This window comes from Thermoanaerobacter ethanolicus JW 200 (assembly GCF_003722315.1).
GTDB classification, from domain to species: domain Bacteria; phylum Bacillota; class Thermoanaerobacteria; order Thermoanaerobacterales; family Thermoanaerobacteraceae; genus Thermoanaerobacter; species Thermoanaerobacter ethanolicus.
Genome location: NZ_CP033580.1, coordinates 2,589,214 through 2,646,884, shown reverse-complemented (window position 1 = coordinate 2,646,884; position 57,671 = coordinate 2,589,214). Strand labels below are relative to the sequence as shown.

General features: G+C 34.4%; 45 protein-coding genes and 2 riboswitches (2 of these 47 only partly in view). Of the genes, 33 read left to right on the top strand and 12 right to left on the bottom strand.

Annotated features, from left to right (window positions below; translation table 11 throughout):
• The 11 genes from EB239_RS13135 to EB239_RS13085 all read left to right on the top strand — a co-directional run.
• Positions 1-244, top strand: the final stretch of a protein-coding gene (locus tag EB239_RS13135; protein ID WP_003870025.1) for a LolA family protein. Its footprint begins 767 nt before the window's first position; 244 of the gene's 1,011 nt are visible here — the last part of the coding sequence; the start codon falls outside the window, past its left edge; the stop codon is at positions 242-244.
• A gap of 19 nt (positions 245-263) precedes the next feature.
• Positions 264-1,418 (top strand): alanine racemase, encoded by a 1,155-nt coding sequence (alr, locus tag EB239_RS13130; RefSeq protein ID WP_003870024.1) that lies wholly within the window; start codon positions 264-266, stop codon positions 1,416-1,418.
• A gap of 101 nt (positions 1,419-1,519) precedes the next feature.
• The gene (locus tag EB239_RS13125; protein WP_003870023.1) at positions 1,520-1,795 is read left to right on the top strand and encodes a CopG family ribbon-helix-helix protein; all 276 of its coding nucleotides are present in this window, start codon (positions 1,520-1,522) and stop codon (positions 1,793-1,795) included.
• A 2-nt stretch (positions 1,796-1,797) separates the two neighbouring features.
• Positions 1,798-2,148, top strand: a complete 351-nt coding sequence (locus tag EB239_RS13120) for a type II toxin-antitoxin system PemK/MazF family toxin (protein WP_003867472.1) — start codon at positions 1,798-1,800, stop codon at positions 2,146-2,148.
• 97 nt (positions 2,149-2,245) lie between these two features.
• Positions 2,246-2,698, top strand: a complete 453-nt coding sequence (locus EB239_RS13115; RefSeq protein WP_003870021.1) for a hypothetical protein — start codon at positions 2,246-2,248, stop codon at positions 2,696-2,698.
• Between the two features lie 114 nt (positions 2,699-2,812).
• Complete coding sequence (locus EB239_RS13110; protein WP_019907959.1) at positions 2,813-4,825, top strand: DUF5693 family protein; 2,013 nt, start codon at positions 2,813-2,815, stop codon at positions 4,823-4,825.
• Between the two features lies 1 nt (position 4,826).
• Positions 4,827-5,918, top strand: a complete 1,092-nt coding sequence (gene csaB / locus EB239_RS13105; protein ID WP_003870019.1) for a polysaccharide pyruvyl transferase CsaB — start codon at positions 4,827-4,829, stop codon at positions 5,916-5,918.
• A gap of 2 nt (positions 5,919-5,920) precedes the next feature.
• Positions 5,921-6,658, top strand: a complete 738-nt coding sequence (locus tag EB239_RS13100) for a WecB/TagA/CpsF family glycosyltransferase (RefSeq protein ID WP_003870018.1) — start codon at positions 5,921-5,923, stop codon at positions 6,656-6,658.
• Positions 6,659-6,669: 11 nt separating this feature from the next.
• Positions 6,670-7,515 (top strand): YitT family protein, encoded by an 846-nt coding sequence (locus EB239_RS13095; RefSeq protein WP_003870017.1) that lies wholly within the window; start codon positions 6,670-6,672, stop codon positions 7,513-7,515.
• 15 nt (positions 7,516-7,530) lie between these two features.
• Positions 7,531-8,352: a transketolase gene (locus EB239_RS13090; protein WP_003870016.1), complete on the top strand. Its 822-nt coding sequence runs from the start codon at positions 7,531-7,533 to the stop codon at positions 8,350-8,352.
• Positions 8,353-9,273 (top strand): transketolase family protein, encoded by a 921-nt coding sequence (locus tag EB239_RS13085; protein WP_003870015.1) that lies wholly within the window; start codon positions 8,353-8,355, stop codon positions 9,271-9,273.
• A 140-nt stretch (positions 9,274-9,413) separates the two neighbouring features.
• Here EB239_RS13085 and EB239_RS15140 read toward each other — a convergent pair whose 3' ends face one another.
• The 4 genes from EB239_RS15140 to EB239_RS13065 form a co-directional block, all read right to left on the bottom strand.
• Positions 9,414-9,797 (bottom strand): DUF6262 family protein, encoded by a 384-nt coding sequence (locus EB239_RS15140; RefSeq protein ID WP_003870889.1) that lies wholly within the window; start codon positions 9,795-9,797, stop codon positions 9,414-9,416.
• Complete coding sequence (locus tag EB239_RS13075; RefSeq protein ID WP_129545155.1) at positions 9,787-11,745, bottom strand: tyrosine-type recombinase/integrase; 1,959 nt, start codon at positions 11,743-11,745, stop codon at positions 9,787-9,789. Before EB239_RS13075 ends, EB239_RS15140 begins: the two co-directional genes overlap by 11 nt.
• Complete coding sequence (locus EB239_RS13070) at positions 11,742-12,866, bottom strand: tyrosine-type recombinase/integrase (RefSeq protein WP_318261371.1); 1,125 nt, start codon at positions 12,864-12,866, stop codon at positions 11,742-11,744. The genes EB239_RS13075 and EB239_RS13070 overlap by 4 nt, the downstream gene beginning before the upstream one ends.
• 176 nt (positions 12,867-13,042) lie before the next feature.
• Positions 13,043-13,558, bottom strand: a complete 516-nt coding sequence (locus EB239_RS13065; protein WP_003871225.1) for a ferredoxin domain-containing protein — start codon at positions 13,556-13,558, stop codon at positions 13,043-13,045.
• Positions 13,559-13,741: 183 nt separating this feature from the next.
• On the opposite strand from EB239_RS13065, the gene EB239_RS13060 reads away from it, so the two are divergent.
• Positions 13,742-14,974 carry a 6-phosphofructokinase gene (locus EB239_RS13060; protein ID WP_003871224.1) on the top strand — a complete coding sequence of 411 codons (1,233 nt, stop codon included), beginning with the start codon at positions 13,742-13,744 and terminating at the stop codon, positions 14,972-14,974.
• Between the two features lie 24 nt (positions 14,975-14,998).
• Here EB239_RS13060 and EB239_RS13055 read toward each other — a convergent pair whose 3' ends face one another.
• The 4 genes from EB239_RS13055 to thiC all read right to left on the bottom strand — a co-directional run bounded on the left by EB239_RS13055 (position 14,999) and on the right by thiC (position 19,193).
• Positions 14,999-16,363, bottom strand: a complete 1,365-nt coding sequence (locus EB239_RS13055; protein WP_003871223.1) for a Na+/H+ antiporter NhaC family protein — start codon at positions 16,361-16,363, stop codon at positions 14,999-15,001.
• 30 nt (positions 16,364-16,393) lie between these two features.
• Positions 16,394-17,533, bottom strand: coding sequence for a universal stress protein (locus tag EB239_RS13050; RefSeq protein ID WP_003871222.1), 1,140 nt, complete (start codon positions 17,531-17,533; stop codon positions 16,394-16,396).
• Between the two features lie 117 nt (positions 17,534-17,650).
• The gene (gene rd, locus EB239_RS13045) at positions 17,651-17,809 is read right to left on the bottom strand and encodes a rubredoxin (RefSeq protein ID WP_003871221.1); all 159 of its coding nucleotides are present in this window, start codon (positions 17,807-17,809) and stop codon (positions 17,651-17,653) included.
• Between the two features lie 85 nt (positions 17,810-17,894).
• The gene (gene thiC / locus EB239_RS13040; protein WP_003871220.1) at positions 17,895-19,193 is read right to left on the bottom strand and encodes a phosphomethylpyrimidine synthase ThiC; all 1,299 of its coding nucleotides are present in this window, start codon (positions 19,191-19,193) and stop codon (positions 17,895-17,897) included.
• Positions 19,194-19,238: 45 nt separating this feature from the next.
• A riboswitch (TPP riboswitch) is annotated at positions 19,239-19,346 on the bottom strand.
• 184 nt (positions 19,347-19,530) lie between these two features.
• Positions 19,531-19,641, top strand: a riboswitch (SAM riboswitch).
• Between the two features lie 67 nt (positions 19,642-19,708).
• On the opposite strand from thiC, the gene EB239_RS13035 reads away from it, so the two are divergent.
• From EB239_RS13035 to EB239_RS12940, 19 genes are all read left to right on the top strand, one after another.
• Positions 19,709-20,992 (top strand): homoserine dehydrogenase, encoded by a 1,284-nt coding sequence (locus EB239_RS13035; RefSeq protein WP_003871219.1) that lies wholly within the window; start codon positions 19,709-19,711, stop codon positions 20,990-20,992.
• Between the two features lie 27 nt (positions 20,993-21,019).
• On the top strand, positions 21,020-22,303 hold the full coding sequence (locus tag EB239_RS13030) for a homocysteine synthase (protein WP_003871218.1): 1,284 nt from the start codon (positions 21,020-21,022) through the stop codon (positions 22,301-22,303).
• A gap of 20 nt (positions 22,304-22,323) precedes the next feature.
• Positions 22,324-23,424, top strand: a complete 1,101-nt coding sequence (gene metX, locus EB239_RS13025) for a homoserine O-acetyltransferase MetX (RefSeq protein WP_003871217.1) — start codon at positions 22,324-22,326, stop codon at positions 23,422-23,424.
• Positions 23,425-23,888: 464 nt separating this feature from the next.
• Positions 23,889-25,301, top strand: a complete 1,413-nt coding sequence (gene ltrA, locus EB239_RS13015) for a group II intron reverse transcriptase/maturase (protein WP_129545087.1) — start codon at positions 23,889-23,891, stop codon at positions 25,299-25,301.
• A 134-nt stretch (positions 25,302-25,435) separates the two neighbouring features.
• Positions 25,436-26,572 carry a Gfo/Idh/MocA family protein gene (locus tag EB239_RS13010; protein ID WP_003870605.1) on the top strand — a complete coding sequence of 379 codons (1,137 nt, stop codon included), beginning with the start codon at positions 25,436-25,438 and terminating at the stop codon, positions 26,570-26,572.
• Between the two features lie 44 nt (positions 26,573-26,616).
• On the top strand, positions 26,617-27,999 hold the full coding sequence (locus EB239_RS13005) for an RsmF rRNA methyltransferase first C-terminal domain-containing protein (protein ID WP_003870606.1): 1,383 nt from the start codon (positions 26,617-26,619) through the stop codon (positions 27,997-27,999).
• A gap of 1 nt (position 28,000) precedes the next feature.
• Positions 28,001-28,960: a magnesium/cobalt transporter CorA gene (gene corA / locus EB239_RS13000; protein ID WP_003870607.1), complete on the top strand. Its 960-nt coding sequence runs from the start codon at positions 28,001-28,003 to the stop codon at positions 28,958-28,960.
• 105 nt (positions 28,961-29,065) lie between these two features.
• A complete protein-coding gene (locus EB239_RS12995; RefSeq protein ID WP_003870608.1) occupies positions 29,066-37,732 on the top strand; it encodes a GH36-type glycosyl hydrolase domain-containing protein in 8,667 nt (2,888 codons plus the stop codon).
• A 150-nt stretch (positions 37,733-37,882) separates the two neighbouring features.
• Positions 37,883-38,860, top strand: a complete 978-nt coding sequence (locus EB239_RS12990; RefSeq protein WP_003867490.1) for an ABC transporter ATP-binding protein — start codon at positions 37,883-37,885, stop codon at positions 38,858-38,860.
• Positions 38,826-39,533, top strand: coding sequence for an ABC transporter permease (locus EB239_RS12985; protein ID WP_003870609.1), 708 nt, complete (start codon positions 38,826-38,828; stop codon positions 39,531-39,533). The genes EB239_RS12990 and EB239_RS12985 overlap by 35 nt, the downstream gene beginning before the upstream one ends.
• Positions 39,534-39,544: 11 nt before the next feature.
• Complete coding sequence (locus EB239_RS12980; protein WP_003870610.1) at positions 39,545-40,933, top strand: GldG family protein; 1,389 nt, start codon at positions 39,545-39,547, stop codon at positions 40,931-40,933.
• Entirely contained in the window at positions 40,930-41,832 is a 903-nt protein-coding gene (locus tag EB239_RS12975; RefSeq protein ID WP_003870611.1) for a DUF4340 domain-containing protein, read from the top strand. Before EB239_RS12980 ends, EB239_RS12975 begins: the two co-directional genes overlap by 4 nt.
• Positions 41,833-42,562: 730 nt before the next feature.
• Positions 42,563-43,552, top strand: a complete 990-nt coding sequence (locus EB239_RS12970) for a LacI family DNA-binding transcriptional regulator (RefSeq protein WP_003870612.1) — start codon at positions 42,563-42,565, stop codon at positions 43,550-43,552.
• Positions 43,553-43,557: 5 nt separating this feature from the next.
• On the top strand, positions 43,558-45,075 hold the full coding sequence (locus EB239_RS12965; RefSeq protein WP_003870613.1) for a sugar ABC transporter ATP-binding protein: 1,518 nt from the start codon (positions 43,558-43,560) through the stop codon (positions 45,073-45,075).
• The gene (locus tag EB239_RS12960) at positions 45,068-46,021 is read left to right on the top strand and encodes an ABC transporter permease (RefSeq protein WP_003870614.1); all 954 of its coding nucleotides are present in this window, start codon (positions 45,068-45,070) and stop codon (positions 46,019-46,021) included. Before EB239_RS12965 ends, EB239_RS12960 begins: the two co-directional genes overlap by 8 nt.
• Positions 46,022-46,180: 159 nt before the next feature.
• On the top strand, positions 46,181-47,227 hold the full coding sequence (locus EB239_RS12955) for a substrate-binding domain-containing protein (RefSeq protein WP_003870615.1): 1,047 nt from the start codon (positions 46,181-46,183) through the stop codon (positions 47,225-47,227).
• A 227-nt stretch (positions 47,228-47,454) separates the two neighbouring features.
• Positions 47,455-48,369, top strand: a complete 915-nt coding sequence (locus EB239_RS12950; RefSeq protein ID WP_003870616.1) for a sugar phosphate isomerase/epimerase family protein — start codon at positions 47,455-47,457, stop codon at positions 48,367-48,369.
• A gap of 79 nt (positions 48,370-48,448) precedes the next feature.
• Positions 48,449-49,387 carry an ROK family protein gene (locus EB239_RS12945; RefSeq protein ID WP_003870617.1) on the top strand — a complete coding sequence of 313 codons (939 nt, stop codon included), beginning with the start codon at positions 48,449-48,451 and terminating at the stop codon, positions 49,385-49,387.
• A 27-nt stretch (positions 49,388-49,414) separates the two neighbouring features.
• Positions 49,415-50,572, top strand: a complete 1,158-nt coding sequence (locus tag EB239_RS12940) for a Gfo/Idh/MocA family protein (RefSeq protein ID WP_003870618.1) — start codon at positions 49,415-49,417, stop codon at positions 50,570-50,572.
• A gap of 44 nt (positions 50,573-50,616) precedes the next feature.
• On the opposite strand, the gene EB239_RS12935 is transcribed toward EB239_RS12940, so the two are convergent.
• The 3 genes from EB239_RS12935 to EB239_RS12925 form a co-directional block, all read right to left on the bottom strand.
• Positions 50,617-52,563, bottom strand: a complete 1,947-nt coding sequence (locus EB239_RS12935) for an oxidoreductase (protein ID WP_003870619.1) — start codon at positions 52,561-52,563, stop codon at positions 50,617-50,619.
• Between the two features lie 278 nt (positions 52,564-52,841).
• Complete coding sequence (locus EB239_RS12930) at positions 52,842-53,255, bottom strand: HEPN domain-containing protein (protein ID WP_003870620.1); 414 nt, start codon at positions 53,253-53,255, stop codon at positions 52,842-52,844.
• Positions 53,239-53,586: a nucleotidyltransferase domain-containing protein gene (locus tag EB239_RS12925; protein ID WP_003870621.1), complete on the bottom strand. Its 348-nt coding sequence runs from the start codon at positions 53,584-53,586 to the stop codon at positions 53,239-53,241. The genes EB239_RS12930 and EB239_RS12925 overlap by 17 nt, the downstream gene beginning before the upstream one ends.
• Positions 53,587-54,034: 448 nt before the next feature.
• On the opposite strand from EB239_RS12925, the gene EB239_RS12920 reads away from it, so the two are divergent.
• Complete coding sequence (locus tag EB239_RS12920) at positions 54,035-55,276, top strand: IS110 family RNA-guided transposase (RefSeq protein ID WP_003870622.1); 1,242 nt, start codon at positions 54,035-54,037, stop codon at positions 55,274-55,276.
• Between the two features lie 473 nt (positions 55,277-55,749).
• A complete protein-coding gene (locus tag EB239_RS12915) occupies positions 55,750-57,045 on the top strand; it encodes an acetamidase/formamidase family protein (protein WP_003870623.1) in 1,296 nt (431 codons plus the stop codon).
• A 212-nt stretch (positions 57,046-57,257) separates the two neighbouring features.
• Here the strand turns inward: EB239_RS12915 and EB239_RS12910 are convergent, their stop codons facing one another.
• Positions 57,258-57,671, bottom strand: partial view of a Uma2 family endonuclease gene (locus EB239_RS12910; RefSeq protein WP_003870624.1) — the 3' portion only. 159 nt of this gene lie beyond the right edge of the window; the window shows 414 of its 573 coding nt (coding positions 160-573); the start codon falls outside the window, past its right edge; its stop codon occupies positions 57,258-57,260.

The window sequence follows — 57,671 nt, the reverse complement described above, 5'->3', positions numbered from 1 at the left end:
TAATGGAGTTACTTTTGTGTATACTTCGGGTGGGGATTTGATAGAAATTTTTGAAACTGTAGTTGACCAAAACGAAATAGTTAATGAAAAAGGATTTCTTTTGAGTGAAGGAGTGTATTATAAAGAAAAAGACAATGGGGAAAAGGAATATACTACGATGGTAAATGGTATGCAAGTAAAAATTACAGTAACCGGGGATTTGAATGAAGAGGAGATACTTAAAGTGATAAAATCCTTGAGGTGAAAAACAAGGGGGATTTTTAATGTTTGATAATATAAGGCCAACAAGAGCAGAAATATATTTGGATAATATAGTGCATAATTTGAGTGAAGTAAAGCGATGGGTGGGCAAGAAAGTAAAAATAATGGGGGTAGTGAAAGCCAATGCTTATGGTCATGGAGCTTGTCAAGTAGCAAAGGTTTTAATAGAAAATGGGGTTTCTTATTTGGCAGTAGCTACAATAGAAGAGGCGTTAGAATTAAGGGAATGCGGAATTAATATTCCCATACTCGTTATTGGATATACTCCTTTAACTCAGGCCAAAGAATTAATTGTGCACAATATAACTCAAACTGTTTTTGATATAAACTATGTTAAAGACTTAGAAAGAATTGCCTTAAATGTGGGTAAGAAGGCTAAAGTTCATGTAAAAATTGATACAGGTATGGGACGGATAGGATATACAGATTTAAAGGTAGCTGAAAAAGAGATAGAAAAAATGATGGAAATGGAAGGGGTAGAAGTAGAAGGCATATTTAGTCATTTTGCTACTTCTGATGAAAAAAATAAAACATATGCTGAAAAACAGTTTGATGTGTTCAAAAAATTGTTGGAAAGGTTAAAAGAAAAAAGGATAAATATTCCTTTAAAGCATATAGCTAACAGTGGAGCAATTATTGACCTTAAATATACTTATTTAGACATGGTAAGGCCAGGAATAGTTTTATACGGCAGTTATCCTTCAGAAGAAGTCGAAAGACCATTGGATTTAAAACAAACTATGGGCTTTAAAACTAAAATAGTGCATATAAAAGAGGTACCTGAAGGTACTTCCATTAGTTATGGAAGGACATTTATAACTAAAAGAAAAAGCAAAATTGCCACATTGCCTGTAGGATATGCTGATGGTTTTAATAGATTACTCTCTAATAATCATCATGTCTTAGTAAAAGGGAAATATGCTCCTGTAATTGGGAGAATTTGTATGGACCAAACGATGATAGATGTCACCGATATAGAAGGAGTAGAACTAGGTGATGATGTAGTTATTTTTGGAAATCAAGAGGGAGAAAAAATAACAGCGGATGAGATTGCTAAAAAATTAAATACTATACCTTATGAAGTATATTGTGGAATATCTAGAAGGGTGCCTCGAATATATATTTACAAAGGAGAGGTAGTTGAAGTAAAAAATTAATTAAAAATTTGACTTTTATAGTATAAAATTTACAAATGATTGACATCATTATATATAGTAATATATAATAAATTATATAAGTGCGTAAGGAGGTCCTAAAAGTGGGCGAAACAAAGCGAATACTTGTGAGCTTACCTCAGAGTTTATTAGAAGAGGTCGACGTTCTTGCCGCTATGGAAAACAGAAATCGCAGTGAATTTATAAGAGAAGCGATGAAATTATATATACGCGAGAGGAAAAAAGTTCAAATACGCGAGAGCATGAAAAAAGGATATCTCGAGATGGCAGCAATCAACAGTGAACTTGCGGAAATGGGCCTAACCGCAGAAAACGAATGTTTTACAGGATATGAAATGAAATTGAAAAAGTGTGATTGACTATGGTGATAAAGAGAGGAGATATCTTTTATGCCGATTTAAGCCCTGTAATAGGCTCTGAACAGGGTGGAATTCGGCCTGTACTTATAATTCAAAATGATATTGGTAATAAATATAGTCCAACAGTAATAGTAGCGGCAATTACATCTCAGATCAACAAAGCCAAATTGCCCACTCATGTTGAAATAAATGGGGCAGAATATGGACTTAACAAAGATTCTGTAGTATTGTTAGAACAAATCAGAACTATTGACAAAAAACGTTTAAGAGAAAAAATTGGCCATTTTGACCAGGAAATGATGGAGAAAGTCAATGAAGCTTTGCAAATAAGTTTAGGGTTGATTGATTTTTAAGGACTTATTTTAAGATAAGTTCTTATTTTTTGTTGAAATATCATTTATTTTTTTATAAAATAGAGGTGGAAGAGGGGAATTATAGGAGGAAGAACAAATGAAAAAAGCTTATGCGCTTATACTGGTTTTTGTTGTGATTTTAGTGGCTTTGAGTGTTGGTTATGCTGATCAAAATCCTGAACCAGGAAGTCAGCAAGACCCCCTTGTCAGCAAAAGCTATGTTGATTCGCAATATAATCAGGTAAAAGCTTATGTTGATGATAAGCTAAAAGAGGCAAAGACAGGGGCAAGCTATGAAGTAGTTGAACTAAATGCAGGAGAGGTTTTGACAATGGAGGGCGGTACCCAAGCGATAGTTAGAATTGCAAATTCAGCAGTAATTGTTACAAAAACTGATGGAGTAGCGGACCTTACTGCAGGTACAAATTTGAAAGATAATGACCTTATACCTGCTAATCACCTTTTGCTTTTTCCACGCTCTGATGGCAGAGGCATAAAAGCGACAAAACACACATACATAGTTGTGATGGGGAAATATACAAAAAATTAACAGCGCTTTGCGCTGTTTTTTTATGCTCTAAAGAAATTTTTGTGATATAATATGAGTAGTTACCCACCTTAAATGTCGATGTGTTACAAAAGCGAATACAAAGGAGAGATTAATTTGAAGCTAAGAAAAATACTTGTAATATTTATTGCTATTTCTTTAGTAGTATCTATTTTCGTAGACATAAACAGAATAAGAGTAGAAAACAACTATGATACAGTAGAAATTGTAGGAGATTTAAAAAGCTTCAAATACCTTGCTTCTGCAACAGGCAAAGATTTGGTTTCTGTACTTTCTGACATGAAATCAGCTGGTCTTATAGGTGTTGCTGTAAATGAGGTTACTCTTGAAAGCCTTCAACAGTCTGGTAAAATTTCTTTGAGCCTTTTAAAAGACGTAGGGAATCTTTATTTGTTGTCTTCAAACTTAGGGAATGTAGCATTGGAAGACTACTTAAAGAGTCTTACAGATAAGGAAAGGGAGCAGTATGGAAACTACATAGTTGTTACAACAAAAGATGTAAAGATATTCAATTTTCTTAAAGAGGCTTTAACAAGAAGAGTACCTGAAGACGAATTAAAAGTGCTTGAAAAGAGAGGTAGCTATGCCTTTGTTATCAATAAACCCAAAGATGCTTTTATAACAAAGGGGTTGGGATTTGATGAAAGCGATTTAGAACTGGTAAAGTCTTTAGGCTTTGATGTGATACCGCGAATTGAGAATTTTACTGGGATAAAGGATAAAGATATAAAAGACTATGTTGATATATTGAAGAAATTTGATGTAAAAACTGTAATTTTTAATGGTACTGATGTCTTAGGAAATCCGGAAAAAATATCTTATGCTGCTTCTTTATTTAAGAAAAATGGCATAAACGTAGGAATTATAGATGTGCCTATGGGGAAAAAACTTCAAGATGGAATGAATAAATTTGCTAAGTTCGATGATTATAGGGGGATAAAAGTCTTTGGAGTTTCAGAAGCAGAAACTCAAAAATACGATACTTCTGAAATAGTAAATAGATGGTACAGAGGAATAATAGAGCGAAATGTGAGAATTATTTATATGAGAGCAAAAATAGATAATTCCAAAAGTGCAGCTTACAACATACAACAAAATCAATCTATGATTGAAGATATGACAAAATACATAAAAAAAGCTGGATTAAAAGCTGGCATTGCAAAATCTCTTCAACAACTTCACCAGTCAAAACTTACAGAAATACTTATAAGTTTGGGAGTTATCGCTGGTGGCTTGTTGCTTTTACAGATGTTAGGAATTGGAGAATATGTGTTAATTTTATTAGGATTGTTGGGTGCTATACTGACTTCTTTAGTGTTAGTAAGCAGATTTAACGATTTAGGTGTCAAAGTAGTAGCATTAGCTTCTTCTATAATTTTTCCTTCTCTTGGGATAGGATATTTTATAGACAAAACGAAAGAAATATTGGAGAAAAAGCAAAATATCAGCTTCACATATACCTCACTAAAAATATTTATTAATTCACTATTGATTTCTTTTATAGGGGCTCTTAGTATAGCGGCTATAATGGCTGACAGTAAATATATGTTAAAAATTGACTATTTTAGGGGTGTAAAAGTTTCTTTTGTACTACCTTTAGTGTTTTATGTTTTGTATTATATTATAAAGATATACAATGCTAATCACTGGAAGACTTTTATGGAGAGAATAAAGGAATTTTTAAATATAGATATAAAAGTATGGCATTTAGTAGCTATTGCTATAGCAGGGATTATCGGAATTATATACATTTCAAGGACGGGCAATGAACCTATTGTTAAGCCGACAGAGTTAGAGCTTAAATTTAGAGATTTCCTTGAACACACTCTTGTAGCAAGACCTCGGACGAAGGAATTTTTAATAGGTGACCCTGCGATTATATTGGGAATTTATGCTGCTTTTAAACGCTCAAAAGCGTGGACATTTATTATGGGGATATTTGCTTCGATAGGTATATTGTCGATTGTCAATACTTTTAGCCATATCGAAAGCGTGCTTACGATTGCGATAGAGCGCACGGTAATTGCATGGGTATTGGGGGCTTTAATTGGCATGATTGCTGTATTTATAGTGGACAAGATCTTAAAAAATATAAAAAGGGAGTATTGATATGAAAACAGTCATATCCGGCTATTACGGATTTGATAATATTGGGGATGAAGCTGTTCTAAAATGTCTGGTAGAAGGTTTAAAAGAAAGAGGTATAACAGATATAACAGTTCTTTCTAATAAACCTGATGAAACTTCTAAAAAGTACAACGTAAAAGCAGTAAATAGGAACTCTTTCAAAGAAATATACAAAGCGCTAAAACAGTCAGATGTACTGTTAAGTGGCGGTGGGAGTCTTATACAAGATAAGACCAGTAGTAAGAGTTTGTGGTATTATCTCGGAATAATGCTTATGGGGAAATTCCTTAGGAAAAAAGTGTATGTTATGGGACAAGGTATTGGTCCAGTTGATAAAAAGTTTAACAGATGGCTTACTGCAAGAATTTTAAATAAAGTTGACGGAATAGCTGTAAGAGACGAATTATCCAAAGAGTATTTGAAACAGCTAAATGTAAAAAAAGATGTGGTAGTAGCGGCAGACCTTGTATTAAATTTTTCTGGTGGTAATAATAGAGAAATTTTTGGCAAAATCCTCGAAAAAGAAGGGATTGATTTAAATTCTGCAGAATATGTTCTGATTTGCACGAGAGAATGGGGAAATTCTGAATTATCAAGGGTTGAGTTGGCAAGGGCTGCAGATTTTATTGCGCAGGATTATGGATATAAGATTGTTTTTCTTCCTTTTTATCATGAGGATATAGAAGAGAGCGATAGGGTTGCTACTTATATGAAAATGCCTTATGAAATTTTAACTGGAAAATACGAAATAGAAGAGATATTGAGTATTATTAGAAGCAGCAGCTTATTAATAGGTGTAAGACTGCATTCTTTGATTTTTGCGTTTATATCCTTAGTTCCATTTGTTGGTATATCTTATGACCCTAAGGTGGAGGGTTTTCTAAAATCCATTGGTGAAAGCAGCGCAGGAGACATTAATTCTTTTACTGCCGACGACATTTTAAATAAAGTAAGTTCAATTTTACAGCGAAAAGAAGAGTATATAAATGATATGTCTAAGCATTTAGATGAGTTAAAAGAAAAAGCAAAAAAGAATTTTGATATATTATTTGAACATAATAAATTTGAGGTGTGAAGATGGAAAGATTAGATATATTTGGAGTGCCAATAGATCGGGTGACGATGAGACAAGCAGTAGAGATTTTAAACAATTTTTTACAAGAAGACAGACTGCACATTGTTGCAACACCTAATGCGGAAATTGTAATGATGGCGCAAAAGGATAAAGAATATATGGAAATATTAAATAATACTGACTTAAATGTTCCAGATGGAAACGGCATTGTTTTTGCTTCAAAAGTTTTTAAAAAGCCGATGCCTGAAAGAGTAGCAGGTTTTGACCTCATGATGGAATTTATAAAAGATATATCTTCTAAAAATATAAAGATTTATCTATTGGGGGCTGCTCCTCAAATTGCAGAACAAGCTCGTGTTAATTTGGAAAAGCTATATCCGAGTGCTAAAATAGTGGGAACTCATCATGGCTATTTTACTCAAGAGGAAGAAAATAAAATCATAGAAGAGATAAATAATAAGGGTGCAGAAGTTCTTTTTGTGGCTTTAGGTGCTCCTAAACAAGAGAAATGGATATATAAAAACAGAGACAAATTAAAAGTAAAAATAGCAATGGGGGTAGGAGGAAGTTTTGATGTAATAGCTGGAAAAGTTAAGAGAGCACCTTACATTTATAGAAAATTAGGCTTAGAGTGGCTATACAGGTTAATTAAAGAGCCTTGGAGATATAAAAGGATGATGGCACTTCCTAAATTTGCTCTTAAAGTTTTGCTACACAAAGGAAAAGTTGACATGCGATAAGGGGATGTATTATGAAAGTTTCACTTAAGAAAATAATAATAGACTTTTTCTGGGTTACGATAGGTACATTACTTGTTAGTTTGTCTCTTGACCTATTTTTGGCACCTAACAAAATTGCTCCTGGTGGAGTAAGTGGACTTGCAGTTGTTCTACAACATTTGTTTGGATGGCCAATAGGAGCAGTTACCTTGGCAATAAATATTCCGCTTTTTATCATCTCGACTAAAGCTTTAGGAACAGGTTTTGGAGCTAAAACACTTTATTCAACTATTTTATTAGGTGTTTCTATTGATGCATTGGCTTTTTTAAAACCTCTTACCCATGATACAATATTGGCGGCAGTATATGGTGGTATAATAATGGGTGTAGGGCTAGGTATTGTGATAAAATATGGAGCAACAACTGGTGGAACAGACATGGCTGCTATGACTTTGCATAAATACATACACTTTTTAAGTGTGGGCAGAATACTGCTTATAATAGACTTTGTAATAATAACTTTAGCAGGCATAGTTTTTAGCCCGGAACTTGCCCTTTATGCTTTAGCTACTGAATTTATTTCTATCAAAGTTATTGACCTCATACAAGAAGGTAGTGGCGATGAGAGAATTGCTATAATTATTTCTGATAGGTATGAGGAAATTAGTAAATCAATATTGGAGGAAATGGAAAGGGGGGTAACAGAACTAAAAGGAAGAGGGGGTTATTCAAAAAAGGACAAAAATGTTTTGTTGTGTGTTGTAACTCGTAGAGAAGTTACAACCTTAAGAAGCCTTGTGAAAAGAATAGACCCCAACGCTTTCGTGATATTATCAACAGCCCATGAAGTTTTAGGAGAAGGATTTAAAAACATGTGAAATGGAGGTATTGGTATGGACAAAGAATTTTTAAAGCAAAAGGCAAAAGAAGTGAGAATAGACATCATAAACATGTTGGCAGAAGCAGGATCTGGCCATCCTGGGGGGTCATTATCCTGTGCAGATATTTTAACCCTGCTTTATTTTGATAAAATGAATGTAAAGCCTGACAATCCCAAATGGGAAGATAGGGATAGACTTGTGCTTTCAAAAGGTCATGCAGCTCCTGCACTGTATGCTGTATTAGCTGAAAAAGGGTTTTTCCCAAAAGAAGAGTTAAAAACTTTAAGAAAGCTTGGCTCAATACTTCAAGGGCATCCCGATATGAAATCCACACCGGGACTTGATATGACCACAGGGTCATTAGGGCAAGGACTTTCTGCTGCAAATGGAATGGCATTAGCAGGTAAATTAGATAAAAAGGGCTATAGAGTCTATGTAATATTAGGAGATGGAGAATTACAAGAAGGGCAAATATGGGAAGCAGCTATGACAGCAGCCCATTACAAACTCGACAACTTGACTGCAATACTTGACTTTAACGGCTTACAAATAGATGGCCCAAACAGAGAAGTAAAAAACATAGAACCAGTAAATGAAAAATTCAAAGCTTTTGGATGGCACGTAATAGAAATAGACGGCCACGACTTTGACCAAATAGACAAAGCCATAGAAGAAGCAAAAGCTACAAAAGGAAAACCAACATTGATAATAGCTCATACAATAAAAGGAAAAGGCGTATCCTTTATGGAAAATCAAGTAGGATGGCATGGCAGTGCGCCTAATGAAGAACAAAGACAAAAAGCTATACAAGAACTTGAAGGGAGTGGAGTATAAATGGCTATGGCGACAAGAGAAGCCTATGGGAAAGCCTTAGTAGAATTAGGCGCAAAAAACAAAGATGTAGTGGTATTAGACGCTGACCTATCAAAATCTACAAAGACAGCGGACTTTCAAAAAGTATATCCAGATAGATTTTTTAACATGGGAATATCAGAGCAAGACATGATGGTAACAGCAGCTGGCCTTGCCACCTGTGGGAAAATTCCTTTTGCCAGCACTTTTGCCATATTTGCAACAGGAAGAGCTTATGAGCAAGTGAGAAACTCCATAGGTTATCCACACTTAAACGTAAAAATAGCAGCTACCCATGCTGGCATAACAGTAGGAGAAGACGGGGCGACACACCAATCAATAGAGGATATATCCCTTATGAGAGGAATACCTGGGATGGTGGTAATAAACCCAGCCGATGCAGAAGAGACGAGACAAGCCATATTTGCGGCTGCAGAACACTATGGACCAGTATACATAAGATTGGGGAGGATGGCAGTACCAGATATACACGATCAAAACTACAAATTTGAATTAGGAAAAGGTGAAGTAATAAGAGAAGGGAAAGACGTAGCGATAATAGCGACAGGGATAATGGTAGCCATAGCGATTGAAGCAGCAGATAAACTAAAAGAAGAGGGAATAGAAGCGACAGTGGTGAACATCCACACCATAAAGCCGATAGACAAAGATTTAATAGTAGAAGTAGCTAAAAAGACGGGCAAAGTTATAACAGCAGAAGAGCACAGCATAATAGGTGGGCTTGGTTCGGCGGTAGCAGAGGTTCTTTCAGAGGAATATCCAGTGAAGATAAAGAGAATTGGAATAAGAGATGAGTTTGGACAATCCGGTTCACCTAAAGAGCTTTTAAAACATTATGGTTTGACAGCGGAGGATATTGTAAAAGCAGCTAAGTCATTTTAAAAAATGCCAGGTTTGCGTTATCTGAACTCCAAATGAGGCAGGTCTTATAAACAAAGGCCTGCCTCATTGTATATATGTAAACAATGTAAAACTAAACTGTAATAATAGATAGGGTGCATGATGCATTATACGAATGAACCTTAAATACCTTTATCGTAATCTTCGCCATATCTACGTGCCAAAATGCCTTTTAAGCGTTGGACTTCTTTCTCTAACTCTTTTATACGCTTGTTTTTTGCAGCGATAAGGACATCTTTGCTTGCATCCGTCATCTCCCGTTTTACTTGCTTTAGAGAAGGTAGTCCTTCTTGCTGTTTTCGGAGTGTATCAATACGGTCATAATGGTTATCATAAAGGTATTTTTTTGAAACATTGGCTCTTTCAGCAACACTATTAAAGTTAATCTTCTCTTTTTCCTTCAAAAGTTGCTGTATGGCTTTATCAACTCTTTCCTGACATTCTTCCGACTTCTTTTCTCTGGCTTTAGCAAGACCTTCAGTATTTCGCTTATGGTCACTTGTCATTGTTTCTTTCCTCCCCGATATACTCACGACCTTTTTTACCTGCTTTATGGTGTATCTTTCCTTCCTTTAGTACCTTTAAAATCTCTTCATAACGCTTTAAAAGGCTCATATTCTTCTCAACCCATACAGTACGTCCTTGTGCTTTACCACGTTCAATAAGGGCCTTTGTCTCCTGTATTTCAAGTTCATACTGTGGTATAAAATCTGGAGTGGTACAAAGGTTTCTACAGGTAAGGCAAGGATTTAATTGTGTATGACATTCCTGCTTTTTAGGCTTCATGCAATACCCAAGAGGCATTCTCACAGCATCAAGATTGTGTCGGATGTACTCCCATTCAATTACATCCTTATTCTGTATGTCAGAAATATTAATTTTTTTGATTTTACCTGATTCGTCAATCTTGAATAGCCCCTGTTTTGTTGCTTCTTCCCATGATTTGCGCATGGTTGTATCAAGAATTTTAGCATAACAGAGTGTCATTTCAGGGGAAGCATGAGCCATCCACTTCTGAACATGCAAGATGTTCATTCCGTTATTGATTAATTCAACTCCTTTGGTATGGCGAAAAGCATGGTTGCCAAAGTGAAATACATTACCTTGGTCATCAGTAATATTTTGATTTTTAGAAAGACGATTAAGTGCCTGTTGTATTAAATATCCTTGAGGGCAACGGCCTTTTCTTTTTCCATCAAACCTGACAAACAATAGATGATTGGGATTGTTGTCATCTGTACTTTTTTCTTTGACTTCATCAACTACTGCTTGTACAACTGCATAGACTTCATCGGTAATTGGTATACGATGGTTTAAAATCTGTGTTTTTAGAATATCTCCACAAAGATACCAACCTTGGGAAGTACGGTCTAAACAAGTATCATAACGCAAATTAAGAATATCCGATATTCGCCAGCCACTGGCTCTTAATAGAAAAACAATTGGGATGTATTCAGAAGGTGTTAAATGCTCCAGATTATCTTCCAACTGTTGAAGAACTCTTTCAGGAATATATTTAATATCATTTTCGGGCTTTTGAGGTTTTCTTGGAATATCCTCTTTGAATAATAAACATACAGATGGTAATTCAGGTGCTTCTGGATACATAGCACGTTGAATATAATCAAGGAAGATTCGTAAGGAAATTAGATATTCAATGTGCCTTTTTTTCCAACCAATTGTATATTCTCTATACCAGGATAAATAGTTCTCCATATGTTTTCGTGTCAGCATAGTTAAGTTTTTCCATGTAGGCTCTTGAGCATGAATGTATTTTGTAAATAGGCGTAGAGCCATAATGTCTGCTTCGCATTGTCCCTGTGAATTGTTGGTTGTTCTAAATTTTATAAATTTTTTAACTAATTCTCGAAATTCTACTGGTATATCTGAAAAATTGAGGTAATAATTAGATTTATTTTCTGTTATCTTTGCTCCAGGTATCTTTCGGCAATCCCAAATATCCTTTTCATATTCATCACGAGTATCATAAAGATTGGTAAAGAAAGAATATAATTGGTTAAAAACCGTCTCGTATTGCTTATTTGAAATTTCTCCGTCATCATTTATACTCATACCCTTGTCAACAAGAAAAGAACGCCATTGTAACAGAGCCTTGTCATATGTAATATCTACAATACTGGCTATGTGAGGATAATATTCATTAAGAAATTCAGCAAAACGGTTTAATGCAATACCATATGCAACAACGGTAATGAGCCTAATTTCCTTTTCCTGCAATCGGTAAGCATACATATACTTAACTTCATTTTTGATTGAAGAGCTAAAGGATGAAAAGTCAATAGTTTTATTGGATAAACTCCACTTTGCAGGGCGTAAGTCATCAAAAAAGGAATCTCTAATATCCCAAACATCATTACCCCAATAACCACTCAATAACTTCCTAATTTCTTGCTTTTTTTCTACTGTTGGTTTAACTTGATATGCAACACTCACTTTTTATCATTCTCCTTGGTTTTATTTTTTAACTTCATACGTTTTTCAGCCTGTTCCCAGTCTTTACGCATTTCTTCTTCGTCTGGATGTGAATATATCTGCATAGGTGTTTGAACATTCGACCATCCGCCACGTTGCTTAATCTTTTCAAATCCCCAACCTTGCTTCCGAAGTGTATCAAAATGACTGTGACGAAACATATGGGGAGTTACATATATGCCCGTTTTTTCACGTAACCTTTTAAATAGTGAAGCCACATCAGGATATTCCATAGGTTGATACTTGTTTTTTCCTGAAAGTTTAATAAAGACATGGTTTGTATCTACTTCATCAGTGTGATACTCTGCAACATAGTCCATATACAGGTTCATTAGGTCAGCAGATACATCTATCCTTCTTGGACTGCAAACTGTTTTAATATCAGCAAGGTTAGGCAATTCACCCCTGTCTTTAAGGTCAATCTTCCTTGCATCAATGATGAAATCCTCAAGCCATAAGGATAAACACTCACCTATACGGAATCCACTTTCCCAGAGCAGTTGTATAAGGAACTTGTCCCTCAAATTAGAACAAGCATCTATCAATATAGCGATTTTCTCTTTTGAAATGGTTTTTGGGCGTTTTTTTGGGACTTTAACCTTTAAAATTTTCGTATTGTAATCCCTGTTCTTGTTAATATGATATAAGAAATCCTTAAATTCTCTCCGAGAACCTGGTATCTGCTTTTTAAGCCTTTGAGATAATTGTATAGAATAATCATCAATCTTCATTAGATAGTCATAAAACTCAATAACACTTGATATGTAGGCATTAACAGTATTTGCTTGTAAAACATCTTGCGAAGGCTTTATTGATGATACTTTTACATTCCTATGTGGTGTTTGTAGCCATCTCATGAACTCTGCCATATCGTCTATGCTTATATCACGATAATCTCTGTCTTTTTGTTGAAGAAACTCAAAAAACTCCTTCAAATGATAACAGTATGCACGAAGAGTGTTCCTTGCTTTTCCAGCATTATCTTTAAATTTTAAAAACCTATACACTGACTCTACTGGCTCACCGTCATCATCAACAAGCAAGTATCGCTTCTGTCCTCCTAGTATAACTATTTCCTCCACTCTCAAGGGAACACCTCCTATGCAAAAATATTAATATACCAAGTATACTAAATATACTACAATTATTCAATATATATTAATATTTACTTATGTATAAAAATAATAGATAGAGCATACACAAAATACTGTGTAGCCTATCTATTATCATAGTTTAGTTAAATTTAACCTGGCATTTTTTATCTATCAAAGTATATGTTTTTGCCTGTAGCAGAAAGAGGAATGCCTATAACAATTTCTCCTTCAATTAATTTTAACCTTCTTGCACTTACACCTATTCTATACATAACTCGATTATCCACATTCAAGAGACTGGCGGTTTTAACTGCAGACCCTACTGCTATTCCTAAGTCGATGAGCCTCCAGGCACATATGGGACCTGCGAATTCTGTACCTTCTCTAAAATCCCTTAGACTAGTGCAAAGATTATAACCGCAGGCGCCGCAATTTAGTCCAACTTTTTCTGGTTTATTTAATGAAATTAAAAGTACTGCACTGGAGTTAGCGACGTTTTTTGCATCCCTGTCAAAATTTTTCTTTCCGGATTCTTCGCCATATTTCATCATATCCTCTTTTAACATTACGAGGTCTTCACCTGTAATTACTTTTGTTTCTATAAAGTCTTTTCCAGTTGCTTTAGGTGCTGTTCTCGCTGATAATGCCATCAAATGAGCAGCTAATTCAATTACATCCATAATGTCTCCCTCCGTATTTTTAAGATGAATGCGTTATTTATTATAATTTTGCTATATTTTTTTGCTTTTTGCAAGAAGGGTTGATAAAATTTTATCAAAAATTATTATTATATTTCTTTTTGTGATATAATATATCTGAATTACTTTATAATTTCTAATAGAATATCACAATGGGGGTATATTATGTATACTAAAAGCAATTGTCTTATAGCACAATCGGGTGGTCCTACAGCTGTTATTAATTCCAGTCTGTATGGAGCTATAATGGAAGCTTCACGCTCGGAGAAAATTGGTAAAGTTTATGGTGGGATAAACGGCATAGAAGGTATAATAAAAGGCAATATTATTGACATATTTGATATTCCCTATGAAAGAATAAAACAAATGAGATTTAGCCCTGCGGCTGCATTAGGGTCGTGCCGATATAGGTTAAAAGACTATTTAGAGGATGAAGAGGAATACAAAAAGTTAATAGAAATTTTTAAGAAATACAACATTAAATATTTTTTCTACATAGGTGGCAATGATTCTATGGATGCCGTTGACAAAGTCAGTAAATATGCAAGAGAAATAGGTTTTGAAATAAATGTAATTGGAATTCCTAAGACTATTGATAACGATTTGATGTTTACAGATCATTCTCCTGGTTTTGGAAGTGCGGCAAAATATATAGCCACAACTACTTTAGAACTTGCTTTAGATGCGGAAGTGTATGAGACTAAGACAATTAACGTACTCGAAGTGATGGGCAGAAATGCAGGTTGGCTTACCGCTTCTTCTGCTTTGGTTAAAGAAAGATTGCCCCATTTGAAACAACTTATTTATCTTCCTGAGATACCTTTTAATGAGGAAAGATTTTTAGAGGATGTAAATAAAGCTTATAAGGAATATGGCAATGTCTTTATAACTGTATCAGAAGGACTTATGGATGAAAAAGGGAATTACATTGGAAGAAAAGAAAATGCTTATCATAAAGATGCTTTTGGTCATCCTCAACTGGGAGGAGTAGGAGACTATATAGAAAAGCTTGTAAAAGAGAAAATATATAAACGTGTCAAAATGACCAGACTTGGTGTAACGCAAAGATGTGCAATGCACTTGGCATCTAAAGTGGATTTTGAAGAAGCTGAAATGTTGGGGAGGGAAGCAGTAAAGTATGCGTTATGTGGTGAAACCGGGAAAATGATAAGCCTTGTAAGAGAAAGAAATTACCAATACACTGTTAAAACGGATATTGTAGATGTTGATAAAGTGTGTAACAAGGAGAAAAAAGTGCCTTTAAATTGGATAAATGAAGAAGGTAATTATGTCACTGAAGAATTTTTTGATTATGCAAGACCCCTTATACAAGGAGAAGTGAAGGTCCCTATGGTAGAAGGGCTACCTTATTATACAAACTTAAAATATGCGATATAAAAGCAGGAATAAAATCCTGCTTTTTTAAAATTCTTCTATTGTAGCATTGCTATATTGTTTATTACTTTCTATAAACACGATAAGTATTGATAATATAGGGAATAATAGATTTAAATAAGCATAGGGAAGATAGTCAATGACTTTTACTCCTAAAACTGCAGAAGGAAGCATTGCTGCTAAATTCCAAGGTATTATACCGGCAAGTATCATGCCTGAATCTGCTATTGCTCTTACCATCATATCACTTTTTACGTTAAGATTTCTAAATACGTCTAACATTATGCGGGAAGGTAAAATTACAGAAAGGGCTTGATTGCAAGTTATTACTGCCATTAAAGTGCTTAATAACATTGTGACCAAATAGGCAATTTTAGGGTTTTTAATTTTTTGGGCTTTTCTAAAAACTGCTTTTATAATTCCTGTCCCTTCTAATATTCCAGAGAGAGCGGTAGCAAAGGTTACTACTCCTATCATTGGGAAGATTGAAATCATACCTCCTCCTGAAAAGATAGATTTAAATTCTGGAATATTAGATATATTTCCCAACATAATGACTTTTAAAGAATCTATAGGGTTATAACCATTTAGTAAAGAGACAAAGTAGGAGAGAAGGACAGCAATTGAAAGATTTATCTTTGTAGAAATCCTGAAAAAAGCCAACGTTATAATCATTATAGGAGCTAAAAACAAGAAAAAGTTTATTTTATAATTTTTCAAAATTATAGCTGCAAGATTGTCAAAGGTGTGCGGCGAAGAAATATTAATGTGAAGACTTAAAAGATAGTACAATAAACCAGTTAATACAAAAGTAGGAATCGCGGTTTTAAAAAGAGATTTAAGTACATTGTATTGTTCAATTTCTCCCATATCTGACAGAAGAATAACATTTCCTGCAAGGGGAGAAGTCCTATCTCCTATAAAAGAACCGGATATTACTGCACCAGCAACTATTGGAAGAGAATAGCTAAAGCCATGGGCTAGTCCCATTATTACTATCCCAATAGTACTAGCGGTTCCTACAGCTGTACCTAAAATCATTGAGATAATAGAGGTTGTGATAAAAGACACCACCAAAAAAGCTTGTGGTTTTAAAAAGTGGGAGGCGTAGTAAATAAGAGCAGGAAGGGTTCCATTCTGTTTCCACAAGGCAACGAGGGCTCCTATCAAAAGGAGTATAATCATCACATTTATACCTTTTTTAATTCCTTTAATTGACATATTGACAAGTTCTTGAGGCGAAAAACCGTTTATCAAAACAATAGCAAAGGTTATTATATAGCTTATAAAAAGCGGTATATAGGGAGGTTGGTGAAAAACTAATACCATTGTCATGGTTATTGCTAAAATTAACAAAAAAGTTATAAGTGAGATTCTAAATTTGTTTTCCATTTTTCACTGCTCCTTTTAGTAATGAAGAAGTTATTTATAAGGTATTACGTGAATTTCTATATTTTTTGCTTTTTTAATTAACTTTATAACAGTAGAACCTCTAAAAAAGGTTTGCAGTCTTGACCTTTGAGAATGCCCTATTATTATTTGTGTAATGTGCATTTGCTTTGCAAATTTTAAAAGCTCATCAGACACGCTTTTTCCTGTCAATGTGTAGACTTCTGCTCCTAATTGTTTTGCTAACATAAAATGGCTTTCTAAAACTTCTTTATCTTTTTCAGTAAGTTTAGGTGCAAGAAAATGTGTACAGTTTACATACACTACTACCCAATCACATTTGAATCTTCTTGCTCTCCTTGCACCCCTTCTTATAAGCTTTTTAGATAGTGGATTTGGTGTTATACACACCATTATTTTTTCATTTGTTTCCCATGTATCAGTTATTCCATGCTCTTTCATATATTCTTCTAATTCTATATCTACTTCTTCGGCGGTAAGTCTTAGCATTAACTCTCTTAAAGCATTTAAATTTCCCTTTCTAAAAAAGTTAGATAGACACTCATCGACTTTGCTTACTGGATAAATATCTCCTCTTTTTAATCGATTAAGCAAAGCATCAGGAGTCAAATCTACAGCAACAATTTCATCTGCGCTATCGACTATGCTGTCAGGGATTGTTTCTCTTACAGCAACACCTGTGATTTGTTGAATAACGTCATTTAAACTTTCTAAATGTTGGATGTTAAGTGTTGTAATTACATTTATTCCATGGCGCAAAATTTCTTCCACATCTTCATATCTTTTTTTGTGCTTAGAGCCAGGCGCATTCGTATGTGCCAATTCATCTATCAAAACTACTTCTGGTTTACGAGCAATTATGGCGTCGGTATCCATTTCTTCTAATATCATGCCGTGGTATTCAATTTTTTTTCGCGGGATTATTTCTAAATTTCCTATTTGTGCTTCTGTCTCTTTTCTTCCATGAGTTTCCACATAACCTATTACTACATCTTGACCTCTTTTAAGACGCCTGTTGCCTTCATTGAGCATTGCATAAGTTTTTCCAACACCAGGAGCATATCCTAAGAATATTTTTAATTTTCCTCGCTGTTGCTTTTTTATAATTTCTAAAGCTTCTTCAGGAGTTAACCTCCTAAAACCTTCACTCATTAAATTTACACGCCCTCCACAGTTTGATTATATCTTTGTTTGAGCATAATGATTTCATACAACTATAATAATATGAATCTTATTAAAAATCAATAAAAAGAGAGAGCAATTGCTCCCTCACATTTTTTCAAACATATCTTTTCCTACTCCACAGTCCGGGCAGACCCAATCATCAGGCAATTCTTCAAAAGGAGTTCCTGGTTCAATTCCTTGTGATGGGTCTCCTTCTTCTGGATCATAGATGTACCCGCATACTGTGCACTGCCACTTTTCCATAAAAAATACCCCCTTGATGTTTTCCTCTATTATAGCAGAAATTAGCAAAGAAAATCAAGGGGGGAATGTAAATAAGGCAAAGGTATTAGCAAGTCATAGTTGAAGTTCCAAGGTACTCACTGACAATTTTCATAGCGCAGAATTTTCCGCACATACTGCAAGTTTTGGCTGTAGATATGTTTTTATTGACGCGATATTTAAAAGCTTTATCAGGGTCTATAGAAAGCTTTATTTGGTCATCCCAGTTTAAGGCTTTTCTAGCTCTAGCCATAGTTAAATCTTTTTCTTTAGCACCTTTTACGCCTTTTGCGATATCTGCAGCATGGGCAGCTATTTTTGCTGCAATAACGCCTTCTTTGACATCTTCTTTGTCTGGAAGTCCGAGATGTTCAGCGGGTGTAACATAGCAAAGGAAATCAGCACCAGAAGCTGCTGCAATTGCTCCTCCGATTGCTGAAGTTATGTGGTCATAACCAGGAGCTATATCAGTCACAATAGGGCCAAGCACATAAAAAGGAGCGTTGTGACAAAGTTGTTTTTGAAGTTTTACATTTGCTTCAATTTGGTCAATTGGCACATGCCCGGGTCCTTCTACCATAACTTGAACTCCTGCCTCTCGAGATTTCTTTACCAATTCGCCAAGGATTATAAGTTCTTGAATTTGTGCTGCGTCTGTAGCATCTTCAAGACAACCTGGACGCAGTCCATCTCCTAAGCTTAGAGTTATGTCATATTTTTTAGCAATATCAAGGAGCCTATCAAAATGTTTATACAAAGGATTTTCTTTGTCGTTATGGAGCATCCAAGCAATTGTAAAGGAGCCACCGCGGCTTACTATATCCATCACTCGGCCGTTGTCTTTAAGCTTTTTCAATGATTCAAATGTTAGACCACAGTGGACTGTAATAAAATCAACCCCGTCTTTTGCTTGTTCTTCTATAACTTCAAAAATAAATTCTTCAGGCATAGCTACAATGCTACCGTATTTGGATATAGATTCTACAGCTGCTTGATACATAGGGACAGTGCCTACAGGGACAGGGGAATTTTCAAGTATTTTTCTACGAGATTGGTTAATGTCGCCCCCTGTGCTTAAATCCATTACCGCATCTGCTCCAGCTTTTACAGCAACATTTAATTTTTCAATTTCTTTTTCAATTTCAGGGTATGCATCAGAGGTTCCTATATTGGCATTTACTTTTGTCGATAAACCCCTTCCTATGCCTTTGGGAATGAGGTTTTTGTGGTTGATGTTTGATGGTATTACTATTTCTCCTTTTTTAACTCCTTCTAAAATAAATTCTTCGTCTACTCCTTCATACTCTGCGACTATTTTCATCTCTTTTGTGACAATGCCTGAAAGGGCGTATTCCAATTGTGTCATAATAAAAACCTCCTTAAAAAATAAATAAACCATGGGGATTATAGCCATGGCAGATGACCACATCCCTACGCAGGTACTAACCTAACAGGTTCGATGGGTTAAAAGGCAACACCTTTTTCTCAGCCGGTTACGCCGGCACCCCATGTGGCAAATATTAAATTTTTATAATCGATAGAGTATAAATATTATACAATATTATTATACCACTAAAAAAAATCGGCGTATATTAAAATTTAGAAAAAATTTAAGAAAGAGTACAAAAAAAGTTCTTGACTTTACAGTTTCAAAGTGATAACATAGATTACAACATGCAAAATTGAATATATTACACACAAACCTCTTATCAAGAGTGGTGGAGGGACTGGCCCGATGAAACCCGGCAACCGGCATTTATATGCGTCTGGTGCCAAATCCTGCAGGTTAGGGTGTCTAACCTGAGAGATGAGAGGAGTGGCGGATTATTAGGCCCTCTTCTCATTGAGAAGAGGGCCTAAAAATTTATTTGGAGGTGTGACATGAAAATAAAAATCGGATTATTAGGACTTGGAACAGTAGGAACAGGAGTATATAAATTGATAACTTCAAGAGGAGGTCATATAAGGGAGAGTACAGGGGTTTATCCTGAGATAAAGAAGATACTCGTGAAAAATCTCAATAAGCCAAGGAAAGTGAAGGTAGAAGGACTACTTACCCAAAATGCTGAAGAAATTTTGAAAGATAAAGAGATAAAAATAGTTATTGAAGCAATAGGAGGTATTTCTCCAGCTTACGAATATGTGAAGGAGGCTTTGGCTTCAGGGAAGCATGTAATCACTGCAAATAAAGAATTGATAGCTAAGCATGGAGAAGAATTAAATGAAATAGCAGAAAAGAATAGAGTATTTCTAAAATGTGAGGCAAGTGTAGGTGGGGCTATACCTATACTGCATCAAATTGATAGATTAAAAATTACAGATGAAATAGATTTTGTAGGCGGTATAATAAATGGCACTACTAATTATATTCTCACCAAAATGACTACTGAAGGTAGAAGTTATAAAGAAGCACTTAAAGAAGCCCAGCAATTAGGATATGCAGAAGCAAATCCCGATTATGACGTAAAAGGCTTTGATGCCCTTTATAAACTTGCTATATTAATGAGGAAAGTGTTCAATATAAACGTGCCAGTAAATTCTATAACCAGAAAAGGAATAGACGAAATCACGACTCAAGATTTAAATTACATCAATAAGTGGGGATATAAAATAAAATTATTTGCCTGGGGCAAAAAAGTCAAAGATGGCATCTTTGCAGGAGTGGAACCAGTTTTAGTCGAAGAAAATAATATTTTGTCAAGGATAAACGACGTAAATAATGCTATCATACTTAGAGGGGATAGTTTTGGTGAATATGTTTTTGTAGGAAAAGGTGCTGGAGAACTTCCTACAGGGGATGCTGTAGTGGCAGATTTAATTGATATATTGTTAAACTATGATATCAAAGATAATAAGAGGATAAACTTTCTTCCAATTCGTCAGGGAAGTTTTACAGATACTTTTTATATAAGGCTTGAAACTCATAAAGAAAATATTTTAGGTTTGAAAAAAGTTTTAAAGTTTTTAAAAGAACAAAAAGTATCAATTGTGGAATCTTCCTATGAAAACGGCACATTTACAGCTATTGTTAAAATGAAGAAAAGTGTTGAGACATTTACAGAAAAATTAGAAAAAATAACCGAGATAAAAACTATTTTTAAAGTTTTGCAAGAGGATATAACAGAAGAAGTAAGTAAATTTGAGGATTTTGTAGAAGTGATTTAAAAAAATTTTGTGAAAGGAGTTAAAAGTATGTCTAAAAAATATGGTTTTTCAACTTTGGCAATTCATGAAGGGTGGGAGCCTGACCCAACTACGGGAGCTGTAGCCCTTCCTATATATCAAACTTCTTCCTTTGCTTTTAAAAGTACTGAGCACGCTGCAGACCTCTTTGCCTTAAAAGAAGAAGGGTATATATATACTCGAATGATGAACCCCACAGTTGACGTTTTTGAAAAGAGAATAGCTGCATTAGAAGGTGGGGTAGGTGCCCTTGCTGTATCTTCAGGTCAAGCAGCTATAACGCTGGCAGTTACTAATATCGCAGGAGTAGGAGACGAGATTGTATCTTCTACCAATCTTTATGGAGGGACTTATAATCTTTTTGCGACTACTTTGAAAAAGTTTGGTATAAATTTTAAGTTTGTGGACCCCAGCAATCCTGAAAACTTTAAAAGTCAAATAACAGATAACACAAAAGCTTTGTACGTTGAGACTATTGGCAATCCAAAGATTGACGTGGCTGACATTGAAAAAATAGCAGAAATTGCCCACACTGCAGGAATTCCTCTCATTGTAGATAATACTTTTGCAACTCCTTACCTTGCACGGCCTATCGAGTTTGGGGCTGATATAGTGGTACATTCGGCGACTAAATTTATAGGTGGACATGGGACTTCTATAGGTGGAGTTATAGTAGATTCTGGAAAATTTAATTGGGACAATGGAAAGTTTCCAGAACTTACAGAACCAGATCCAAGTTATCATGGTATAAGGTATGTAAAAGATGTAGGCGAAGCAGCTTATATTGTAAAAGCGAGGGTGCAGCTTTTAAGGGATTTGGGTACTGCTTTGAGTCCATTTAATGCATTTTTATTCGCACAAGGATTAGAGACTCTATCTCTTAGGATGGAAAGGCACAGTCAAAATGCTTTAAAAGTTGCAGAGTTTTTAGCTTCTCATCCCTACGTTTCGTGGGTGAATTATCCAGGACTTAAATCAAGTCCCTATTATGCTTTGGCACAAAAGTATTTGCCAAGAGGGCAAGGAGGAGTTTTGACTTTTGGTATAAAAGGTGGATTAAAAGCAGGCATTAAGTTTATAGAGAGTTTAAAATTATTTACTCATCTTGCTAATATAGGGGATGCAAAGTCTTTGGTTATACATCCAGCCAGCACGACCCATCAGCAGTTATCAAAAGAAGAACAGTTAGCTTCTGGTGTTACGGAGGATATGATAAGACTTTCTGTAGGGCTGGAAGACATAGAAGATATATTAGAAGACCTTGATAATGCCCTTTATGCATCGCAAGAATAGATAAGGAAAGGTTGATGTAAATGATAGTTGAGGAAAAAAAGGTTACACTAAAAGGGAAAAATATATTCACTACAGAAAGTGGATATAGCTTTGATGAACTTACTATTGTTTATGAAACTTATGGAAAATTAAATAAAGAAAAAAATAACGTGATACTTGTGGAACACGCTTTAAGTGGCAGTGCCCATGCAGCAGGTATGCATCCTGGGAAAAATAACGTGGGCTGGTGGGACCCTTTAATTGGTCCGGGCAAGTATATTGATACAGATAAGTATTTTGTCATATGCTCTAACTTTCTTGGCAGTTGTTATGGAACGACAGGCCCTTCTTCTATAGACCCTAAAACAGGAAAACCTTACGGTTTAAGGTTTCCAAAAATTAATATAAGAGACATGGTGAGAGTGCAGAAACTTCTTCTAGATTATCTTGGCATAGACCGGATAAAAGTCGCTATTGGAGGGTCTATGGGAGGAATGCAGGCTTTAGAGTTGGCAGTGACATACCCGGATTTAGTGGATAAATCTATTGTCATAGCTGCTGATTATAAGCTTACTCCTCTTAATATTGCGTATAATCATGTAGGAATACAATGCATACTAAATGACCCACATTTTTACGGCGGTGATTACTATGATAAGCCCCATAAACCTGATAAAGGATTGAGCACTGCCAGAATGCTGGGAATGATAACCTACAAAAGTGGTGATTTATTTGACTATAGATTTGATAGGTTAAGAGATGAAAACAATTTTGAAGTGGAAAATTACCTCAACTATCATGGTTTGTCTTTTATAAACAGGTTTGATGCAAATTCATATTTATATATTTTATGGGCTATGAATGAACATGACATTACGAAGCCTTATGGTTCTTTGAAGATGGCACTTAAAAGGATTAAAGCGGAAATACTCATGATAGGGATAGATACAGATATGATTTTTCCTTCTAAGTACATGAGGGATTTCATTAAAAAACTTAATGCTTCAGGAGGGTGTGGCAAATTTGAAGAAATATCTTCAATGCAAGGTCATGACTCTTTTTTGGTGGATATAGATAAGATTGGACCTATTATTTCGGATTTTATAGAAGAAACATACAATAAAGAAATGGTTTGTGTATAATTGTAAAAGAACAGTCCCTTTTAAAAGGGGTTGTTCTTTTTTATGTGCGCCCGGCATGGGCGATAGCTAGGCGGTGAAAGTCCGCTGTGGGCTTGGTAGTGGGAACCACTAGCCAAAAGCAAGGGTGTCCATCGTGAGGTGGAATCTGAAGGAAGCTTAAGGCAAAATCTCGGTCTGATGAACAAGAACCAGATAAGAGGCTGAATTGGGATGGATGAGTTTGCGTAACAAAACGAAGTCCAACACTACCCGAATCCCATACAGTAAATCTGGCAGATATATGAGATGAAAGTTATCGTTCTTACCCGGGGAGGTCTCAAGGATAAGTCATGGAAGTAAAATCTGAAGTGAGAACCCATGCAGTGATGTATGGCTGAACCTTGAGAAGTCAGCAGAGGTCATAGTACTTATCTAGACATGAATAGATAAGGAAGGACCGAACGTTAGGAGGTTTTGGAAATCTTATGGACTCGAAAGATATGCAGAGACTGCAGACAACTCAACAAAGAGGCTATCCGTTGAATAGAGAAATGGAATTTCAAAAGACAACGGAAGTGCATAGTATATCATCGGCGTCGGAAGATGGAAGAAACGAAGTACAAAGATATACCAGCAAGATGCTTGAAATGATAGTAGAACGAAGGAACATGGAAGCAGCATACAAGCGCGTTGTTGCAAATAAAGGAAGCCATGGAGTCGATGGGATGGAAGTAGATGAACTTCTACCGTATCTCAAAGAAAACTGGGCAACCATAAAACAACAACTGCTGGAGGGGAAATACAAACCACAACCAGTGCGAAGAGTAGAAATTCCCAAACCAGATGGAGGAGTAAGACTACTAGGAATACCTACAGTACTAGACAGACTAATACAACAAGCAATAGCCCAAATACTAAATAAAGTCTACAACCATACATTTTCAGATAGCAGTTATGGATTCAGACCAGGACGCAGTGCAAAAGACGCAATAAAAGCCGCAGAAGCATACATAAATGAAGGATACACGTGGGTTGTAGATATGGACTTAGAAAAGTTCTTTGACAGAGTAAACCACGACATAATAATGTCCAAACTAGAAAAGCGGATAGGAGATAAAAGGGTACTAAAGTTAATACGAAGATACCTAGAATCAGGAGTAATGATAAACGGAATCAAAGTATCAACAGAAGAAGGGACACCCCAAGGAGGGCCATTAAGTCCCCTATTAGCAAACATAATGTTGGACGAACTAGACAAAGAACTTGAGAAACGAGGGCATAAATTCTGCCGATATGCAGATGACTGCAACATATATGTAAAAAGCAGGTCTGCAGGAAACAGAGTAATGAAGAGCATAAAGAAGTTCATAGAAAGCAAATTAAAACTAAAAGTCAACGAAGCAAAAAGTGCTGTAGATAGACCATGGAGAAGAAAATTTCTTGGATTTTCATTCTATACAAAAGAAAACGAAGTAAGAATAAGAATCCATGAAAAATCCATCAAAAGGTTTAAGGAAAAAGTAAGAGAAATAACCAATCGGAACAAGGGAATAAGCATGGAAAACAGAATAAAAAGACTAAATCAAATAACAACAGGATGGGTCAACTATTTTGGATTAGCAGACGCGAAAAGCATAATGAAAACCCTTGACGAATGGATAAGGCGAAGACTAAGGGCATGTATATGGAAACAATGGAAGAAGATAAAAACGAAGCATGATAACTTAGTAAAACTAGGAGTAGAAGAACAAAAAGCCTGGGAATACGCCAATACAAGGAAAGGCTACTGGAGAATATCCAATAGCCCAATCCTAAATAAGACTCTTACAAATAAATACTTTGAAAGCATAGGTTATAAGAGTTTATCCCAAAGATATCTAATTGTACACAATTCCTAATGAACCGCCGTATACCGAACGGTACGTACGGTGGTGTGAGAGGACGCTGAATAAAATAATTATTCAGCTCCTACTCGATGCTTTATTAATGTTATAATTAAAATATATCGTAATTTTATAAAGAGGTGATTTGGATGTCAAAAAAAGAAATAAAACTTGGCTTTATAGGGCTTGGCTTTATTGGGACAATCCATTCTATAGCTTGTTTTTCAATGCCTTTAATATTTAAAAACCTTCCTTTTGAAGTGAAACTTGGACCTGTGTACAAGAATAACATAGAAGATATACCACATTTTTTTGAAAAAGGTGTAAAAAGTATTGAAGAAATGTTGGAAGAGGGTGGCCTTGATGCTGTCGACATATGTACCCCTAATTACCTTCATTATGAACAGGCGATGAAAGTGATAGAAAAAGGCATTCCATTATATCTTGAGAAGCCAATAGGAGTTAACGGCAAAGAAGCCTATGAAATAATGGAAAAGGCAAAAGAAAAAAGGATAATACATCAAACAGCTTTAATGTATAGGTTTATGCCCGCTGTAAACCAGGCAAGAGACATGATAAAAAATGGAGAGATAGGTGAAATTTTAAATTTTAAGGCGTTGATGCTTCATTCGGGCTATATGGACCCTAAAAGGCCTATGTCCTGGAAAATGAAAAAAGCTACTTCTGGTGGTGGAGCAATAGTTGACATGGGGATACACCTTGTGGATGCAGTAAGATTTATGATGGGAGAAATAAAGTCTTTAAGATCAAATTCTAAGACATATTTTAAAAAAAGGCCTGTATCCAAAGGCTCTGAAATTTATGAAGAAGTGGATGTAGATGACTGGACAAATGTAGAAATAGAAATGAAAAATGGAGGATGGGGAAGTATCGAAGCCTCAAGGATATCTGCCGACCTTGAGGAGGAGACTCGATTTGAAATATACGGTACAAAGGGCTCAATAAAAATATCTACAAAACATCCTCGTTATGCTGTATTATATAAAAAGCAAGATAATATCCAAATAATTGGCGATTACGATAAAAAAAGCAAATTTAGCGAGTATGTGGAGTCAATATATCCTACAGAAAAGTATTCTCTTGGATGGATGGTAGATTTACACATGGCAAGCCTTATAAATTTTTTTACAAATATAGTAGAGGATAAAATTGTATTTAGTGAGACACCCACTTTTGAGGAAGCCTACAAAGACCAGGTTATTTTGGATAAAATATTATTATCAGCTGAAAATAATGGGAAAGTTATTAGTAATCTAAAAGATTAGTTGTCAGTATATTATTCAATCAATAAGATAGGGGTAGTAATAAGATGAAAATTACAGTAAAAAAAGAGTTTTTGAAAAGAATGGAGCAATTACTTAAAGAAGAGTATGAAGATTTTTTAAAGGAATACGACAAAAAGTCTCAAAAAGGCTTAAGAGTGAATACATTAAAAATCGGTGTAGAAGAGTTTAAAAAAATTGTTCCTTTTGAGATAACCCCAATTCCTTGGTGTCCAACTGGGTTTTATTATGATAAAGAAGAAAAGGCGGGCAACCATTTGTACCATATTTTAGGACTTTACTATATTCAAGAGCCGACAGCGATGGCAGTTGTGGAGGTGTTAGACCCTAAACCAGGGGAAAAGATTCTCGATGTAAGTGCAGCGCCGGGAGGTAAAACCACCCACATAGCTACGAAAATTGGCGATGAAGGAATAATTGTTGCTAATGAAATAGATAAAAAAAGAATAAAAGCACTGGTGGAAAATGTAGAGAGAATGGGAATAAGAAATATTGTCATAACAAATGAAACTCCTGAAAAGTTGGCTACCGCATTTGAAGGATATTTTGATAAAATTTTGGTAGATGCTCCTTGCTCAGGAGAGGGAATGTTTAGAAAAGACCCTACAGCAAGGAAAATTTGGTCTTTAAATAATGTCATGAGTTGTTCTATTACACAGAGAAATATTTTGCGAAGTGTAGCTCCTTTATTAAAAAAGGGAGGCATTTTGGTTTATTCTACCTGTACTTTTGCTCCTGAGGAGGATGAAGGAGTTATAAAAAAATTTTTAGAAGAACATCCTGAATTTGAAATTGAAGAAAGTGAGATTAGCAAATTCTTTGACAGAGGGCATCCCGAATGGGTTGAAGGTCCTGAAGATTTAAAAAAATGCATGAGATTATGGCCACATAAGGTGAGAGGAGAAGGACATTTTATTGCGAAACTGAGAAAAAAAGAGGAAGAAGAGCCAGACTCTAGATTTAAAAAAACAAAAGGCAGAAAAAAGCAAAAAGAATTACAACTATTTTACGATTTTGCTGATAAATATCTTAATTTAGACTTAGATAATCTAAATATTGAAGTGCATAATGATTTTGTTTACCATGTACCAGAGGGTTTACCGGATTTGAGTAATATAAAGGTATACAGATACGGTTGGCAGTTAGGGGAGCTTAAGAAAAACAGGTTTGAGCCTTCTCACTGGTTGGCAATGGGAATTAAAACTTTACAAGCTAAAAGACTTTTGGAACTTGAAAGAGAACAAAAGGAAAAATATTTAAAAGGAGAAACTTTTGAATTGGACTTAGAAGACGGCTGGATTTTTTTTACTATAGAAGGGTTTCCTGCGGGATGGGGCAGAATTGCAAAAGGGGTAGTTAAAAATTATTATCCTAAGTGGCTTAGAGATATAGAAGTATGGGAGGAATGAAATGATTAGGTGTTTATCATATTCACAAGGGGAAATTGTCAGTATTTCCCCTAATACTATTACAGAAAAAATTAACAATAAAAATCTTTTATGGGTTGATTTAGAAAACCCAACTGATTCTGAAATCAAAATATTAAGCGATGTTTTTAAGTTTCATCCTCTTACTATAGAAGATTGTCTCCATAGGAAGCAGCGGTCTAAAGTAGAAAACTACAAAGATTATTACTTTATAGTAATGAATGTTTTTAAAGGGAGAAAATTGGAAGAGGAATTTAGAATTTCAGAAATTTTTCTTTTTGTTTCTCAAAATTATATTGTTACAGTTCATTGGGGTAATATGGAAGTTGTGAATACTGTTTATGAAAAAGCAAAGAGCGCAGCGAATATTTTTGAGAGAGGAATTGATTTTTTGCTTTATAATCTTGCAGATGAAATTATAGATGATTATTTTCCTATTGTAGATGAAGTGGGAAATAAAATTGATGAAATTGAAGCAGAAATTTTTGAAAAAGAGAGTAAAGAAATTCAAAGTAAGATATTTCTTCTAAAAAAGAACATGTTGAAATTGAGAAAAATCATAACAGCGCAAAGAGAGGTTTTAAATACGCTTTTAAGGCATGACTTCGTTATAATAAAAGAAGAAAACAAATTGTACTTTATGGACGTTTATGACCATATAATGCGCTTGTTTGACTTTATTGATACTTACTATGACCTTCTCACTGGTACTTTAGACCTTTATATGTCTTACATATCAAATAGAATGAATGGGGTTATGAAGACTCTTACAATTATAGCGACTATAATTATGCCTCTAACCCTTATTACTGGTATCTATGGGATGAACTTTAAAAATATGCCTGAACTTAATACAGAATATGGTTATTTTGTTACTCTGGCGGTTATGGGAATTATAGCTTTTGTAGAAATTTTGTATTTTAAAAGAAAGGGATGGTGGTAATAAAAGCCTAAATATTAGGGGCTTTTATTTTTTTATGCTTTAAAATTTCAAACTTGAGGGAATAATATTTTTAGCACTAAATTGCAGTGAGGGAGTTGACATACTATGGAGTATGTGTTGATAGGAGCTATCTTGCTTTTAATAGCCGCGTTTGTTGTACATATTTCAAAAAAGCCTACATGGGGTAAGGAAGATTCTATAGGAGATTTCGACGATATTATTTTAAGTTCGGAGGAAATGGAAAAACATGCAGCAGAACTAGCGCAGAATCACAACATAATGAAGAGAACTAAATTATCCTATTTGCTAATTCCGCGGATGAATAAAAACTACAACTACATAAAGAATGTTTACAGAAATTTGAACAGCATTTTAAAAGAAGAGGATGTCTATATTTCTCAAGAAGAGGAGTGGTTGTTAGATAACTTTTATATAATCGAAGAGCAAGTTAAGGAAATAAGGAAAAGTTTGTCAAAAAGTTATTATTCGGGGCTTCCAGGGCTTAAAAATGGTTTATTCAAAGGTTACCCAAGAATATATGCTATAGCCTTTGAGCTAGTTCTTCACACTGATGGGAAAATTGATGAAAAAGCCATAATTAATTTTATAAAGGCTTATCAGACAAAGGCTTTGCTTTCCAGCTCTGAGCTGTGGGCTTTAAGCCTTATGATACGTATTGCTTTGGTGGAGAAAATAAAAAAGATTTGCGAGAAAATTGTAGAAACTCGCCACCAAAGGGAAAAAGCAGAAAAGATACTCACATTGCTTTTGGAAAAAGAAATGAAATATGAAGAAGTGAAAAAGCTTATAAGGAACAATATCAATGTTGCAGACAGATTCCCTCTACAATTTATTGAACATTTGGTAAGTAGACTTAGAAAAGAAGGGAGTAATTCTGTTAATGTCATACAGTCTATAGAAAAAATTTTAATGGAGTATGATACTAGCATTAACGATGTAGCAGAAAAGGCTCATCAAATACAGGCAAAAAGGCAAATTTCTATAGGCAATGCTATTACCAGTTTAAGAACTGTTTCCTCTCTCGATTGGGAACAAATTTTTGAAAGTTTGAGTTCCGTAGAGCAAGTTTTGAGGCAAGACCCGGACGGTACATATCCTAAGATGGATTTTGAATCAAGAGATTATTACAGACATGAAATAGAAAAAATAGCTAAATATTATAATACTTCAGAAACTTATGTTGCTAAAAAGGCAATTGAATGTGCAAAAGAAGTGACAGAACAAGAGGGAAAACTAGGATATATAAACCATGTAGGATTTTACCTTGTAGGCAAAGGAAGAAGTATTCTTGAAAATAAGCTGAGTAACAAATCAAAAAGGACAATAAGCTGGGGAAAAATTGCCAAAAAATCTCCAGAGACTTTGTATGTAGGTTTAATTTTAATCTTCCTATTGGTAGAGGAGTTTTTTGCATTAAAATATATAGCAAATTTTTCTAATAAATGGGGGCTATTATTTATCTCTGGTGTAATTCTTCTAATACCTTTTAGTGAAATGTCAGTTCAATTAGTAAATTGGATTTTAGTGCATATTTTTAAGCCAGTAGTATTGCCAAAAATTGAGTTAAAAGAAGGTATTCCTGAAGATGCTAAGACAATGGTAGTTATTTCTTCTCTTTTGCCAGATGAAAAAAGGACAAAAGAGCTGATTGAAAATCTTGAGGTGTATTATCACGCCAACAGAGAAAAGAATTTGTATTTTGGCTTATTAGGGGATTTTAAAGACGCTCCTTTTGAGGTTATGTCGGAGGATGAGAAGATTGTAAAGTGTGCTTTGGAACAAATTGAAAAGTTAAACGAGAAATATTCTAAAAACGGCGAAAAGATATTTTACTATTTCCACAGAAAAAGAAAATACAATCAAATGCAAAAAAGCTGGATGGGCTGGGAAAGAAAAAGAGGAGCTCTTGTCGAATTTAATGAACTTTTAAGAGGGAAGGAAGATACGAGTTTTTATGTAGTTAGTGGAGATGTTGCCAAACTAAATATAAAATATGTAATAACTTTGGATGCAGATACAAATTTGCCTATTGATACTGCTAAAAAATTAGTAGGTACTATGTTGCATCCCTTAAACAAAGCAGTGATTGACAGAGATTATGGTGTAGTAGTAGAGGGATATGGACTATTGCAACCTAGAATAGGCATTGATATAGAAAGCGCAAATGCTACACTGTTTTCTAAAATCTATGCTGGAGAAGGCGGTATAGATCCATATACTACAGCAGTATCAGATGTTTATCAGGATTTGTTCGGAGAAGGCATATATACAGGTAAAGGAATATACGATGTAGATGTATTTAGAGAACTTTTAAGAGATACTATACCGGATAATTCTATTTTAAGTCATGACCTTTTAGAAGGGTCCTTTGTGCGAACCGGTCTTGTCAGTGATATAGAATTGATTGATGGCTATCCTGCTAAATACAATTCCTATATCATGAGACTGCACAGATGGGTAAGAGGGGATTGGCAGTTATTGCCTTATTTGAAATCTAAAATAAAAAATAGAAAAGGAGAAATGGTAAAAAACCCCCTTTCTTTAATAACTAAATGGAAAATTATGGACAACCTAAGAAGAAGTGTTGTTTCAGTTGCCTTGATGTTAATGCTATTTTTAGGATTTAGCCTTTTGCCGGGAAGCAGTTTTTTATGGTTAGGGGTTGCGATTTTAACTGTATTCTTCCCCATTCTACCTGCTTTAGTTGACACTATTTTTAAAGGCCAGTTCAGACACTATTGGGAAAAAAGACATAAAGCCGTGATAACAAGCATAGAAGCCGCTTTTTATCAATCATTACTTAATTTTGTGTTTTTACCCTATCAAGCTTATATGATGGCAGATGCAATAGTTAGAACACTGACGAGACTGTATATAACTCGAAAGAATTTATTAGAATGGGTTACGGCTGCTGACATGGAGAAGCGACTTAGAAATGACTTTGCAAGTTTTTTTAAAAGAATGTGGATAGTTTTAGTAGAGGGATTAGCATTAGTTGCATTAGTTATGTATTTTAAACCCCAAGATTTAATTGGGGCAATAGTGCTTTTTTTCCTTTGGGCAATTTCTCCCTACATTGCTTTTTATATAAGCCAGCCAATAATTTCAAAAGAAAAAACTGTGTCACATGAGGAAATGGAGGAATTGCGCTTAATAACGAGAAAAACCTGGAGATTTTTTGAAGACTTTGTGACAGAAAGCCAGAATTATCTACCACCAGATAATTTTCAAGAAGACCCGCCTAATGGGATTGCGGAGAGAACGTCACCTACAAACATAGGACTTTACTTGGTTTCAGTAGTTGGAGCAAGAGATTTAGGCTATATAACCACAACTGAGATGGTAGAAAGAATCAAAAAAACCATCACTACAATTGAAAAAATGGAAAAATGGAACGGCCATTTGTACAATTGGTACAATACGAGGACTTTAGAGCCTTTAAGGCCCTATTATGTGTCTACTGTCGATAGCGGAAATTTAGTAGGTTATTTGATTACAGTAAAGGAAGCAATAGGTGAATTTTTAAATAAACCTCTTATAGATATTGAATTGGCAAAAGGCTTAAAAGATACTATCAAAATGTTGGATATAGAAGGAATTACTGAAGATATTTTTAGAAACATTTTAAATAAAAAAACTTTAATGCCATCTGATTGGGAGGTATTCTTAAGTAAAATTAGTGAGAAACTTTCAAGTACAGAAGATGAGGTAGGAAATATTGAAAGGTTAAAGAATATAATTGGGGCTTTAAAAAGGGAGATGAAAGAATTTTTAGCATGGACAGAATTTGATGAAAGACAGAAAGAGCAAGAAATTTTTAAAAGATATAAGGAGGTTTTTGAAGAACATTCATCTCCAAAAGAATTGGAAAAAGTCTATAAAAACTATTTATTAGAAATAGAAGAAGTTTTTGAAAAAGCTACAGAAGAGGAGAAAGCTTTGTTAAAAAGTCAAAAAGATAAAGTTGCCCAGGCTCTGGAGAAAATTAAAAAGTTGGAGGCAGAGATTGAAAATATAAAGAGTACAATTGAAAATTTGGTAGAAAAAACAGAGTTCAGGCATTTGTATGACGAAAAAAGACAATTATTCTCAATAGGGTACAATGTTGAAGAGGAAAAACTTACAAAGTCTTATTATGATTTGTTGGCTTCGGAAGCAAGGCAAGCAAGTTTTATTGCTATTGCAAAAAGAGAAATTGATAAAAAACATTGGTTTAAATTGGGCCGGATGCTTGCCATTGAAAATCGTTATAAAGGCTTGGTATCTTGGTCTGGAACGATGTTTGAGTACTTTATGCCCCTTTTAATAATGAAAAATTACCAAAATACTTTATTGGATGAAACTTATGCCTTTGCTGTAAGAGTGCAAAAAAATTATGCTAAAGAATTAGGAATTCCATGGGGTATATCAGAGTCCGGATTTTACGCTTTTGACATAAATTTGAATTATCAGTACAAAGCTTTTGGAGTCCCAAGTCTAGGTCTTAAAAGGGGATTATCCCACGACAAAGTAGTAGCTCCTTATGGGTCTTTGCTGGCTATTGGAGTAGATGTAGAAGGGGTGCTACAAAACATAAGGTTCCTTAAAAAAGAAGGAGTTGAAGGGAAATACGGTTTTTATGAAGCGATAGATTATACACCAGAAAGAGTTCCTTTTGGCAAGAAAAGTGCGATAGTCAAAAGCTTTATGGCTCATCACCAAGGTATGGCTTTTGTGGCTTTAGACAATTTTATAAATAACAATATAATGCAAAAAAGATTTCATAAAGACCCAAGTATAAAAGCTACTCAAATATTATTACAAGAAAAAATGCCAATGTATTTAGATATAACGAGGGAAGAAAGAGAAGAAGCAAGAAAAATTCAAAAAGTTCGCAAAGAAGATGGAGACTTTGTAAGGGTTTTAGGAGAATCAAAAACTTGGCTGCCAGAGGTTCATATTTTGTCAAGCGGAAGATATTTTGTAATGCTTACAGAAAAAGGGACAGGATACAGTAAAAATAACAAAGGTATTTTCTTGACAAGATGGAGGAAAGACTTGGCGCAAGATTTTGGTACCTTTATATTTGTTCAAAATATAAACTCTAATACTGTATGGTCAGCCACTTACGCTCCCTTTTACGAAAAAGGTCAGAATTACAGGGTTGTTTTCTCTGCAGATAAAGCAGAATACTTTAAAAGAGTTGGAAATATAGATACTCACTTAGAGATAGTCGTTTCACCAGAGGATGATGTGGAGATAAGGCGATTGACTTTAAAAAATCATAGTAAACATCCGAGAATATTAGAAATTACAAGTTTTGGAGAAATAAGCTTAATAGATTTGCCAACAGATGTGGCACATCCTGCTTTTAATAAACTTTTTGTAAAAACAGAATTTTTAAAGGAAGAAGATGCAATTTTAGTCTGCAGAAAGCCAAGGGAACAAGGAAAAAGTAAACTATGGGCTGTGCACAAGGTAGCAGTTTTAAGTGGAGAAATTGTGGGAGATACTCAGTTTGAAACTGATAGAGCAAAATTTATAGGAAGAGGAAGAAGTCTAAAAAATCCAATTGCTTTAGAAGCTGATCAGCCCCTTTCCAATACAGAAGGAGCAGTCCTCGATCCTATTGTAAGTTTAAGGAAAAGAGTAAAAGTAATGCCAGGGGAAGTAGCAAAAGTAGTATATATTTCTGCAATAACTGAAACTAAAGAAGAAGCCATAAAAATTGCTGCAAAATACAAAGAGGAAAATGTAGTAGAAAGAGCTTTTGAAGTGTCGTGGACAAGAAGTAGGGTAGAATTAGATTATCTTAATTTAAAACCCAGAGAATTAGGCCTTTTGCAAAGAATGTTGGCTCACATTTTATTTGTGAGTCCTCAGCGTAAGCTTAGAGAAGAGATGATTTTGAAAAATGTAAAAGGTCAATCTGGTCTGTGGGCATATGGGATTTCAGGAGATTTGCCAATTGTGTTAGTAGAGATAGAAAAGATGGAAGAAATAGAAATGGTAAAGTGGTTTTTAAAAGCTTATGAATATTGGAAAATGAAAGGGATAAATGTTGACCTTGTGATATTAAATAAAGATAAAAGCGGTTATCTACAGCCCTTACATGATAAGATAAAAGAATTAATTAATACTACCTTTTCTTATGACATTTTTGGCAAATATGGAGGCGTATATTTGTTACAGCAAAATAATTTAAAAGAGGAAGATGTATATCTTTTAAATACTGTTGTTGCCCTTAAGTTTGAAGGAGGAAATGAATCTATTTACGACCAGATAATGATTAAAGAGACAAAAAACGCTCCAAAACTTAAAAATCGGGTCAAAAAAGTACAAAATTTTGAAGAAATCAAATTAGAGGAATTACCATTAGATTATTACAATGGTTTTGGAGGATTTAGCTATGATGGCAAAGAGTATATCATAAAGTGGGAAGGCAAAAGTACTCCTGCTCCTTGGATAAATGTGATTTCCAACCCTTCTTTTGGCTTTCAGGTGTCAGAAACAGGAGCAGGGTATACTTGGGCAGAAAACAGCAGGGAATACAAATTGACTCCATGGTACAATGACCCTGTTTTAGACCCCCATGGAGAGGTAATTTATTTAACAGATGAGGAAACAGGGGACAGATGGTCAATTACTCCTTTACCTGCTGGTAAAGCAAAAGTTCATTATATAAAACATGGTTTTGGGTATACTTCATTTGAAACAATATGCTGTGGTTTAAGCCAACACTTAAAGATATTTGTAGCAAAGGAAGATTCGATAAAAATAAATTTAGTTACCATCAAAAATTTGGGAAATGAAAACAGGAAACTTACAGTAACTTATTATATAAGGCCAGTTTTAGGAGTAACTGATGAGATTACTTTTCCGTATCTATTTACAAAGTACGATGAAAAAATAGGAGCATTAATGATTAAAAATGTGTACAATGAAGATTTTGCTAACAGATTAGCATTTTTGTCAGCTTCAGAAAAGATATATTCATTTACAGGCGACAGGGCAGAGTTTATAGGAGTTGCTTCAAGTTTAACTTCACCCCAAGCATTGGAATATGAGACTCTCTCAAATTCTACAGGAACATCATTAGACCCCTGTGCTGCAATACAATTTCATGTAGAAGTAAAAGCTAAAGAAGAAAAGCAATTTACAATCTTATTAGGACATGGTAAAAACGAAGAAGAAGTAAAAAGGTTGATTTTAAAGTATACAAATGTTGAAAATTGTCAGAATGAATTGCGAAGAGTCCAAGAATTTTGGCAAGAGCTTCTAAGAAGGATACAGATTAAAACTCCTGACAAGTCAATGGATTTACTTGTAAATGGATGGCTGCCTTATCAAACAATTGCGTGTAGATTGTGGGCAAGGTCAGCTTTTTATCAATCGGGAGGAGCTTATGGCTTTAGAGACCAATTGCAGGATGCTATGAATATGGTATATCTAGAGCCAGAATTTACAAAAAATCAAATAGTCAACGCTTGCCAGCATCAGTTTGTTGAAGGAGATGTGCAACATTGGTGGCATCCTGTATTAAATAAAGGTATAAGGACAAAATTTGCCGATGACTTGTTGTGGCTTCCTTACGTCACAGCTGACTATATAGAAAAGACAGGAGATTGGTCTATACTGGACATAGAAGTAAATTACTTAGAAGATTTGCCTTTAAAAGAAGAAGAGGAAGAAAGATATTCAACACCTCGTATATCTGAAACAAAAGGTACAGTATATGAGCATTGCATAAGGGCTATAGACTATTCGTTAAAATTTGGAGAACATGGTTTGCCTTTGATGGGGGCTGGCGACTGGAATGACGGAATGAATAAGGTAGGAAACAAAGGAAAAGGGGAAAGTGTATGGCTTGGCTGGTTTTTGTACACTATTCTTCAGAAGTTTTCGCCCATATGTCAAACTAAAAAGGATGAAGAACATGCAAAAAAGTATCAAGAAATAGCTAATAAATTAATAAAAGCTATAGAAGAAAATGCATGGGACGGAAGTTGGTACAGAAGGGCTTACTTTGACGATGGGACACCTTTAGGATCTGTAGACAATTCAGAATGTAAAATTGATTCCATATCTCAATCTTGGTCTGTTATATCTAAAGCGGGAAAAGAAGTAAGAGTAAAAGAGGCAATGAAGGCTGTTGTAAATTATTTGGTCAATGAGGAAGAAGGGATAATAAAGCTTTTAACCCCTCCCTTTGACAACGGGGATTTAAATCCGGGGTATATAAAAGGATATGTTCCAGGAGTTAGAGAAAATGGGGGTCAATACACCCATGCGGCAGCATGGGTAATACTCGCCTTTGCAGAGCTAGGAGAAGGAGATAGAGCATGGCAACTTTACAACATGATAAATCCTATAAATCACACCAGGACCCCTATTGAGTGTATGAAGTATAAAGTAGAGCCCTATGTCATGGCTGCAGATGTGTATGCGGTAGAACCTCATGTAGGAAGAGGAGGTTGGACGTGGTATACTGGCGCAGCAGGTTGGATGTACAGAATAGCAATTGAGAACCTCTTGGGTTTGAAAAAATATGGAGAAAAACTTATAATAGACCCTTGTATACCAAAAAATTGGGATAAATATGTGATAGAATATAACTATAAGAATACGAAATATCTAATAGATGTAAGAAATCCCAATGCTGTTAACAAAGGTGTAAAAGAAGTATATATAGATGGGGAGCTTGTTACAGATAAGACTATTGATTTAACAAAGAAGGGAAATAGTCATCAGGTTTTAGTGGTAATGGGATAATAAGAAGCTATGACGACTATTGTCATAGTTTCTTATTATCATTTTGCTTTAAGTTACAATCTTAACTAATGCTTAACAATTTGTACACAAATTTTTAATAATTTTGTGATATAATTTCCACACTATGTAAAATGGAGGGTTGAGACTGCTATGATGATAGAGCTAAAAAACGTCACAAAAGTTTATGGTACTCGTAAAGCAGTAGATAACATAAGCTTTTCTGTCGATAAAGGAGAAATAGTTGGTTTTTTGGGGCCCAATGGTGCTGGTAAAACTACCACTATGAAAATGATAACAGGATATATGCCTCCTACCAGCGGTACTATAAAAATTGCAGGATATGATATTGTTGAACAACCGATAGAGGCAAAGAAACATATTGGTTATTTACCAGAGGTACCTCCTTTGTATTTAGATATGACCGTAGAGGCATATCTCCATTTTGTAGGAGGTATAAAAGGTGTTCCTCCAAAAAAGAGAAGAGAAGATGTTGAACGAATTATACATGAAGTTGGTTTGACTGATGTGAGAAAAAGGCTTATAAAAAACTTGTCTAAAGGTTATAAACAAAGGGTTGGACTTGCACAAGCAATCATAGGAGACCCTGATGTTTTGGTATTAGATGAGCCGACAGTAGGTCTTGACCCTAAGCAAATTAAAGAAATAAGAGATATTATAAAAGAGTTAGGGAAAAAGCATACAATAATTTTAAGCACTCATATATTGCCAGAAGTTAGTATGGTATGTGACAGAGTTATTATAATAAATAAAGGGAAAATTGTTGCAATAGATAAGACAGAGAATTTATCAACTGCATTGCAAAATTCAAGGAGATATTTTATAAAAGTGGAAGGGCCTTATGAAGAAGTAGTAAACAGTGTAAAAGAGATTGAAGGAGTAACTAATGTAGAAGCAGAAGTTGATTCAGATAATACGATAAAGTTGACAGTGGAATCTTCTGCTGATAAAGATGTTCGAAAAGATATGTTTTTTGCTTTTGCCAAAAAAGGCTTTCCAATATTAGAACTTAAAATGCTAAATTATAGTCTTGAAGAAGTATTTTTAGAACTTACAACAGAGGAGGAAAGTTACGATGAAAATGTGGGAAATACTAAAGAGGGAGCTTAAAAGCTATTTCTTTTCCCCCCTTGCCTATGTGCTGCTAGGATTTTATCTTTTGATATCTGGATACTTTTTTACAACCTATGTGTTATCTACTCATTATGCTATATTAACTCCAATCTTAGGTAGTATGGTCACTGTTTTTATGTTTATAAGTCCTATTTTGACAATGAGACTTATTTCAGAGGATATGAAGACGGGAACAGATCAACTTTTACTCACGTCACCCGTTACAGTTACTGATATAGTGATTGGCAAGTTTTTTTCTACAGTGTTTGTGTATTTAGTAGCACTTGTAATAACTTTTTTATACCCCATTTATCTTAAATTGTATTCTTCACCAGATATGGGTTCTATCATAGCAGGTTATATTGGAGTGTTTCTAATAGGAGTGACTTTTATATCAATAGGGCTTTTTGCTTCTTCACTTACAGAAAATCAAATGATAGCTGGAGTAATTGGATTTGCTTTAATTCTTGTGCTTTGGTTGATTAGTTGGCTAGGAGACGTGTTTAGTGGAAAAGCAAAAACTATTTTTCAGAATCTGTCTTTCTTTGACAGGCTAAATAATTTTCTAAATGGATTAGTGAATTTAAGTGATGTAGTCTTTTTCATAAGTGTAATTATATTCTTTATTTTCTTGACAATTCGTGTTGTAGACAAAAGACGTTGGAGTTAGGAGGAGAAAAGATGAATAATATAAGGCTAAAGTACGGGACTAATGCTTTTATAATGACAGCTCTTTTACTGGCTATTTTAATATTGGCAAATGTCATAGTCACGCAAAAGCCTGTCAAGTGGGATTTGACTAAAAACAAGCAATATACCCTTTCTGACCAAACAAAACAAGTTTTGAAAAGTCTAAAAACAGATGTAACTGTCTATGCCTTTTTCAAAGAGGGTACTACTTCAAGAGACATGGTAAAAAGTTTGTTAGATCAATACAGAAATGTTTCAAAGAGAATAATTGTCCATTTTGTAGACCCAGATAAGGAGCCGGCAACTGCTCAAAGATATGGAATTACGGATTATGACACAGTGCTTTTTATTGCAGGAAGTGGTGCTAATGAAAAAAGACAGATAGTAAATTCTTATGATATTTTTGGCATGGGTAGTCAGCCTAATACTGCTACTTTTAATGGAGAAGAACAGTTTACACAGGCTATAATTGATGTTACACAGCCTAAAAAATTAAATGCGTATATTCTTCAAGGACATGATGAATTAAACAGTATTGACTATTTGGTGACTTTTAAAAACGCTTTGAGAGGAGAAGGATATAATGTAGAAGATTTAAATATAGGACAGGCAGGAGGAATACCAAAAAATACAGACTTATTAGTTATTGTTAACCCAAGAAGAGACTTTACTGACAAGGAAATGGCTGCTTTAAAAGAATACTTTGACAAAGGCGGAAAAGCAATCATTGCAATGGGGGCAGAATATGGGCCTTTGACTCAAAAATCTGTAAATGAGCTTTTGTCTACTTGGGGTGTAAAATTTGACAATGACGTTGTAGTAGATCCAGGAAGGAATTATTTTATGGACCCGCTTTCTCCAGTTCCTCAGTACAAATTTCATACTATAACTAATAAATTGGATTTATCAAACTTGTACGTTGTAATGCCAATGTCAAGAAGTATTTCTTATCCTGATAAACCAACAGAAAATATAACTATAGAGCAATTGCTTTCAACCAGTGATAAAGCTTGGGGTAAAACCGATTTTAACTCAAAAGATGCTAATTTTCAAAAAGGTGATATCAAAGGTCCTTTAAGCTTAGGCTTAGCTATATCCGATTCAAAGACAGGAATGAAGATTGTAGCTATTGGAAGTAGCATGATGTTTACTGATAAAATAATTACATTGGAAGCTAATAGAGACTTTTTAATGAACAGTGCTAACTGGTTAGCGGATAAGACAACACAGATTTCTATACGTCCTAAATCCCTTGAGTTTAATCAGATTTTCCTAACCGGCAAACAAGCTGCTATACTCTTTTATACCACAGTTGTAACTATTCCACTGGTAATGTGGATAATTGGAGGATACATGTGGTATAGGAGGAAGACATTATGAAGATTTTTAAAACCACTATTGTTTTGCTGGTAATATTCGCTGTTCTTTTTGGCTACTATTTTTATGAAAGTAAGACCAATAAACCTGTTAAAGAAGACAACAAAATTTTTACCTTCAAAAATAACGATGTAAATTCTTTAAAAATAGAAAAAGAAGGGAAAACTTTAATTGATTTTAAAAAAGAAGGCGATACATGGTTTATAAAAGAACCTATTGACTACAAAGCAGATAGCATTTATGTTGATGAATTATTAGACAGCTTGACATCTCTCACTTTTGATAGAACGTTAGAAGGTGATTTATCCACTTATGGTCTTGACAAACCTTCTTATGCGATAAAAGTATCTTTGAAAAATGGAAAAAGCTATTCACTTTTTATAGGTAATAAATCTCCTGTAAAAGAAAATTACCAAGAGGGTTATTATGCAAAAACTGATGGAGATAAAATTTACAGAGTCAATGCTTCTTCTTTAGAGAATTTCTTTCTGACAGATGATTACGTATATAAATATATGGAAAAATTTGTAGTGTCTATTCCAAAGAATGAAATAACTAAATTAGTTTTCTACCAAGATGGAAAAGAGTATCAAATACAAAAAGGTGAAAAAGATAACTGGAAAATTGATGGGAAAGCTATTAAAGCTGATGATGTGGACAATCTCTTAGACGGAATAGTGTTACTTCAAATTAGTGGATTAGATGAAGGAAAAAATATTTCACAAGCAGATCAACCTTTTGCTTTTGATGTGTATGGCAAGGACAAAGTAGAAAAAATAAGCTTTGCTAAAAGAGATGCAGAAAATAAATATGTGCTTGTTAATGGACATTGCATAGGACAATATGTAACTTTGAAAGACATAAAAAATCTGCAAGATACTTTTGATAAACTTATTAAGTAAAATTATAGAAAGGCAGAAACTGTATGTTTCTGCCTTAAATTTATACTAAGCTTTTAAATGCAAAGTGCGTTGTAGGAGTATTTAATGTAATTTTTACTGCGAACAGTAAGTAGTTTGAATATGTTGAGTTCCATAGAAGAGTTTAAGGCATAAAAAGGTTTTCGGGGAGTTTAAAAATTTTTATAAATTTTTTTCTCTGTAAAAGAAGGAATTTTAAAAAAGATGTCGAATATATAATATAAAAAGATAGTTACCGATTACATAAATTATTAAAAATATCCTAAAATATCGCATTTATCATGTATGTAACAGGTTTCGAAAATGAACATGAAAAAATAAGTTTGGAGGATAAGTTATGATTTTTAAGAAAAATAGGTGCTGGTATAAAGAGAAAAATTTTTTTAAAAATGAAGGAGGAATTTTTGAAAAAATGTTGAATATATAATTATATAAAGATAGTTACCGATTACATTAAACGATAAAAAATAAGTATATTTGCGATTTAATACTGATGTAACAGATTTCATTAACTAAATTTAAATAAACAGTTGTAGGAATCCCAGACAATACACAAATTACAGGTTTTGGCATTCAGAAGCAAGAAGGAATTTACAAATTCACGTCGAATATTTATATTATACAAATAGTTACCGATTACATATACAATCGGTAAATCATATTAAAATAAGTCTTTGAATCATACGTAATAGATTACAAGGAGTGTGAGTAAATGGCTACAATAAGGGATGTTGCAAAGTTGGCTGGGGTTTCTACAGCTACAGTTTCAAGAGTTTTAAATGAACAGGGAGGTGTGAATAGCGAAACAAAACAAAAAGTTTTGGATGCAATTAAAAAGCTAAATTACAAACCGAACACTATAGCTAAAAATTTTAGACAAAATAAGACTGACACGATTATTGTTGTGATTCCCGATATTACTAACACTTTTTTCTCAAAAATACTTTTGGGTATGCAAGATGTTGCAAATGCAAACGGATACAATGTGCTTTTATGCAATACCAATAATGATGTGGAGAAAGAACTTGAATATATAAGGTTTACAGAAAGAAGAGGAGCAGATGGAATTATCTTTTTAACAGCAAGAGTTAATTATACTAACATTTTGGAATTAACTAAAACTTGTCCAGTAGTTGTGGCTTGTGAATATATAGACAATTTAGACATTCCTACTGTTTCTATCAACAATTTTAAAGCTGCTTATGAAGCTACTGAATATTTAATAAAGCTAGGCCATAAAAAAATTGCTTATATAAATGGTCCTAAAGGTATTGTATTATCCAGAGATAGATTAAGAGGATATAAGGCGGCTCTTGAAAGATATGGAATAGAAATTGATGAAAAACTTATTTTTGAAGGAGACTTTTATTACGAAAGTGGTTATAAACATGCAAAGCAAATCTTAGAAAACGAAGCAACTGCTGTATTTACTGCATCGGATGATATGGCTGCAGGCTTTATAAGATATTGCATAGATAATAACATTAAAGTACCGGAAGAGGTTTCAGTGGTAGGATTTGATAATATTAAATTAGCTTCTATTATAAAGCCTGAATTAACTACTATAGCTCAGCCAATGTATGAAATTGGGACTACTGCAATGGATATGCTTATCAAATTGATTAAAGGGGAAAATGTTGTGAATAGAAATATTGTATTAGAACATCGTTTGATAATAAGGGAAAGTTGTATGAGGAAGTGATAAATATGAATATGAATAAAGAAAATTACATTGTTATAAAGGGTATTACCAAATCTTTTTATAACGTAAAAGCTCTTGATAATGTATCATTTTCAGTAAAAAAAGGCGAAATTCATGCTATAGTAGGTGAAAATGGCGCAGGCAAGTCTACATTGATGAAAATTTTAAGTGGAGTTTATACAAAAGATGCTGGGGAAATATTCATTGATGGAAAAAAAGTAGATATATTAAGTCCAGATCAAGCTCAAAAACTTGGCATAGCCACAATTTTTCAGGAATTTAATTTAATTCAGGATATGTCAGTGGCAGAAAACATTTTTCTTGGAAGAGAGCCAAGGAAGGGACTATTTGTTGATTATAATTTAATGGCAGAAGGGACAAGAAAAATTTTTCAGCGTATAGGTTTTAATGTCAATCCGTATGAATTAGTAAAAAACTTGGGTATAGCAGAACAGCAAATTGTTGAAATTGCAAAAGCGCTTTCTTTAGATTCAAAGATTTTTATAATGGATGAACCTACAGCTGTTTTGACAGATAAAGAGATAGAAAAGTTATTTGCTTTAATGAAATCGTTAAAAAATTCGGGTGTAACTATCTTGTATATTTCTCATCGTCTGAAAGAAATAATTGAAATATGTGATAGAGTTACAGTATTGAGAGATGGAAAATATATTGCAACAAAAGATGTAAAAGATGTGGATGAAAAAGAAATTGTTAAGTTAATGGTGGGTAGAGAGCTGAATGAATTATTCCCTCGGCATGAATTAAGTTCCAAGATGGAACTATTAAGAGTTGAAAAATTAACTAGTGAGAGTGTTAAAGATATAAATTTCAAGTTGTTAAAAGGAGAAATTTTAGGCATTGCTGGACTGGTTGGAGCTGGTAGAACAGAATTAGCTGAAACAATTTTTGGCATTAGAAAAAAATTTGATGGGCAAATATACGTAAAAGGTGAATTAACTGATATCAAATCACCGATAGATGCTTTAAAAAAAGGTATATGTCTTGCAACAGAGGATAGAAAAAGTACAGGTTTGATACTCGAAATGGATGCAAAGTCTAATATAACTATACCTAATTTGGAAAAATATGCAAAATTAAAATTTTTTATTGATAGGAAAAATGAAATTTCGGATGTAACAAATATTGCACGTGATTTAGCGATAGATGTGGGAAGTTTAGTTAAGGAGGTGAAATATCTAAGTGGAGGAAATCAACAAAAAGTTGTGTTAGCAAAATGGATTCTAAAGAATTCTGAAATATATATTATGGATGAACCAACGAGAGGTATTGATATCGGTGCTAAAAGAGAGATTTATTACTTAATAAAAAAACTGGCTGATATGGGAAAAGGGATAATTGTTATATCCTCAGAGATGCAAGAACTTTTAGGGTTATGTGACAGGATACTAGTTATGTGGCAGGGAAAAATTACAGGAGAATTCTATAGGGGAGAAGCTACAGAAGAAGAGATAATGCTATACGCTACAGGATTAGCTGAAAGGAGTGTCCTAGGTGAATAGAGAGTTAGCCAAGAAGAAGACTTTTCACTCTTTCTATCAAAACAATAGTGTTTTACTAGCATTGATTCTTTTAATTATATTAGCTACGTTTGTGAATAAATATTTTTTAACTTTAACAAATATCATTAATATTTTGAGACAATCATCTATTATAGGTATCATTGCTATAGGTATGACGTTTGTTATTTTATCGGGTGGTATAGATTTGTCTGTTGGGTCAGTTCTTGCTTTAATAGGTGGAGTAATACTAACTGTACAAAATTTTGGTAGTGGTATATTCTTGTCAATTGTTATAGGAATATTAGTTGGAATTTTTATAGGATTAATAAATGGGCTTATAATCACAAAAGCTAAAATAGAACCATTTATTGTTACTTTAGGTATGATGACTATTGCGCGGTCTTTAATCCTGTATTATGCAAATGGAGGCAGTGTAAATGGTTCTATTATGGCTTATTCAAATATTGCAAATAGCCGGATACTTTATATTCCAGTTCCAGTATGGATTTTCTTGATAGTATATCTAATTGCATATGTAATACTAGAAAAAACACCGTATGGTAGATACATATATGCAGTAGGTGGAAATGAAAAGGCTACTTTATATTCTGGTATTAATGTTGATAAGGTTAAACTATTTGTATATATGTTTTTAGGCTTTACTGTATCAGTTGCAGCAATGATAGAATCATCACAATTAAATTCAATATCCTCTTCTAGCACAGGTACTTTTTACGAATTGGATTCCATAGCAGCAGTCATAATTGGAGGAACAAAATTATCAGGTGGCAGAGGAAAAATTTTTGGTACTATAGTAGGTGTTTTGATTTTAGGTGTGTTAGCTAATTTAATGAACTTGTCTAATATCTCTCCTTATTTGCAAGGATTTGTAAGAGGTGTAATTATCATAGGTGCGGTTTTACTACAAAAAAAAGAAAACAAATAAAAAGAGGATTAATTTTAATTTAACCGATAGTGATGTGCCAAATAATTTTGAACCCCACTTTCTCCTAAAAACGCTCTTTATGTATTTTAGCATAGAGATAAATGGGGTTCAAATAAAAAATAATACTATAAAAAATAATATCGAGAGGAGGAATTTCAAATGAGAATTGTTAAAGTTTTTTTGGCGAGCTTTTTAGTGGTAAGCTTAGTTTTTAGTATGGTCGCATGTAGTTCAACATCTACAACTACTAATCAACAACAAAATGCAAGTACTCAAAACCAAACTACCCAAAGTGCAGAGCCTCAAAATACAGCATCTGAAAAAACGTATACAATAGGTCTTTCTTTTCCTGCTGCAGACCATGGATGGCTTGGGGCGATCATTCAAAATGCTAAACAAGAAGCAGAACGTCACAAAAATATAAAATATATATTAACTACTGCTGATAACCCCATGAAACAAACTGCAGATATTGAGGATTTAATAACACAAAAAGTTGATGCAATTGTAATGCTTCCAATAGAGTCTGCAGCAATGACGCCTGTTGCCGATAAAATTAAAAAAGCGGGGATTCCTTTAATTATTGTAGATAGGGCTATAAATAGTGAGAATTATGATGTTTATATCGGTGGTGATAATTATCAAATAGGTAGAGAGGCAGGAGAATATATTGCTAAAAGACTAAACGGTAAAGGGAATGTAGTTGTTATTACTGGTGTTCCTTCCTCAGTTACTACAGAAAGGACACAAGGCTTTAATGATGTTATAAAAAATTATCCTGACATTAAAGTAGTTGCAATGCAACCTGGGGATTTTCAAAAAGAAAAGTCTTTTAATGTGATGCAAAATATATTACAGTCACAACCAAAAATAGACGCTGTTTATACAGAAGATGATGAAATGGCATTAGGGGTTATCCAAGCAATTAAAAATGCTAATAGAGAAAATGAAATGTTTGTTACAGGAGTTGGTGGCAATAAACAAGTTTATGAATTGTTAAAAAACCACGATAAATTAATGGCTGCTACTTTTGTATATGCTCCTACGATGAGTGGAAGTGCTGTAAGATTAGCTGTAAATTATCTTGAGGGTAAAGGATTAAGCGAATTATGGGAGAAAACAATACCGAGGAAAATTATACTTGATGCTCCCACAGTAACATCGGAAAATGTAGATAAATTTTATGATCCCAATGCTAATTATTAATAGTTGATATTTAATAGTTAAAGGGGTAGGTTTTTATTAACCTATCCCTTTAAAGCAAAGTAAAAAGGAGAAAAAGTTAGGGATTAGAAATGGGCAAGAATTTTAGCACGAAAATAGATTTAGAAATCTATTTTCATTCCTGGTTGTGCTTGCTTAAGCATGGATGGTTAACTAAAAAATATATGTCTTATATGTCTTATCTAAATAAAAGAGGAGGAACTCATCGAATGAAACTGGGTTTTGTAAGCGCAATATTGGAAGAATTAAGTTTTGAGGAAGTTATAGATTTTGCTTCGCAAAATGAGTTTTCATGTGTGGAGATTATGTGTTGGCCCAAAGGAGAAGCTGAGAGACGATATGCAGGAGTGACTCATATAGATGTTTCTGATATTGATGAGGGAAAAGCAAATTATATTAAGAATTACCTCAATAAAGCAGGTATAGAAATTTCAGCGTTAGGATATTATCCTAATCCTTTAGATCCCGATCCGGAAAAGCGTGAATTTTATATAGAACACATAAAAAAAGGAATAAAAGCGGCAAATAAACTTGGCATAAAAAATTTCAATACTTTTATTGGAAGAGATCAAACTAAAAATGTTGAAGAAAACTTAAAAATGTTTGTAGAGGTATGGAAACCAATAATCAAATTCGCTGAAGAACACAACGTGAGAGTTTTAATTGAAAATTGTCCTATGCTTTTTACAAATGACGAATGGCCTGGTGGGAAAAATTTAGCAACCACTCCTGCTATATGGCGAAGAATGTTTGAACTTATTCCAAGTGAGAATTTTGGGTTAAATTACGATCCTTCACATTTTGTATGGCAACAAATGGATTATATAAAGCCATTATATGAGTTTAAAGATAAGATACATCATATACATTTTAAAGATACTAAAATTTTTAAAAATAAATTGGATGAAGTTGGAATTCTTGCAACACCTCTCGAATATCAATCACCAAAAATTCCGGGTCTTGGCGATATAGATTGGAAAAAATTTATATCAGCGCTTTATGACATAAAATATGAAGGTCCTGCTTGCATAGAAGTGGAGGATAAAGCTTTTGAAGATTCTTTAGAGCATAAAAAACGTGCATTAATAATGAGCAAGAATTATCTAAAACAATTCATTGTATAATTTTACGAAACTTGCATTTCATGAGGTTAAATTTTCTTAGAAAATATAGCTAACAAAAATAATAAAGGTGATGAGAAGAATGAGAATTGGCGTTGACCTTGGAGGCACTAACATAGCTGTTGGATTAGTGGATGAAGAAGGACGTATAGTAGCTACAGATAGCAGACCGACAAAACCGGAAAGAGGTTATGAGGCGATTGCCAAAGACATAGCGGATATAGCTTTTGAACTTATTAAGAGGAGTAATCTAAGTGTAAGTGACATTAAGTCAATGGGAATAGGAGTCCCGGGTGTAGCAGATAGCGAAAAAGGCATAGTAATACGAGCGGTGAATCTCTTTTGGACAAAAGTTCCCCTTGCAAAAGAAATAAGAAAATACATTGATTTGCCAATATATATGGGCAATGATGCAAATGTAGCGGCTTTGGCAGAGGCGATATTTGGCGCTGGTAAAGGCTCAAAGTCCTCTATCACGCTTACTTTAGGTACAGGAGTAGGATCTGGCTTTATTCTCGACGGCAAAATATACAACGGTGCTCATCATTTTGCACTTGAGCTTGGACACATAGTGATAGGAGACAATGGTGTAAGGTGTAACTGTGGTAAGATTGGATGTTTGGAAACATATGCTTCAGCAACTGCTTTAATAAGAGAAGGGAAAAAGGCGGTAGAGAAGAATCCCAATTCTCTTATTTTAAAATTTGCAAATGGAGATATAAACAGCATAACGGCTAAAAACGTAATTGATGCTGCGAAGCAGTATGATGAAGACGCCATGCGAATTTTCAATGACTACGTCAAATACTTAGCTATTGGAATTGTAAATGTGATAAACATGTTTGACCCTGAAGTGATAATATTGGGTGGCGGAGTTGCAAATGCAGGGGATTTTCTCATAAAACCTCTTAAAAAAGAAGTGTCAGAAAATATTTTATTCAAAGACCTTCCTTATGCTGACATAAGGAAAGCAGAGCTTGGAAATGATGCAGGGATCATCGGCGCTGCCATATTAGATTAAATTAGGGTAGAGGAGGAGATGTAAAAAATGAGAAAAATAAAGGTTGGAATAATAGGTACGGGTTTTATAGGACCTGCACATATTGAGGCTTTAAGAAGATTAGGATTTGTAGAAGTAGTAGCAATTGCAGATGTTAATCAAGAGGTAGCAAAGCAAAAAGCAGAGTTATTAAATGTAGAAAAATATTACGGTGATTACAAAGAATTATTGAAAGATCCAGAAATAGAATCAGTTCATGTGTGTACTCCCAATTACCTCCATTATAAAGTTGCTAAAGATGCTTTATTGGCAAACAAACATGTAATATGCGAAAAGCCTTTAGCTATGAATTCTTCTGAAGCTGACGAGCTTATTAAAATTGCAAAAGAGAAAAAACTTGTGAATGCGGCACATTTTAATTTAAGATTTTATCCTTTAATGCATCATGCAAAAAAAATGATAGAAGAAGGTGAATTAGGGCAGATTTTTGCAGTAAATGGTTCATATCAGCAAGATTGGCTTTTTTATGATACAGATTTTAACTGGAGACTTTTGCCTGAATTTAGTGGAGATTCTAGAGCGGTTGCAGATATAGGTTCCCATTGGTTGGATCTAATCGAATTTGTTACAGGAATTAAAGTAAATGAAGTGTGTGCGGATTTTGCAACATTTTATCCTATAAGGAAAAAACCACTAAAACCTGTTGAAACCTATGCAGGGAAATTGTTAAGTCCAGAGGATTATGAAGAAGTAAAGATTGAGACTGAAGATTATGCTACAGTACTCTTAAAATTTAATAATGGAGCACATGGATCAATGACTGTAAATCAGGTTGCAGCAGGACGAAAAAATAGATTATATTTTGAGATTTATGGTTCTAAAAAGTCTATAAGTTGGGATTCAGAGAGACCTAATGAACTTTGGATTGGAAGAAGAGATGGGACTAATGAAATTTTAATGAAAGACCCTTCGTTATTAAATCCTTATGCTAGAGAAATAACTAGTTTCCCTGGAGGACATAACGAAGGTTTTCCTGATACTTCTAAACAGATGTTTAAAAAAGTTTACAAATATATACTTCAGGATGGTCATCTTAAAGGAGAAACTCCTGATTTTCCAACTTTTGAAGATGGACGTCGCGAATTATTCTTATGTGAACAAATAGTGAAATCTGCAAAAGAAAATAAGTGGGTTGTAATTGAGTAAAATCGATTAGGAGGGAGGCGAATCATCCCTCCTAATTTTTAAAATTACAAATTATACGCTATGCGAAAACCTTCGTGAATGGCATCTATAAATTTTCTAGGCTTGACACAATCTCCAATAGCATAAACAGGTATATTTTCTTCTTCAATGGACTTCAATAAATCATTTTTGGGTTTAGAACCAACTGCCATTACGACTGTATCTATACCAGTTATTTCTTGAGTTCCACTTTTACTTTCCATAATAACTTTATCTCCTGATATTTCTCGAACTTTGCTCTTCGTCAATACGGTTATTTTTTTCTCAGCCATTCTATTTAGTAAGAGAACTCTAGTCAATGCTCCAACATCCATTGCTATATCATCCAACATTTCCACTACAGTTACTTCTTTATCTTGATCAGCTAAAAATTCTGCAGTTTCACAACCCACCAGTCCACCACCAATGATAACTACTTTTTTACCGACAATAACCGCATTTTTAAGGACATCATGCGCTGTAACAACGTTTTTCTGATTAGCTCCAGGAATTTCAGGAATTATTGGTTCAGATCCTGTTGCTAAGATTACCACATCTGGTTTAACCTCTTGAATTGTCTTTATATCTGCTTCCTTGCCTTTTACAATCGCAATTCCAGATTTTTCTACTTGATTAATAAGATAATTAGCCAAATCATTTATTTCTCCTTTATAAGGCGGTACAGCAGCAATTAGCATTTGCCCACCTAGATCTGTTTGCTTTTCGTAAAGAACTACTTCATGTCCTCGCAAAGCGGCTACCCTGGCTGCTTCTAGACCACCAGGTCCACCACCAACTATTAATACCTTCTTCTTTTCCTCTGCCGGGTTTTCTATATCAAATTCTGTCTCATGTCCAGTTAATGCATTAGCTATGCAAGTAATATCAAGGTCTTGGAATAAACGATCAATACAACCTTGATTACAACCAATGCATTTTCTTATTTCTTGAATCTTACCTTCAGAAACTTTTCGGGGCAGATCCGGATCTGCTAGTAGAGCTCTTCCTATAGATACTAGATCAGCTTTGCCTTCACGGATGATTTGTTCTGCCATAAGAGGATCTTTGATTCGACCAACAACAATTACAGGTACTTTGCTATTAATTGCTTTCTTTATAGCAGCTGCGTTTTCTACAAAACAACCCTGAGGAATGGCTGCGGGCTGGATAATCATTGCCGAAGATTCATATACTCCACCTGAAATATGCAGGGCATCGATTCCTGCTTCTACTAACTTTTGAGCAAATATCTTAGTATCTTCAATCGTAAGTCCTCCAGGAACATATTCTTCAGCACTCATGCGATATATAATAGGGAAATCTCCACCAACTTCTTCTCTTACTCTTCTGACAACTTCCAATGGAAATCTAATTCTATTCTCAAAACTTCCACCGTATTCATCGGTTCGTTTATTGCTATACGGCGATAAGAATTGATTAAGTAGGTAACCATGGGCGCCATGGATTTCAATGGCGTCAAACCCTGCTTCTTTAGCACGTCTTGCAGCTTGTCCAAATGCTTCTACCAATTCTTTTATTTCGTCTACTGATAATTCTTTGGGCATTTCTTGCTTAACTGGGCAAGGAATAGGTGAAGGGGCAACCACTTTCATTCCAGTAACTTTCGAAGTTGTTTGCCTACCAGCATGATAAAGTTGCACGGCAATTTTTGCTCCATACTTATGCACCGTCTCAGTCAATTCTCTCAAGCCAGATATTAATTCATCTTTGTAAATACCAACTTGATTTTGAAAACCTTTACCACTTGGATGAACATATGTTGCTTCTACAATAATTAAGCCTACTCCACCTTTTGCTCTGGCTTGGTGATAAGCTTTAAAACGTTCGGTAACTGCACCATCAGCAGCTGCATAATTTGTAACCATTGGAGGCATGACAATTCTGTTTCTCAGTTTCATCGGTCCAATTTGAATTGGCTCTAAAAGCTTTTCGAACTCTAATGATGAGTTCATTTTAAACCCTCCTCCATTTTTGATTTTTGGGGTTATTGTTAAAAATATAACTATACCTACTTTAAATATAATGATACTCCAATTATTAGTAATGTCAAGAGCTTTGTGTAACTTTAGTAAAACTTTGTTTGCTTTTTATGGGTTCATTCCATTTAATACACTAAGCTGAGGAAGACGACCATTTTCTCTTACTGTTAGACTTAGCATCAACTAAATAAAAGAGGAGCTTTTTCTCTAAGAGACCTTAAATTCTAGGTCATAATAATAAGGTTAAGGTTTTATTCTTTTTTCTTATCTTCTACAAGTTTAATTATATATTTCACAGAATTTTCAGCTTTTTCAAATGCCTTGGTAGCATTATCTTTATTAGGTTTGCCACCAGGTAAATAGCCAATAGGAGCACTTGGATATCTTGTTGGAATATAATAGGAGTCTAAAAATTCCATATCATCTCTCAAAATTTCAAATTCTTTGTCCAAGTTTATACACAATTCTAACAAAGTGATCAAATTGTGTACTTTAGGAGGATTTATATTATTAAAAACCAAATAGGCTTTTAAAGCTTTTTCTACAGCTTGCTGCGAATGGAAACAAACAATATTATGCAAATCAGTTTTTAACAGTTCTTTTGCTGCCTTCAAATCGTCATTAGCATAATCTAACCACTGACTATATTTATGAACTTCTGTCATACAATATGACCCCCTTCTTGAGTACCTCTTCGGTATAAAATAGGTCTCTATTCTTCTTAAACAACTCTTCTTCTTCTGGTGTATATACTAAAAAATCAACTCCTACTCTAGGATGGGTAAGCCTCATTAAATATAAAGTTCTATCAGCAAATCTTAAATCCGTATCCATTATCACGACTAAGTCAATATCGCTCCATTCCTTAGCAGTACCATTAGCCATTGACCCGAAAAGTATTATCCTCTCTGGATTGCACTTTTCAATAATAATATTCGTTATTCTCTTTAGCTCATCTTCTAAGGAATACTTTAATAATTCAGTGGCTTCTATCATAAAAAACACCTCTCGTATAATATGATTGTAATTCACATCAAAAATTTAATAATAAACACATAAATTAAATCCTTAAAAACCATTTTTACCCTGGTAAAACAATCTCATAATTAAATCTCTCATTTTTTTATTTAAATGGTCCTTTGTCTCTGATAAACTTAAAAGTGGAAGGTCCCTTTTAAGTTTACTGAGGTATTTTTGGCTTACTCCTGTGGCATGCTGGTAAATCAGCATCACCACTCGAATAAGACTGAACCTCTGGAGTTATTGAGTAATACATACTCGTTTGTTGTGCCTCTTTAGCTTATCTGTCCATCGCTTGAGCATCGATGGTCAGGCACCCTATAAGCTAAATCTGGCTACTTCCCACGGCGAGGGTGTATTACAAAAACTTAAGAGACAAAGGACCTTTAAAAAACTTTTTACAAAAAGGAGCGTGAATTTATCCATGAGCTCTACACTTATCGTTGGCATTGATATTTCAAGTGAATTAAATGCTGCTTCTTTTATTGATGAGACCGGCAACCGCTTAGTGAAAAAAACTTTCTTCTTCCCTAATGATTTGGATGGCGCTCAGCAGTTTCTAAACTTTACTATCTCTCTTGCTCAACAATACAATATTTCATCTATCAAATTTGGCATGGAAGCTACTTCACACTATGCTTGGCATTTGCATACTTTCCTAGCTTCTTCTCCTGAACTTGCTCCCTTTAATCCTCTATTTTACGTCATCAATCTTTCTATTATTAAATCTTTTAAAGGCGCTTATATCCATCTTCCTAAAACAGACTCCATTGATGCAGCTGTTATTGCTGAATGTGTAAGATTTGGACAGGTCAAACCAACTCCTCTCCCAGACTTGAGATACGCTGCACTACAAAAACTCACTCGCATGCGTTATCATATTGTTCGTAGCCTGGTCCGTGAAAAAAATCGCGCCCTAAACCTTATTTCCTTCAAGTTCTCAACCTATCCCTCAGAGTGCCCTTTTAGTAATATATTCGGTAAGGCTTCCTTAGCTATTATTGAAAATTTTACACCTGATGATATTGCTTCCATGCCTCTTGATGACCTCATCGACTTTATTGTGAAAAACGGCAATAACAGACTCTCAGATCCTACTCAAATCGCCAAAACTTTAAAAGCTGCTGCTAACAGAGCTTACAGGCTTCATCATGATCTTGCTGAAGCAAACGACTTAGCTCTTTCTATGACACTCGAAAATATTCGCTTCCTCGAATCTCAACTTAAAAAGCTTGATGGCGAGATATCAAGACAGCTTAAAGCTTTTTCTCAAACTTTAACTAGTATCCCCGGTATTGGGGACGTCCTTGCTGCTGGTATCATCGCCGAAATTGGAGATATTAAAAGGTTTAATAATGAAGCTGCTGTTGCCAAGTATGCCGGCCTCATCTGGAATAAATATCAGTCTGGTAATTTCAATGCCCAGGATACTTCTTTAGTTAAGTGTGGTGATCAGTACCTGCGATACTATCTTGTTGAAGCCGCTAACTGTGTTAGGGTGCACACAGTGAGATTTAAAGAGTACTACAACAAGAAGTATCGCGAGGTACCTAAACACCAACATAAACGTGCCCTCGTCTTAACTGCTAGAAGATTAATCCCTCTGATCTTTGCAATGCTCAGCAAAGGTCAAATATATCAAGAAAGAGGTGTTGCTAGTATTTAAATACTTTTTTGTTAAAAATTAATAAGGAATTTTGTTCTGGAACTCCCAATACCATTTATTAGTATATTGGAAGAAGGATATCTTTTTGTCTTTTTTGACCTCCAAATGTCTCAAAAATTTTTTAATTACCCCCTTGACATTTTACCGTTTGTCTTTATTAAACTCTCCCTTTTATTCATCTTTATATTCAAAAACTGGGGCTTCGTAAGTTTTACAGGCTTTGCTTCATAAAAGTATTCATCAATCACTCCTGTGTAAATACATTATACCACAATAATATTAAGTTTTCTTCAAGTAATGTAAAATTTCGCTTTTTGATTTAAAGAAATTTCTTTGAATAAATCCTTTGAGCGAAAACCAAGCAGGTGTATAATCCATTTGCAAAATTTAAGTTAAACTTTTACAAAGGAATTTACACATTTATGTGGAATTATAATAATATCAAAAAAATTAAAGAAAGGAGACTTAGGCTTATGGAGGCTAAAAACATCATTTATGTAGATGAATTTACTAATGGAATTCTCGATCCAAATGAAAAAATGTTAGGAGTTGTAAAAGATGGAGGATACATTATAGCAAATACAGCGCCAGGATGTTGGGGGCCGATGCTTACTCCTAAATTAAGGGGTGGTCATGAGGTAACAAAACCAGTATTTGTAGAAAACGCAGAAGTGGGTGATGCAATAGCAATTTATATTGAAGATATTCACATAACATCTATTGCAACAGCGTCTGGGAAGGAGAAAGTCCTTGAAGGACGGTATGTAGGAGATCCTTTTGTTGCAGCTAAATGTCCTAATTGCGGAACACTTTATCCGGAGACTGTAATAGAAGGAGTTGGACCTGATTCTATTCGTTGTGCTAATTGTGGAGCAGATGTAGTACCTTTTAAGTTTGAACATGGCTATACTATGGTCTTTGATGAAGAAAACGAAATTGGAGTAACAGTTGATAAGGAAACTGCCGAGAAAATAGCACGAAATGGTAGAGAATACATGAAAATTCCTTATAATTCTGTGCAAAATCCATCTGTTACTCTTGCTCCTCATGACTTAGTGGGAGTAATAGCTCGTATGAGGCCTTTTTTAGGGCAATTAGGAACATTGCCTTCTAAAAGGATGCCTGATTCTCATAATGCAGGGGATTTTGGTACTTTTCTTGTTAATGCTCCTCATGAATATGGAATTACAAAAGAGGAACTAGAGTTACATCGAACGGATGGACACATGGATGTAAATCGTGTAAGAAAGGGAGCGGTTGTTATAGCACCAGTAAAAGTCAAAGGGGCTGGTGTTTATGTAGGAGATATGCATGCAATGCAGGGGGATGGAGAAATTGCAGGGCATACAACAGATGTAGCAGGAATAGTAATTTTGAAAGTTAAGGTTATTAAGAATTTAAACATTGAGGGACCTATTTTACTGCCTAATTTTGAAGATTTGCCTTATTTAGCACGACCCTTAACAGAAAGAGAAATTGAAAAAGCGAAGCAGCTTTCTTTGAAGTGGAATGTCAGTCGTTTAGAGAAATCTTATCCTCTTTCTTTCATTGGAACTGGTGAAAATTTAAATGAAGCTGTCGAAAATGGATTGCGAAGAGCAGCTAACTTTTTGGGGATTCCATTAGGGGAAGTTTTGAACAGAGCTACAATCACCGGTGCTATTGAAATAGGACGTTTGCCAGGAGTAGCGACTGTAACATTTTTAGTTCCGGAAGAAATGTTAAAGAAAAAAGGAATTTTAGATATAGTTGAAAAACAATACAATTAAAAGTCATATTTAGATTCTTTGTCAGGAGTTGGGATGGGTACTTTTCTGAATGCCACTTTATTATAGCAGGTATTTAGAATAAGTATCCTATTTTTTATGGGTGATTTTTATACGACCAATATTTATTATAGAACTGTTTTACATTCTAATTTTTGTCAATAAAGAGGTTTATAATCAGTCTACACAAAATTTTCTACAGTATCAGTTTCTATTCATATTAGTACTGTTTTTAAATCAATCACAAGATCTTCAAAAATAGAAACTTTAACTTTATCATCTTGTGTATATATGTCGGGTCGTCCATATCTTTCATTATCCTGTAAAATAAACACACTTAGGATTTTGTTTTCGGGTTCTACTATCCAATATTCTTTCACACCATACTTTTCATACAAGTTAAACTTGTGGAGTTTATCTTTCTGTGCTGTTGAAGGCGAAATAATTTCGATTATCAAATCAGGAGCTCCCGTACATCCCTTCTCATCAAGCTTGGATTCATCACACACAACAACTATATCAGGCTGAACTACAGTCTTTATATTTTCCTCGTCCTTCTCATTTCCGTCAGGAAACCTTACATCAAAAGGTGCCATATATACTTCACACGATTTATCTTTGAGATAATC

What these genes read in the sequence shown, in the direction of transcription:
- alr (WP_003870024.1), top strand. Translation starts at nt 264, where the DNA reads ATGTTTGATAATATAAGGCCAACAAGAGCAGAAATATATTTGGATAAT.
- EB239_RS13120 (WP_003867472.1), top strand. Translation starts at nt 1,798, where the DNA reads ATGGTGATAAAGAGAGGAGATATCTTTTATGCCGATTTAAGCCCTGTA.
- EB239_RS13115 (WP_003870021.1), top strand. Translation starts at nt 2,246, where the DNA reads ATGAAAAAAGCTTATGCGCTTATACTGGTTTTTGTTGTGATTTTAGTG.
- csaB (WP_003870019.1), top strand. Translation starts at nt 4,827, where the DNA reads ATGAAAACAGTCATATCCGGCTATTACGGATTTGATAATATTGGGGAT.
- EB239_RS13100 (WP_003870018.1), top strand. Translation starts at nt 5,921, where the DNA reads ATGGAAAGATTAGATATATTTGGAGTGCCAATAGATCGGGTGACGATG.
- EB239_RS13095 (WP_003870017.1), top strand. Translation starts at nt 6,670, where the DNA reads ATGAAAGTTTCACTTAAGAAAATAATAATAGACTTTTTCTGGGTTACG.
- EB239_RS13090 (WP_003870016.1), top strand. Translation starts at nt 7,531, where the DNA reads ATGGACAAAGAATTTTTAAAGCAAAAGGCAAAAGAAGTGAGAATAGAC.
- EB239_RS13085 (WP_003870015.1), top strand. Translation starts at nt 8,353, where the DNA reads ATGGCTATGGCGACAAGAGAAGCCTATGGGAAAGCCTTAGTAGAATTA.
- EB239_RS15140 (WP_003870889.1), bottom strand. Translation starts at nt 9,797, where the DNA reads ATGACAAGTGACCATAAGCGAAATACTGAAGGTCTTGCTAAAGCCAGA.
- EB239_RS13065 (WP_003871225.1), bottom strand. Translation starts at nt 13,558, where the DNA reads ATGGATGTAATTGAATTAGCTGCTCATTTGATGGCATTATCAGCGAGA.
- EB239_RS13060 (WP_003871224.1), top strand. Translation starts at nt 13,742, where the DNA reads ATGTATACTAAAAGCAATTGTCTTATAGCACAATCGGGTGGTCCTACA.
- EB239_RS13055 (WP_003871223.1), bottom strand. Translation starts at nt 16,363, where the DNA reads ATGGAAAACAAATTTAGAATCTCACTTATAACTTTTTTGTTAATTTTA.
- EB239_RS13050 (WP_003871222.1), bottom strand. Translation starts at nt 17,533, where the DNA reads ATGAGTGAAGGTTTTAGGAGGTTAACTCCTGAAGAAGCTTTAGAAATT.
- rd (WP_003871221.1), bottom strand. Translation starts at nt 17,809, where the DNA reads ATGGAAAAGTGGCAGTGCACAGTATGCGGGTACATCTATGATCCAGAA.
- thiC (WP_003871220.1), bottom strand. Translation starts at nt 19,193, where the DNA reads ATGACACAATTGGAATACGCCCTTTCAGGCATTGTCACAAAAGAGATG.
- EB239_RS13035 (WP_003871219.1), top strand. Translation starts at nt 19,709, where the DNA reads ATGAAAATAAAAATCGGATTATTAGGACTTGGAACAGTAGGAACAGGA.
- EB239_RS13030 (WP_003871218.1), top strand. Translation starts at nt 21,020, where the DNA reads ATGTCTAAAAAATATGGTTTTTCAACTTTGGCAATTCATGAAGGGTGG.
- metX (WP_003871217.1), top strand. Translation starts at nt 22,324, where the DNA reads ATGATAGTTGAGGAAAAAAAGGTTACACTAAAAGGGAAAAATATATTC.
- ltrA (WP_129545087.1), top strand. Translation starts at nt 23,889, where the DNA reads ATGGACTCGAAAGATATGCAGAGACTGCAGACAACTCAACAAAGAGGC.
- EB239_RS13010 (WP_003870605.1), top strand. Translation starts at nt 25,436, where the DNA reads ATGTCAAAAAAAGAAATAAAACTTGGCTTTATAGGGCTTGGCTTTATT.
- EB239_RS13005 (WP_003870606.1), top strand. Translation starts at nt 26,617, where the DNA reads ATGAAAATTACAGTAAAAAAAGAGTTTTTGAAAAGAATGGAGCAATTA.
- corA (WP_003870607.1), top strand. Translation starts at nt 28,001, where the DNA reads ATGATTAGGTGTTTATCATATTCACAAGGGGAAATTGTCAGTATTTCC.
- EB239_RS12995 (WP_003870608.1), top strand. Translation starts at nt 29,066, where the DNA reads ATGGAGTATGTGTTGATAGGAGCTATCTTGCTTTTAATAGCCGCGTTT.
- EB239_RS12990 (WP_003867490.1), top strand. Translation starts at nt 37,883, where the DNA reads ATGATGATAGAGCTAAAAAACGTCACAAAAGTTTATGGTACTCGTAAA.
- EB239_RS12985 (WP_003870609.1), top strand. Translation starts at nt 38,826, where the DNA reads ATGAAAATGTGGGAAATACTAAAGAGGGAGCTTAAAAGCTATTTCTTT.
- EB239_RS12980 (WP_003870610.1), top strand. Translation starts at nt 39,545, where the DNA reads ATGAATAATATAAGGCTAAAGTACGGGACTAATGCTTTTATAATGACA.
- EB239_RS12975 (WP_003870611.1), top strand. Translation starts at nt 40,930, where the DNA reads ATGAAGATTTTTAAAACCACTATTGTTTTGCTGGTAATATTCGCTGTT.
- EB239_RS12970 (WP_003870612.1), top strand. Translation starts at nt 42,563, where the DNA reads ATGGCTACAATAAGGGATGTTGCAAAGTTGGCTGGGGTTTCTACAGCT.
- EB239_RS12965 (WP_003870613.1), top strand. Translation starts at nt 43,558, where the DNA reads ATGAATATGAATAAAGAAAATTACATTGTTATAAAGGGTATTACCAAA.
- EB239_RS12955 (WP_003870615.1), top strand. Translation starts at nt 46,181, where the DNA reads ATGAGAATTGTTAAAGTTTTTTTGGCGAGCTTTTTAGTGGTAAGCTTA.
- EB239_RS12950 (WP_003870616.1), top strand. Translation starts at nt 47,455, where the DNA reads ATGAAACTGGGTTTTGTAAGCGCAATATTGGAAGAATTAAGTTTTGAG.
- EB239_RS12945 (WP_003870617.1), top strand. Translation starts at nt 48,449, where the DNA reads ATGAGAATTGGCGTTGACCTTGGAGGCACTAACATAGCTGTTGGATTA.
- EB239_RS12940 (WP_003870618.1), top strand. Translation starts at nt 49,415, where the DNA reads ATGAGAAAAATAAAGGTTGGAATAATAGGTACGGGTTTTATAGGACCT.
- EB239_RS12935 (WP_003870619.1), bottom strand. Translation starts at nt 52,563, where the DNA reads ATGAACTCATCATTAGAGTTCGAAAAGCTTTTAGAGCCAATTCAAATT.
- EB239_RS12930 (WP_003870620.1), bottom strand. Translation starts at nt 53,255, where the DNA reads ATGACAGAAGTTCATAAATATAGTCAGTGGTTAGATTATGCTAATGAC.
- EB239_RS12925 (WP_003870621.1), bottom strand. Translation starts at nt 53,586, where the DNA reads ATGATAGAAGCCACTGAATTATTAAAGTATTCCTTAGAAGATGAGCTA.
- EB239_RS12920 (WP_003870622.1), top strand. Translation starts at nt 54,035, where the DNA reads ATGAGCTCTACACTTATCGTTGGCATTGATATTTCAAGTGAATTAAAT.
- EB239_RS12915 (WP_003870623.1), top strand. Translation starts at nt 55,750, where the DNA reads ATGGAGGCTAAAAACATCATTTATGTAGATGAATTTACTAATGGAATT.